Genomic DNA, 57,205 nt, shown 5'->3' with positions numbered 1-57,205 from the left:
CCCTTTCTGTGAAGTTGGACAGATAAAGCGGTACAGTGGCTATGAAGGGTGGGACTATCACAAGGAGGATCTGCAGCATGCTGATGTAACCTCCAGTGTAGCTCCAGGCAAGGAGGACACAGAACAGGACAGAAACCAGGGTTGTCGGGGTCTTTCTCTCCTTGTACATGAGGTATGTGCCCATACCTGCAAGGTACATTAAAACATAGACCGGGACCGGGACAACGAGAATACCCCCAAGGAGGACAGCGGCGGATGCCAGTCTCAGAACAGTGTTTGTAGCGGTACTTGCAAGTGGTGCAAGCGGTGTGTCCTTCAGTCTGAGGGGTGGGAGTGTGTAGATGAACTGGTTGAGGACCATGAGAAGGAGTATCAGGCAGAATACCGGTTGGATGATATATGCCACCATGGTGGACACCACAAGAAGGACGCCTATAAAAAGCAGGACCTCCCTGGGCTCAACATGGTTCTCTATGAAGGGCCTTCCCCTTTTCATGCGGTCGTTCCTGTCAGTTTCAATGTCAGTGAAGTCGTTAAGTGAATAGAGAGCCCCCCAGAGGAGCGTCACCGTGAAGAGCCCTGAAATGAATCTGATTGGGTCTGCATCTGAGGCATAGGTGAGTGCCAGAAGGTACATGTGGATGTTCTTGGCACACCAGCTCATTCTCGTTGAACGTAGGAGTGTACTCAGCATGATCTCATCTTCTCCAGAACGGTTCTTGGTCTGCATCCATATAATTCTATGTAACGCCTTATCTCTTCCTCATCAGCACCTGAATGGGCCTTTATTATACTTAAGGTTTCAGTTACGGTGTAATCTATCCTTACGGCCATGAAGGGGATCCTGAGGGTGTGGAAGAGCACTGAAGAGAGGATGGGTATGTCAGTGAAGATGTCCATCTTTTTACCCCTGAAGTAGAACCTCCAGGCTGTCTGGAAGATTATGTTCATGTTGCTGAATTTCCTCGTGTTTCTAATGTACTCCAGAATGCATTTCAGGTAGAACTTCAGTGTTTCAGATCCCGCCGTGGCTGTCCACTGACTGAAACCCGTGAACTCTGAGAAATCGTGGCTGTCATGGAACCTGTCAGCAAAGACCACAGCATCAAATTCAGCAAGTTTTCTGTAAAGATCCCCCCTGTTATCTGCACCGAGCTCCGCCTTCATCTCATCTAAGAGGTGCCTGAACACATAATCTGCGTCCACATCCGCTGACTCAAGGTTACACGGCACTTCATATACATCAAGCCCCACCTCCTGGATACCCCTGTAGAGGTTGGCTGATTTACCTGTCCCTGGGGCGCCCACAACATGGAGTATGTTGCCACGGCGCTCCCTGATAACCCCAAGGGCTTCAAGAAGCCTTCTGTAGGACTCTGTCTCAACGAAGACACTGTTATCAGATACCGAGTTCACCTTGTAGTCCATAATAATAATTAATGAAAGGAAACATATAATCTGTTAGGTGATACCATGAACCTCAAGACCCGTGCATTCAATGATGGCGGAAGAATACCCTCCAGGTACACGTGTGATGGTGAAAACATATCGCCACCCCTCTCCTGGGATGGTGTACCTGAGGAGGCCCAATCCCTTGCACTCATATGTGACGACCCCGATGCACCCTCAAAGGTGTGGACACACTGGGTAATATTCAACATACCCCCCACCACAGGGGCCTCGATGAGAATGTTCCTGCGATGGGGAGGCTAGCTGATGGGTCAGTCCAGGGCTACAATGACTCTGGAACCATAGGCTACAGGGGCCCCTGCCCCCCATCCGGTGTGCACAGGTACTTCTTCAAACTTTATGCCCTTGACACCATGCTGGACCTTGAACCAGGCACAGGCAAGGAGGACGTCCTCGAGGCAATGGAGGGTCATGTACTGGCTGAGGCAAGGATAGTGGGGCTCTACAGGAGAGAATAGCTCATTCAATCATTTAGAGGTCACTGCAGACTGGAAAGATAACTGGTTAATACAAAGAAACAAAACTAAATATTGTTGGGAACCCTAAGCTTGGCAGGAAGGGCCTTTATACGGGCAGGTGCACCGATTGCCAGTGACCATGGGGGCACGTTCCTTGTTACAACCGCCCCTGCTGCCACCATTGCACCCTCACCAACCTCGATCCTGGAAAGGAAGGTGGAGTTTGCACCTATGGATGCCCCCTGCCTTATTATGGGGCCCCTGAGTTTGTACTTGACCCTTATGGGGTAACGGTCGTTGGTGAAGCAGGCACAGGGTCCTATGAAGACGTTATCCTCTATGTAACTGTTCTTGGGCAGATACACGTTTGACTGGATGCTGACATTGCTCCCTATCTTTGAGTGGCCCTCAATGACCGTGTTTGTACCTATGAGTACATCATCACCTATGGTCGTCTTCTCCCTTATTAGGACGTTGTGGCCGGTTCTGAGGTTATCGCCTATGGTAACATCATTGTATATCACGGTGTTTGAGCGCAGAAGGGGGTTTTTACCTATAACAGGGGGTTTACTGAACTTCTTGTAGCCATACCCCACTATTATATTCTCACTTTCCCTTTTATAACCCCATTCTTCTTCCTGATCGCCAAAAAGAAGGCTTTTAATGTTTGGCATTTGCCTGTACATCCCCCAACACGGTTTTATTAAAGTTCAGGTACTACCTGGAGATGAAATCCATATCCACTCTTTATATTAAATATTGACCGTATCTATAATATACTTTACTTCATGCAGATCATCCATCATTTAATCAGACCATAAAAAGGTACTTCACCTAGGTGAATAATCCCGGGAAGGATTCTATGGACACAGATGAACTTGCGGTTCTCATAAGGGAGGTCAGATCCGAGATAGGCCATGAGGATACAGAGGTGCGGATAGCAGAGGCCATATTCAATGGGGAAAGGGACGAGCTTCTCATAGTCGCACCTGACCGTTCAGATAAGTCCATCATAATAGGGAAGGGTGGATGGGTTGTGGGCAGGCTACGGGAGAGACTTGGTATCAGGAGGATCCATGTTGAATCAGAGATCGACCTCCTCATGAGGAGGGAAAGGGTTAAATTTGCGCTTGAACGACTGGCTGAACTCAGGGGATCCTTCAGGGTGCTCTCCCTGCTTGAGAAACCATTGAGGAAACGGCTTGAATACCCGGTGGGACTTGACTTTCTCACAGAAAGTGACAGTGCACCCCAGCACCCTATCAAAGAGCCCGACACTGCTGTAGCACTATCAGGGGGTACTGACAGTTCATTTTCACTCATAGCGGCCGTTAACCTTGGTTTAAAACCTGCTGCATTCACTGCTGACCCCGGCACCATAGTACTCCCTGGCCACGTCAGGAGGGCTGTTGATGAACTCACAGCCTCCCTTGGGGTGAGGCACGAGTACATCAGCATGGATTTCAGTGAATTTCAGAGGGCTGCACTCGAGGGGAGGTTCCACCCCTGCGGCAGGTGCTCATCCATGATTGAGGAAGTCATCATGGAGCAAATAAAGAATGAGGGAATTGATACTGTGATATTCGGTGATCTCCTCTCAACAGGATACGGTTCCCTCCAGGTGACCGATGGTATACTCCGTGTTAATCTACCGGCGCTCTTTGCAGCCTCAAAGCAGGAGCTGAAGTCCGCTGTATCCCCTTATGGTCTCAGGGCCGCTTCAGGGTTTGGCTGTCCCCTTCTGGGGGAGGTCCATCGTAGATATCCTCATATGAGGCGCTACTCAATCCAGAGAGTCCTCAGGGAGACCCGTGCCGGTGTTCTTGAACCCGGAGAGGCCCTGGAACTCGTATGGAGTATCTGCGGCTCCCGGAGAACTAACTGAATATCTTGAGAAGACCGTAGGCTATGAGGAACACACCAACCAGATACCCGACAAGCTGAGGGTATATTATCATCAGTATACCGATGAGCACCGCCAGAAGTCCAACAACCCTTGTTTCAGTTTCAGATTTCATGTAATAACTATATGTCAAAAATGATATATAAAATTTCTGCTCAGTGAGAAAAAATAACCCTTAAAAACCCCTCACAGACTCCAGTATATAAAATTTCTGGCCACTGGAAAAAAATAACCCTTAGGTTGTCCTCTCAGACTCCACAAAGGCCCTGATATCATCAATGGCCGCCCTGACCATCTCAGGGGCTGGTCCGCCTGGAACCATCCTCATCCTGACATTCTCAAGTGGATCAAGGGCCCTTCTCACAAGTTCCTGGTCAAGTCCAAGTCTCTTCCCGGTAACCTCAAGGCTCACCTCATCAAGGTACTCTGAATCTATGTCAGAGGGCCTGAGTCCATCGGCGATCGCCCTTGTGACCAGCCTTCCAACTATCCTGTGGGCCACCCTGAAGGGTATGCCGCGCTCCCTGACAAGGATATCTGCAAGGTCCGTTGCGGTTGCAAAGTTGGCCCCTGCAAGTTCAAGTGCACGCTCATGGTTAACCCTGATGCCCAGGAGCATCCCCCTCACGACACGGATCATTGACAGTGCCGTGTCGGTGGCCCTCCAGAGGTGGGGTGTGATCTCCTGGAGGTCCCTGTTGTAGGTGTAGGGGAGGGCCTTCATGATTCCAAGTACAGAGAATAGTGCCCCCTGAACCGTGGAGGTCTTTGCCCGGGCTATCTCGGCCACGTCAGGGTTCTTCTTCTGGGGCATTATCGATGATGTTGATGAGAATTCATCAGGGATCTCTACCATGCCAAACTCGTAGGTGCTCCAGAGTATCATCTCCTCTGAGATCCTGCTGAGGTTCACCGCCAGCACTGAGAGGTCAAATATTGCCTCTGCTATGAAGTCCCTTGCACTCACCGCGTCCATGGAGTTCCTCATGTAATCAGAGAACCCCAGGAGTTCCGTTGTGAGTTCCCTGTTTATCGGGAAGGTTGTGGTTGTCATGGCCGCGGAACCCAGCGGATTGATATCAATCCTCTTCAGGGTGTCCTGGAGCCTCTCATAGTCCCTTTTCAGGGAGTGGGCATAGGCCATGAGGTGGTGGGCAAGGGTTGTTGGCTGGGCATGCTGGAGGTGGGTGTAGCCAACCATGACAGTCCCTGTGTGCTCAAGTGCCATTTCAGCTATCCTATCAATAAAATCAAGGAGTTCGTGGCTGATTATTTTTATCTTCTCCCTCAGGGCCAGGCGAAGGTCAGTTGCAACCTGATCGTTCCTGGATTTACCCGTGTGCATGAACCCTGCTTCCTCACCTATCCTGGCTGTCACGTAGTTCTCAACAGCCATGTGGATATCCTCCACCGACGGGTCCATGTCAAGGGCCTCAACACCCTCCTCCCTGAGGGTTTCAAGGGCTTCTATGATCTTATCCGCCACTTCCTCCGGTATTATACCCTCATGGGCCAGCATCGTTGTGTGTGCAATGTTACAGTCAACATCCGCCTCGAATATGTGGTGGTCGAATGTGAGGGATGAGGTAAACTCCGCTGCCTCATCCTCCATACCCCTCTTTAATCTGCCAGCCCTCAGGTTCAAGTTTCCACCTATTCCCTGTTTTTCCATTCGGTGTATCCGCATTTACCGCAGGCGTACCTGTCCCCATGGTCAGCCATGAAGACACCGTTTGAGCATCTCACACAGAAGGGGTTCTTCCTTACGAGTTTATCCCCCTTTACCTCGTAGAGTTCGAACTTCTTCATCTATTCTTCCTCCTCTTCCTCTTGTGCCTCTGTGTTCTTCTTTATGACGTGTTCAGGTTCTATCTCGGTGAGTTTATCCATTGAATCATATATCTTGGCGTATCCTGAGGCCTTTGGCTCGCCGAATCCCTGGTCGATCTTGTCGACCACAAGGAGGTCCTTATCGGCGTCGAGCATTGCGACGAGTTTGTTCTTAACATCAAGGACCTTTGGTGTTGATTCACCCTCATATAAGCATTCGAACCTTATCTCCTTTCTGTTTAAGAGTGGGTTTTCCTTTTCCTCGATTATTCTGATCTCCATTCTATGCCTCCTCAAAGTTTTTTATGAGTTCTTCAGCTCTTTTCCGTGTTTCGATGGCCCTCACCAGCACAACACCCTCATCTGGCTGTCCATAAAGGATGACAGTGTCTGCCGGGGCCATTAAGATTGATGGTAAAACAGCCAGGTCCTCCTCTCCATCAACGACTATCATGAAGCGTTCACCGGCTCTGGCCCCATCTATGGCCTTTTTGATGGAGTTCCAGAGGTCCTCTGTTATGGTGCCTGGCGGGTTTGTGGATCTGATAATGGTTGCTGTGTCATTGAATTCATGGTCAGAATCCATTCTCTGGATCCTGTTATCTATTATGCTGACGTCCGGTTTCAGGCCATGCTCCAGTGCATTGCGTGTTGTGACATCACCAACCGTTATGAGAAACGAATCCCCCACGTCAATGTTTTTGAAGGATTCGTGGAGCTCTCCAAGGGGTTTCTTGAGCTCTGCCCTGAGTTTTTCCGGTAGAACGTACACTATCTGACCCTCAGTGCGTATTCACCAGGAAGTTTTATATCCAGTTCCCTGGCTATATCTGATTTCTCTGGATCTATGATTATGAGCAGTCCGCTCCAGTTGGTGGATGCTGGAACATTGCAGACCGGGCAGCGTTCGTCGCTGGTGATTCTCTTACACCTTGTGCATGCCTTCTCAGTCATTTTTTACTCTTCCTCTTCTCTTCTTCAATCCATTCGAATTTACCAAGACCGGGCTGCCTCATGGTGAGCCCAACCTTCACGCCCTCTCTTCGGCCCTTGAGGCTCAGGGCGACTATCCTTGCCCTTACAAGGTCGCCCTCATCCAGGCGTTTACCTGTCTCCTTACCTGTGAGGGAGCCCTTCTTGGCATCATAGGTTATGTAATCGTCTGTAACCTGTGAAACGTGCACAAGACCGTCCACCGGTCCAATGCGCACGAATGCTCCGAACTCTGCAATCTCTATTACCTCGCCCTCAACGATCTCATGGAGTTCTGGTTTGAAGAAGAGGGCTGTGAATGTCACCTCATGGTAGGCAGCGCCGTCACCCATTATGACCTTTCCGATTCCTATGTCCTCTATTTCCTTTACGGTTATCATCTGACCGAGGTTCCTGTCCATCCTTCCAACGTAGGTTTCGTTGAGAACCTCTATGGCAACCTCCTCCAGTGGCTCCTCAAAGCGGTCTGGAGGTATTCTGACTGTATCAACAATTTTTGTTATATAATACAATGGGATCCCCCATTAAAGAATTACTCCATACATTTCTCTCTGTAGAGTTCTATGGAGTGGTTTACGGCTTCAAGTGCCTTTTCGGCGCCCTCCCATCCGATTATCTCTGTCTCCTTACCTTCAAGGTTCTTGTAGACCTGGAAGAAGTGTGCTATCTCCTTCAGGATGTGTTCGGGTAGGTCTGATATATCATTAACATCACTGTAGTGGGGGTCCTCCACGGGCACCGCCAGGATCTTGTCGTCCTGGTCCCCACCATCTATCATCCTGAGAAGGCCTATGGGCCTTGACTCTATGATGCATCCAGGGAACGTTGGCTCATCCATGAGTACCATGATGTCCATGGGGTCGCCGTCATCATAGAGAGTCCGGGGTATTATACCGTACTCTGCAGGGTAGAATACCGGTGAGTAGAGCACCCTGTCAAGTGCGAATGCCTCAAGGTCCTTGTGGTATTCATACTTGTTCCTTGAACCCCTGGGTATTTCAACAACTGCATATACTACCTCTGGTACTGATGGTCCAGGTTCAATATCCTTCCACAGATTCATAAAAAACCTCCTATTTATATATGCCCATCAACTGCAAGATATTTTTTCTGCCTCAGGTACACCACGGGTATGCCCTGTGACCTCGCCCTTTCCCTGAGCTCCCGGTCAGCGGTGCAGAGCACGTCTGAGATCCTGAGAAGCGCATCGTCAACAGATTCGCCCTCAAGGAGTTTCTCATCAACCACCCTGAATGGTGGTCTTCGTGCAAGGGCAAGGCCAATGGAGGCGGCTATCCTTGCATCACCACCTGAATGCCTCCGTATACCCTCAAGTTCCCCTATCACAAAGGATGGGACAAGGAGCTCATGGGTCGGGAAGAGTCTCCGGAGCTCAGAGACTAAGTCGACCCTGAACTGGTGGGGTATCATAAAAAATTGGTGTCTATAACCACCCTATTTGATGATACCATATCCTATCAGCCTCCATCTTGCTCCAACCCTTCTTGATAGGGCTATCCTCTGACCCTCCTCTGCGCAGGCGGGTAGTTTCAGGACGACATCAGCGTCATCAGCCCTCGCTGATTTAACAACACCCACGGTGGTTGTGGTACCCACGTTTATCATCAGGGGCTCCCCTGTCTTTATGGGCTCCACCTTGGTCTCCTCCTTGGTACCCACGACCCTCTCAAGGAGGTGGGTCTCCATGGTGAAGGAGTGCCTCACAGGTGGCAGGGTGCCGGGTTCACCGGCCACTGAACCTGAAAGTGAGTCTGCCTTGGTCAGTGAGGGGTCAAGGAGGGTTCCGACACCCACAAGGCCCCCGGGACCAACCTCATCCATCTCCTCTCCCCCTGCCACAAGGCCTGTGATGGTGGAGTGGAGGCTCATCCAGGACTGTTTACCGTCCTTTTTAACCTGTATGCCGGGTTTTATCTCTATCTCATCCCCGACCCTGAATTTACCCTGGACAAGTGAGCCACCTATAACCCCACCTGCAAGGTGTTCAGGGTCAACCCCTGGCTTGTTTATATCAAAGGACCTGGCCACGTACATCCTGGCAGGCTTATCAACATCCCTTTCGGGTGTTTTGATTTTCTCCTCAATTGTCTCAATGAGAATGTCAATGTTGGCGCCCTGCTGTGCAGATACAGGTATTATAGGTGCATCCTCGGCACATGTGCCCTTCACGAATTCCTTGATCTCTCTGTAACTCTCAAGGGCCCTTTCCCTGGAGACTATGTCTATCTTGTTCTGGACAACAATAACATCCTTAACCCCTATCACATCCAGGGCCATGAGGTGCTCCTTTGTCTGGGGCTGGGGGCATGGCTCATTGGCGGCTATTACCAGTATGGCGCCGTCCATGAGGGCGGCTCCAGAGAGCATGGTTGCCATGAGTGTTTCATGTCCCGGTGCATCCACAAAGGATACCTTTCTCAGAAGCTCTGTCTCTGTGCCGCACCTCTCACAGATCTCTGCAGTTGTGTAGCACATGGGGGCCTCACACTGGGGGCACTTCCTGAAGGTTATGTCAGCGTAGCCCAGACGGATTGATATGCCCCTCTTGGTTTCCTCACTGTGCGTGTCTGTCCAGACACCTGAAAGGGCCTTTGTAAGGGTTGTTTTACCATGGTCCACGTGCCCCACAAGACCAATGTTTATTTCAGATTGATTTTTCACGGATTACACCTATAAAATCTTTTATTATTCCTCATCGGCGCCAAGGAGCTCTTCAAGTGGCTTCTCACCCTTTTGGATGACCACGGTGTTTATCTGTACTATGTCCTCTGATACCGTGTTTCCCCTGAATGTTTTCCTTCTCCTTTCACCCTTACGTGCAGGTTTGTATCCCACGCCACCTGATACAAGGCTTCTAACTCTCCTTGCACCTGGTACCGTCTTCTTCATAGGGAAACCGTTCTTATCGCTTCCACCTGTGATTTTCAGTCTGTATCCCTTGAGGCCTATTACTGAACCATCGAATTCGTCCCCTATTGTGAGGCCAATGAGGGCCTTTGATTCTGATGGTTCTACCTCCATCTGGACACTCTTCTCCTTATCTGAAATCACAACCTTAAATGCCAATATATCTCCTCCTTTCTTAAATTAAAATGGTGCCTTCATTCCCCAGTCAGGATTCTTCTTCCGCTTGATCTCAGCTATCCTCTCCAGAAGATCAAGTTCTTCCTCTGTGAGATCCCCTGAAAGTTCATCCACGAGTATTCTGTAGTGGTTCTCGGGTATGTCAACGTAGAGCGTGTCGCCCTCATTGATTGTCTTCCCGTAAACGGCGTCCTTGATTGCCATTGCGACCTTCTGGCCGCGTGATGCTGATTTGAGGTTTTTACCCTTATCCTGCATGCTTTCAACGGTACCCACAGGTTCTCCTTCCTCGTTCATGAGGGGATAATCCTGCTTTATGACACCTGCAAGGACCTCAACACCCCCAATTGCCGGTTTGCTCTGCCTGAAGACAAGTTTCGGGATGAGCCTTATGCTTGCAGGTTTTATAATCGCATCCATCCACTTTTTCTTCTTCTCTTCCTCAATGGCCCTGACCCATTCCTCATATTCTTCCATGAGCCTGTAGATGACGTTCCCCTGGAAGAGTTTGATGTCTGAGTTCTTGAGTTCCTGGGCCGCTGATGGGATCACCTTCACGTTGAAGGCTATTATGGCCCCGTAGACCCTGTCCTCCTGGAGGGATATTCCTGCATTCACAACGTCCCTCCTTGAAACGTCCCCAATGTCAGCCACCTTGATGGGAACATCCATGTCCCTCAGTATCTTCACCACTGCTTCAAGGGACCCCAGGGTATCGGCCTTTACAACCACACCCGCCTCGTCGGTGTCTATCTTGATGTCCTCTATTTCACTGAGTATCTCTTCTCTGACCTTCTCTGGATCCGTCACCACACGGAGGGGTGAACCCGCCATTACATCGTCGATGTCAGGTGCCACGATCTTTATACCTGCAGCAGCCACCACCTCGTCCACCTTCTGGAACCTCTTCCTGGACTCCCTCATCTCCTCGAGGGGTCTGGGTTTGAGAAGTGACCTTATCCTGGTGGATATGACATCCGTTGATGTCATCATGGCGATGGTGTCGTTCTTACGGAGTATGCCGTCATAGATAACAGCGTCAATGGTCATCCCGAGACCTGTTTCCTCCTTAACCTCAAGGATAGTTCCCCTGGCAGGGGAATCCTCCTCAATCTTCAGCTGTTCCCTGAGGTACTGCTGCGCAAGTCCCATGAGCATGGTGAGGAGTTCAGGTATTCCCTCTCCGGTAACCGCACTTATGGGTATTATGCTGACCTGTGAGGCGAAGTTGGTTACCCTGTCGAACCTCTCTGATTCAAAGCCCTCCTCGTGGAGTTTGCCCACAAGTTCATAGACCTTTGTGTCCAGTTTCTGCTGGACCTGGATGTCCTGTTTGCTGAAGGTCTCCATGAAGGGTCGGCCCTCATGGGCCCTCCAGCCGTGGATCTTGTCTATCTTGTTTGCAGCCACCACGAATGGTGTCCTGTACATCTTCAGGATGTTGAGGGCCTCCTGTGTCTGGGGCTTGAATCCCTCATTTATATCAACGATGAGTATTGCAAGGTCTGCAAGGGCCCCTCCACGTTTACGGAGGGTTGTGAACGCTTCATGTCCAGGGGTGTCTATGAAGAAGAGTCCTGGCAGCGTCTCCCTGATTGAGAATTTTTTAAGGAAATCTCCGCATATGTTTTCAATGACATCCATGGGTATCTCTGTGGCCCCTATGTGCTGGGTTATACCACCCGCCTCCCTTGCGGCAACTGCACTGCCCCTTATATGGTCAAGGAGGGTGGTTTTACCGTGATCCACATGTCCGAGTACTGAAACTATGGGTGATCTGATCTTCATTGAAATCTCCGCGTTCATTCCTCGTATACCATTTCCCTATCAGGCATCTCGTAGCTGCAAATTTCTGATTCCTTAAAGAAAAGTTTAATCTCCCTCTCAGCTGATTCTGGAGAATCTGAGGCATGGATTATGTTTCTACCTGTTTCAAGGGCGAAGTCTCCCCTGATTGTTCCAAGTTCTGCCTCTGCAGGGTTTGTTGCGCCCACCATCTTCCTTATGATGGAGATGCAGTCCTTACCCTCGATGACCATTGCAAGGACTGGTGCTGATGTTATGTAGTCCACAAGGTCCCTGAAGAATGGTTTTTCCCTGTGTTCCTGGTAGTGTTCCATTGCAAGGTCTTCCGGGATCTGGAGCATCCTGGCGGCGACTATCTTGAGTCCCTTATCCTCGAAGCGGGATATTATCCTTCCTGCGAGGCGCCTCTTTACTGCGTCAGGTTTTAGCATTACAAAGCTTTTTTCCATCATTTTTTAACCCATTTAACTTTTCTTGGAACCCTTCCCAGTTTGATCATGTTTTTCTCGCATTTGCTGCTGCAGAAGAAATAGATTGTGCCGTCCTTCTTAACGTACATCTTTCCTGTACCTGGCTCTATTTCTTCATGGCAGAATGAACAGACTCTCATTTACAAACACCTGCCTGATCAGGGGGTCCTGATTTCCTTTGCCTCTCTGATTGTGTCAAGGAGCATCAGGATATCGCCTTCCCTTATTGGACCCATGACGTTCCTTGTGAGTATCCTTCCCTTATCTCTTCCATCAAGGATTCTGCACTTGACCTGCATTACCTCTCCAGTCATCCCGGTTCTCTTCAGAACCTCAATAACCTCTGCTGGAGTTGCTTCCTCCATTAAACCACCTTTGTATTAAATTGAAGGTGAAAGGCTTTTTCTGCCTTTCATCTATTTTTTAAGTTCTTCAACCTTTTCTATTATTTCGTTTATGAGGTCCTCGGCGTCGCCGGCTTCAACTATGGCTGCTGATGCTGTGCCGACGTTGAGACCTGCGGCTGCACCCAGTTCATCCTTGGTTGGAAGGTATATGTATGGTATTTCCTTTTCCTCTGCAAGGAGTGGGAGGTGAGCCACGATTTCGGCTGGTTCAACATCCTCAGCTATAAGTACGAGCTGTGCGACTCCCCTTTCAACTGCCTTGGTAACCTCGTTTGTACCCTTTGATATCTTACCTGTTTCCCTGGCTATTTCAAGTGCCTCTGCGGCCTTGTCAGCCAGTTCCTTTGGTACATCAAATTTCACATAGATTGCCTTTGCCATGTTATTTACCTCCTTTTTCATCTGGTTTTTCTACCATCCATCGGTAATTACACCAATCTGGACAACTAATCCAAGTTATGGATTAACATGAGGTGGGTAGTACCCTTTATATGTTCTCTGTATATAAAACTTGCTGGATACAGATTTTCATCAGAAATCGTACTTAGATTAATCCCGGATAATCCAGTTAGACACCCAGGAAAACAAGGATTAAATAAAATTGTGGGCTCATCACATATAAAGTTTTGCCGCAGGCAAAAAGGGAATGAATGATGGATGTATGTGAGAATTACATCCTCTTAGCTGCCAGTTCAATGTCAGAAGCCTTAACAGTTTTTCTTCCAGCATGTTTTGCAAGTTTAACTGCGTTTAGGGCTATCTCTTCACCTTTGGCTTCAAGGACTTTTGCAAGGGCTTCCCTTGCATCATCACTTACCCTCTCTGCACCGGCATTCTTTATTATTCTTCCAATTGGAGCTATTGGCAATTCCATAATTAACCACCTCATTTTATGTAATATAATCTATCCATATTATCCTATATAAATATATCGTTAATCTGGAGGTTTTTCTGGCCCATTGATTGGTTCATGTGGCACCTAAACAGAATCAGTATATTCACAAGTGGCGGGAGGGTGAGAGATTAACCTCAGAGTGTCCTAATGAAAAATAGAAAAACTTAAAACAGAAAAAATATTCATGGAAAATTTAAATGTTTATTACGCCCTCTTTTCCTTTATAACAGACCTGAGCTGGTTTATATCGGGTTCAACCTCAACTGGTTCTGTTGAAGCCCTTATGGCGGTGTCAGGATCCTTAAGTACGTGACCTGTTACAACGCAGACCACGCGCTCGCCCCTGTCAATGACACCCTCATCCACCAGTTTCAGGAGGCCTGCTATGGATGCTGCAGACGCCGGTTCAACACCTATACCCTCCCTCCTTGCAAGGAGTTTCTGGGCAGATAGTATCTCCTCATCGGTCACTGTCTCGGCATATCCATCTGACTCATAGATGGCCCTCAGTGCCTTGAGGTAGCTCACAGGCGCCCCGATCCTTATGGCGGTCGCAACCGTCTCAGGGTTCTTAACAGGGTCAATTTCCATCTTACCCTTCCTGAAAGCCTCAACCACAGGTGCAGCACCCTCTGCCTGTATACCTGTCATCATTGGCCTCTCCTCAATGAACCCTGCCCTGTGGAACTCTGAGATACCCTTCCATATGGCTGATATGTTCCCTGCGTTACCAACCGGGAGGATGATACGGTCAGGGGACTCCCAGCCAAGGTCATCCACTATCTCAAAGCCTATGGTCTTCTGCCCCTCAAGCCTGAAGGGGTTAACCGAGTTGAGGAGGTAGAGCTCCCCCATGAGGGCAAGTTCCGTTACCGCCTCAAGGGCCTCATCGAAGTTTCCCATGACAGATAAAACCTGGGCACCATGGAACATTGCCTGTGCAAGTTTGCCAAGGGCAACCTTACCTGAAGGGAGGAGCACCACGCAACCGAGACCCGCCCTTGCTGCGTAGGCTGCGAGGGAAGCGGAGGTATTGCCGGTTGAGGCACAGCCCACCGTATCAACGCCCAGTTCAACTGCCTTTGTGATACCGACACTCATACCCCTGTCCTTGAAGCTACCTGTGGGGTTGGAGCCCTCCACCTTCACGTATAGTTCAATGCCGAGTTCCCTGCCAATGTTATCGCACCTCACAAAGGGTGTTCCACCCTCATCAAGGCTCACTATCTTTGAGGGGTCCACGGGCATGAACTCCCTGTACTTCCACATGTTCTGCCTTCTGCAGCTGAATGTGTCCCTTGAAACCTCGACTTCACATTCAACCTCCAGCACTGACCCGCATTCACTGCAGGTGTATATGATCTCGTTTAGTTCATACTCCTTACCGCATGATATGCACCTTATCACATAGTCACCATCCATTGAATGTATTAATCAGAATAAATTTTGGGGGGTCCTTTCCCTGGACACCACCTATATTGATGTCTTTATGTAGTTGTAGATTCCCAGTGTCAGGTTCGCCTCAACGAATGCCGCCACCACAAGGAACAGAACCCCTATACCAAGGAGCATTAGGGACTCCTGAAGCTCATCCAGGTTCCTCTCAAAGAAATAAACCAGTCGTTCCATGAAGGACCCGTACCATGTCTCGGTGAATAGATCACTGAAGAAGTGGTAGGTGAAACTTGCAAGCCTGAACCCAGCTGCCCCGGCAATTATGAGTCCGGGGATCTCAAATATTCCATGGGGGGCCGTCAGGATTATGAAGTCCCCCAGTGGTGCCTGTGAAGCAAAGAACCCTATGAAAAGGCCGTTTATTATAAGGAACAGTGCCGTGAAAACTCCCAGAAGCAGGCCTCCCCCGTAGATGAGCAGGGCGGCCTGGAGGTTGTGAAAGAATATGGAAACTGTTGAGAGTTTCAGTTCACCCTCCGCTATGCTCCTTCTGAATTCGTCCATCATTGGCTTCAGTAGCGGCTCGATGGCCCCTGAGAAAGCGTATCCTGCAAAAAGGGATATGAGGAACAGGAAGGTTGAGGCCAGAAGGAAGGTCTCATTGCTCCTCATAAGGTAAGCCAGTGTCCCCTCATACTTTTCCTTCTTCATTTTACCCCTCAAGCACCCTCCCCGCAGTGGAAAGGGCCTTCTTTCTTTTTCTGGAAAGTTCCTCAAAGAACTTCCTGATGAACTCTGCAGTATTATTTTTGCACTCCCCACACATAAGTGTACCGTTTCTGCAGGATTCATAGATCTCCTCAAGTTCAGGATCAGAGCCCGACATGTGGTAGAGGAGGGTCTCATAGATTATGCAGTCCTCGGGAACACCCCCAAGTTCCCTCTGCTCCTTAAGGGTCTCCCTTCCACCGGTCTTGGCATTCCTTATCTTCTCCTCAGCCTCCTCTGGGGTATCACTAAGGAATATAGCAGATTTTGGCCTGCTGCTTGACATTTTACCCCCGGTGAGGCCCCCCATGAACCTGTGATAGGTTGATGATGGTAGAATGAAGCCATACTTCTCCCTGAACCTCCCGGCTATGTCCCTTGTGAGCCTTATGTGGGGGTCCTGGTCCGGGCCCACAGGGACAACGGTGGGCTTGGGGCCGCCCAGCTCCTCAAGCTGGGGGTGGAGTATATCTGCCACCTGTATTATGGGGGCGTACATGTGGGCCATGCTTGTTGATCCTGTGAAGCCATATATGGCCCTCAGTTCATTGAAGTTGACCTTTCCTGCAAGGACATAGGCAAGGTCCTCCACCATGAGGTTCTCTGACTGGAGGTAGACGTGTATGTTGTCCTTTGTGAGGTCAAGCCCCAGTGCAATGTAGCCTGCAATGTACTCCTCGATGGCTATCCTCCTTGAGGTCTCAAAGTCGATGCCCCTGGCAGAGTAGGCCTCCATGTCGGCTATGGGTATGAATATCTCGGCACCCAGTTTATCGTACCACCTGAGCTGGTCCACGATCATCTTGTGGCCTATGTGCATTCTGCCGCTTGGCATCATCCCTGTTACCACTGCAAAGTCGCTGCCACTCCTTATGGCCTCAAGTATCCTGTCGTAGTCCCTGTGACCGAAGACTATACCCCTCCTCATGAGCCAGCTGGGTTCAGGTACATCCTCAAGGACTTCACTGAATGGCCTTACACCGAATTTTTCAATAAGATCCATGTATTCAAGGTTTGCTGATCCCCACGGGTCTATCAATCATATCACCTGCACTTATGGTCTTATCCAGTCAACGAGGTAGTAGGTTACATCCTCCTCATCGTCCAGGAAGGCCAGGAGGAGCTTCTTGTTCACCCCATGGGCCACCCTGACGTAGCTTGAAAAGTCCAGGGCATGGATGGTGTCATTCTCTGATATAACCCTCACAAGGTATGCTGAGTGTGTCCTGCCCGGGGCCCCTCCCCTCTCATACAGTCTGAACTCTGCACCGTACTTGAAGCCTGTCTTGACTATGTAACCCCTGTTCCTCAGGTCCCTGTAGACCAGGTACTTGCTGTAGAGGCCCCTCTCAGCCAGGAGTGATATGAATTCCTCCATTGATACCTCATCGTCGTCCCTCTTAAGTTTGAGTTTACCCCTCTCCATGAGGTGCGCTGCCTCAATCAGTGAAATCTGCAGCCTGTCCTCATAGAGTTTACCGTAGTGGCTCTTGCCGTGCAGCCTCCTTGCATCCGAGTCCGGTTTTATTGTTACAACCTCGTCTCCCAGCTGTCCCTCCATCTATAAACCCCTCTAAATTATGGAATATCTAAATTATGGAATAATTTATATACACAGATAATCCTGTTCTGGAGATTAACGCATGCCTGGAAAGGAATATATCAGGACAATGACATGCCTCTCCTTAAGGACCCTCCGAGGAGAAACCTATTCAATAATAGCATGCCTCTCCTTAAGGTCCCTCTCCTTCTTCCCAAGGATTGCCATGAACTCTGCTATGAGCCCATCCAGGAAGAGGTGTGTGCTGTCCTCAAATAGTGTGCCCATTGGTGTGAGATCATCGTAGTCGCCCCTTAAAACACCGGAGGTGTAGTACTTCCAGGCCTCCTTTGTTTTGCTTGGTATGCATATTACAACGTCGCTGTGCTCTGTCAGTGTTGACTGGGGAGTTGCGGTTACCGCGATGACCGTTGCCCCAACCGACTTTGATGTGGTGGCTGCCAGTGTGACGGTCTTTGTTTCACCTGACCCTGAAATGGCAATCAGGCAATCCTCATCACTTATTGCAGGTGTTGTAACATCCCCAACAACGTAAACCGTGAACCCGAGGTGCATGAGCCTCATTGCAAAGGCCTTTCCAACAAGCTCTGACCTCCCTGTTCCCACGATGAAAACGGCACGGGCATCCATTATCCTGGTTATCATCTCCTCAAGTTCAGACTCGTCAACCTTTTCGATTGCGTTTATGGCATGTTCAGTTATCTTGTGGACAGTGTTTTTGAGTATCTCCATTTCAATCAACTTTATATTATTTCTATCATTCTGGCAGGTTCGTGATCCTTATACCTGCATTCCTAATCCTGTTTTTGATATTCCATCATTCTGGCAGGTTCGTGATCCTTATACCTGCATTCCTAATCCTGTTTTTGATATTCCATCATTCTGGCAGGTTCGTGATCCTTATACCTGCATTCCTAATCCTGTTTTTGATGTTGAGGTTTATAAGCAGCGGTGTTATCTTCTCAATGACCCTCGCATTTTCAAGGCCACCGCAGTCAATGGCCCTCACACCATCTATCTTCTCTGCGAGTTCAGATGCAAGATCGAGGGCATCCCTGTGGTCAGAGGCAATGAGGCAGTCACAGTCCACAGGTCCTGTTATGTCAAGGAGGGCTGATGCACTTATATTGTTGAATGCCGCCGCTACCCTTGTGCCCTGGTCCTCAAGGAACCTTGCAGCCCTCTCGGCAGCTGAGCCATCCCAGAGGTCAATGTAACGCACCGCTGAGCCCCCAAGACAGCTGTCAATGGGGACTGTGGCATCTATGAGAACCTTGCCCTTAATTGCCTCCTTAACTGAGCCAAGTGTGGCCATCTGTGCCTGCAGTGGAACTGTCAGAATTGCCACCTCAGCCTCCTCAGCGGCCTCAGCATTTGTGGCACCCTTAACCTTGAGGTCATCTCTTCCAGCGATTTCAAGGACCTTCTGAGCTGCACTGACAGCCTTTTCAGCGTCCCTTGAACCTATGATTACTTCTTCTCCTGCTAATGCAAGTCTCAGGGCAAGTCCAAGGCCCTGGTCACCTGTTCCACCAAGAACTGCGATCTTCATAATATCACCATTGTTACCTTTCTCAGTACATGATTACTAATCAATAATCTTCCTAAGGAATTCAATACTCCTCTCAACCTCACCGGGTGTTTTAACCTCAACCGTGAGAATACCCCTGTAACCGATCCCCCTTAAACCCTCAATAATGGCCCTGAAATCCAGTGAACCAGCCCCAAGGGCATCGTGGCTGTCAACCTCGCCGTTGTTGTCAGATAGGTGGACGTGCCCAACCCTCGGGGACACCATCTCCCCTTCACTGTAACCCATGGTTGCTGCGTGGGCAGCGTCCAGTGTCACCTGGATTTCAAGTTCCTCTGCAACCCGCCAGAGATCCTCAAGTTCCCTCAGAAGGGGGCCCTCAAGGCGGGGCATGTTCTCAGGGTAGATTCCGGCACCCCTGTCCTCTGCATACTCAGATATCACTGAAAGCGATTCAAGGTTCCGCTGAACTATGAGGTCACTGTGGGGTCTTCCAAGGAAGGGGACGCTGCCAGGGTGCACAACAACCACCTCAGAGTCCAGTTCAACTGCAAGGTCAACCGCGGATTTAACCTCAGCTATTGACGCCTCCCTGATCCCCCTGTTGAGGGATGCTATGTTTATGTCCGAGATGGGCGCATGCACCGTGAAATCAAGGCTGAAGGAGTCAGCCACCTCCACATCATCCAGGGGGTACTCATAGATTATCTCACAGCAATCTGCCCCTGCATCCTCAATCCAGGTGAGCATCTCCTCCAGTGAAAGTGGGGAGAGTGCAAGTGTTGAGACACCTATCCTCATCCAGATCACCTAGGCCTCGGGCCGCACCCTTGCCCTCACAGGTATGTTGTGCTTCACTGCCTCCATGATTATATCTGCAAGTTCTATGTCCCTTCTGAGCTTTATGGTGCCCTTCTTACCCACAGTTGCTGTGAAGAGGTACTCGTCCTCAACCAGTATGTCGAATGACACGCCCACTGCATCCCTGCCAAAGTTGAGGACCACGTAGTTTCCTGCAAGTTCCACCGGAACCTCAACGGTCTCCTCAAGTTCCATCTCCTCAAGTGGCTCAACACCGATACTTATACCTATGTTCTTCTCGATCTCCTCGATGGTCTTTCCCTTCTTGCCTATTACCTGGGGGATGTACTTCTCCTCTATCCAGACCTTTGCCCTTTCATCGGACTCAAGTTCAACCCTGACCCTTGCACCGGGTAGCCTCTTGCGGAACTCCCTCTCGATTTCCCTCTCGGCTATCCTGTGGGCAGATGGTTTCCGTCCACCGGGGGATGCCTTTGAGACATCCATGACTATCGTCTGCTCACCGTAGGTGTAGATCTCATGCATGAGCTCCCCTGACTCAAGGTCCCTTATCTCTATGACCGGCCTTGCAAGGTCGGCCTCCTGCATACCCGTCGGGACCTTAACAGTGAGGGATACGTCGTAGACAGCCTTCACCTCTCCGTCCTCAATGAATATGGTTGTGTCAACCACCGAGGGTATCACACCAAGCTCCACCCTGCCCAGGATCCTCTGTATGGCATCTATAGGCCTTGTGGCATGGACAACCCCAACCATACCCACACCTGCAAGCCTCATATCCGCGAAGATCCTGAAGTCGCGGGTCTTCCTTAGCTCATCGTAGATGGTGTAATCGGGCCTTACAAGGAGCAGTATGTCGGCGGTCTTCTGCATATCCCGTTCGATGGGCGCGTACTGGGTTATCTCGTCACCCACCTGGAGGTCCCTGGGGGACTCCATGGTCTTCACAACCGCCCTCATCTCCCTGCTGTAGAACTCTGCCACTGCCTGGGCAAAGGTACTCTTACCTGCCCCTGGCGCCCCTGCTATGAGGACACCCTTGGCAGTGTCCCTCAGCCTATCAATCAGCCTCTCTGAGAGCCTGTAGTCCTCCAGGGAGACCCTGGCAACCGGCCTCACGGCGGTTATCTCGAAGGCCTCTGAGAATGGTGGCCTCGCTATTGATATCCTGTACTCCCTGAACTGGACCACAGTGGCGCCCTCCATCTCTATCTCAATGAAGCTTTTGAAGTCGCTCTTGGCCCTTTCAACTATTTCACGGGCCATCCTGTTTATATCTGCATGTTTGAGCGGCTTGCTATCTATTTCAACCAGCCTTATTTCCCCTGGCCGCCCCTTCTTGGCCATTGGCACAACGTTCTCCTTGAGGTGCACCGACATGGTGTAATCATCAAAGTACTTGCTTATCTCAAGTTCCTCATATTCCAGGACCTCTGGTTTAATGTAGAAGACGTCAAGTCCCTGGGCCTTCCCGACCTCTGCCTGCACCCTGTCGCTGGTTATGAGGAGCGCATCGTACTCCCTTGCGGTTGCCCTTATCATGGCGTCTATCTCACCGCCCCTTGAGAGTGAAATCTCATCCACTGTGGGGCGGCGCCCTACAAAGATCATTGATATTATGTTCTCCTTGTGGAGCCTCTGGAGGTTCTTCAGCTCCTCAAGGCCATTGAACCCGGTTTCCCTTCCCCTGTTGGCCTGGTATTCAAGTTCAGATACAACTGCCTCGGGCACTATCACCTCGCTGCCCCTGAACTCCTCCTCCTGCACTATGCCGGTGATACGCCCATCAACTATAACACTTGTATCTGGAACGATCTTCATCTAACCATCTCCATATATTTCATCAGGATCAAAGACCCTTACGGCGTCCTCCCTGACCCTGAGTTCATCCCCATCAATGCTGCGGTAGAAACAGGAGCGGTAACCTGTATGGCAGGCGCCTCCCTCCTGTTCCACCTTCAGCACAACTGCGTCGGCGTCACAGTCCACAAGGACGTCCTTAACACGCTGCAGGTGTCCAGAACTCTCACCCTTGAGCCAGAGTTTCCCACGGGACGTGCTCCAGTAGTGGGCCAGCCCTGTCTCCAGTGTCCTCTCGAGGGCCTCACGGTTCATGTAGGCCACCATGAGGACCTCTCCTGTCCTGTGGTCCTGTGCCACTGCAATTATGAGGTCCTCGCCATTGATATTATGTCTGAAATTTAAAATGTTAACATCTCCCTTGATTTATTCCTCTCTTTATTATTCAACCAGCACAACCTAACCTGATATTCAACTCATTTATTGTTCTCTTTTATCTTCTTCAACATACACAACCTAAACCTGACATTCAAACCTATTCACAGCAGGATCTTCTTCAACCTATCCACGATCTCAGTCCTATCCACAGCCTCCTGTGAAGCGTCCTCCATGTCCCTCAATGTGACCTTACCCTCCTGGAGGTCCCTTTCACCTGTGAGGACCACGAACCTTGCACCAAGGTGATCGGCATGGGAAAGTGCCTTTCTGAGTTTTCTCCCTGCAAGATCCATGTCAGCCGCTATACCCACACTTCTGATCTCCTGTGTGATCCTGATTGCCTCGGGGAGTGTTGATTCATGTATGGGTATCACAAAGACGTCAACCATCCTCATGTCTCCCTCGTCCATTTCAAGGGCATTCATGAGGCGGTCGAAGCCAAATGCGAAGCCCGTTGATTCAACCCTTTCGCCCCCAAAGGTTTCAACAAGGTTGTATGTGCCGCCGCCACAGATCTGTCTCTGGGCGCCGAGTCTGGGGACATAAATCTCAAATACTGCGCCGGTGTAGTAGTCGAGTCCCCTTGCGATTCCAAGGTTTACATGGTAGTCCTCAAGACCGAAGTGTTCAATGGTATCCACAAGTTCAGCGAACTCCTCAAGGGCACTGAGGGACTCCGGGTAACCCTCAAGGAGCCCCCTGACATCATCAAGTACCTCAGGGCCCCCCTGTGTGCCTATGAGGCTCATGAGGAGATCCCTGCTCTCGGGGATATTTCGACCCCGTCAAGGCAGGATTCGAGTTCATCAACGTCACCCTTATCTATTATGCCCATTATCCTGTCCTGGAGTTCATCCCCTATGTTCTCCCTGCCAAGGATGCCCCTGAGGATTCCAAGGTGCCCGACGTGGACCTCGAACCCCTCAAGTCCAAGCCTCCTGAGGGACTCGGCTGCAAGGGTTATGACCTCTGCCTCCGCCAGCGGAGACCTTCCCCCTATGAGTTCACAGCCGAACTGCCAGAACTGCCTGAAGCGGCCCGCCTGGGGCCTCTCATATCTGAAGCAGCTCCCAAAGTAGTACATCTTTATCGGTTTGGGATCACGCTGCATCTCATTCATGTAGAGCCTGGCGACCGGTGCTGTGAGTTCCGGCCTCAGTGCCAGTTCCCGGCCACCCTTATCTGTGAAGTGGTAGATCTGGTTCACCACCTCCTCACCGGATTTTACTGTGAAGAGTTTGAGGTCCTCAAATATGGGTGTTTTGATCTCATGGTAGCCGTAGGTCTCAAATGTCCTTCTGAGTACGTTTTCAACCTCTTTCCTGTTTCTCATCTCAGCGAAAAGAAAATCTCTGGTTCCTCGCGGTCTTGATATATCCATGGCAGTAATTCCTCCAGTAAAAATGATAAAGGGGATGATAGGAGATTCATCATTCATAATATTTAAGGTATTCCTTGAGCATCTTGGGGAAGGATGTGGCATTCAGGAACCTCAGTCCCAGGCGCTCTGCCCAGACCCTTATACCGTCATCAGCAGCCACAACACCGGCACCGAGCTCCTTGGCAAGAAGGAGGACGTCAAGGTCCGGGGCACTGTCAAGGGTCCCCTTCCTGAGGGCTGAACGGTACTTCTTCCTGAGGTCCTTTATGGCCTTTCCGAGCACCTCACCCTCGATTTCAATCTTATTAACGCCACGGGATGCCATGATTATGGACTGTATCCCTGCCTCCCAGAGGAGGGTCTCTGAAATCCGGAGCCCCTTGTTCATCCTCTCCCTTATATCGTGGACGTATTCATAGAATATCTGGGAGGGTATCTGGGTGTCGTAGCGGTTGGGTGTCTTCTTGACTATCCATGTCTCGGCCTTCACCAGGGTCTCCTCGGGGCATTCATACCGTGTTATGTAGTCGGTGAATTCCTTGTAGGTTATGGGGGGCATGTGACAGCTTATGTTGAGCTTTATCCTGCTCCTTGCGATGATGTCGAGCATGGTATCCACTGACCTGTTGAGGTCACCGTCACCCAGCATCTCCCGGAGCTGGTTATCTGTAAAGGCCGTTGTATCAAGGACAAATCTCTGCTTGGCAAGCATGTCACGCCCTCCCTCTCAAGATTGGTAACTGATGGAAACAATATTTATCGCTGATGATAAATAAATATTGCAGAGGAAAAGGTGTTAAACTGAGAGATGGGAATAATTCTGAAATGAAGCCAGAAACAGGTCAGGAACTGGATGATGGTTGTGATAAACTGATAACAGGATTCTGAAATGGAGCCATAAACGGGCCATTAATGGGATGATGGTTGTGATAAACTGATAACAGGCAATACACAGCTCACGGGAATAATAGGTTACCCCCTCACCCACAGCCTCTCACCACAGATGCACAACGCGGCGTTCAAAGCCCTTGGAATGGACTGGGCCTATGTACCCTTCCCTGTGAAACCATCAGGGCTTGAAGAAGCTGTTAGGGGCCTCGGAGCCCTCAACGTGAGGGGTGTGAACGTCACAATACCCCACAAGGAGTCTGTCCTTGAATACATCGGTGAGGTTGATGAGACAGCCTCCCTCATCGGGGCCGTGAACACCCTGAAGTTTGAGGATGAAACCATAATGGGATACAATACAGACGCCTCTGGCTGCCTGAGGACCCTTGAGGAGGTTACATCCGTTGATGGGTCTTCAGTCATCATACTGGGGGCCGGTGGGGCTGCAAGGGCCTGCGCATTCCAGCTTGCAGTGAAGGGGGCCAGTGTGACCATACTCAACAGGACCCCTGAAAGGGCCAGGGCCCTTGCAGAGGATATTAATGGTGCCCTCGATATCAGGGTGAAACATGGTGGCTATGAACTCATACCCGCCTGTGTGGAGGGGGCCGACATCCTCATAGACACAACACCCATCGGAATGTACCCACACATGGACGATGAACCCCTCGTAAAAGCTGAGCTCATGCATGAGGACCTCGTTGTATACGACCTTGTCTACAATCCCCCGGAGACATGCCTCCTGAGGGAGGCCAGGGCAGCAGGCGCTGTTCCGGTTTCAGGTCTCAGGATGCTCCTCTATCAGGGTGCTGAGGCCTTCAGGATATGGACCGGGAGGGAGCCTCCCCTGGATGTTATGGAAAAGGCCCTTCTTGATGCCCTCCAGGGGGTGTAACTCCCTCATGGATGTTTCAACCAGGGTGGTAACCACTAACCCCTTCAGAAAGAGGAATATACCACATCATCCAGAAATGTTAACCCCATCCTGATCCTATGAAAGATAATTCTTAACATTACCGGTGATCTTATGAATGGACCTTGGGTAGAGAAGTACAGACCACAGAAACTTGATGATATCGTTGGCCAGGAGCACATAATACCACGCCTCAAACGCTACGTTGAAGAGAGGAGCATGCCGAACCTCATGTTCACCGGGCCGGCAGGTGTTGGTAAAACAACAACGGCCCTTGCCCTTGCAAGGGAGATCCTCGGGGAGTACTGGAGGCAGAACTTCCTGGAGCTGAACGCCTCAGATGCCAGGGGCATAGATACCGTGAGGACCAGCATAAAGAACTTCTGCCGCCTGAAACCTGTGGGGGCGCCCTTCAGGATAATATTCCTTGACGAGGTTGACAACATGACAAAGGACGCCCAGCACGCCCTCAGGAGGGAGATGGAGATGTACACCAAGACATCCTCATTCATACTCTCCTGTAACTACTCCTCAAAGATCATAGACCCGATACAGTCAAGGTGCGCCATCTTCAGGTTCCTCCCCCTCAAGGGCCGCCACATAATAAGCCGCCTGGAGTACATCGCAAAGCAGGAGGGCCTGGAATACGAGCCCCAGGCCCTTGACACCGTGGTCTACTTTGCAGAGGGTGACCTCAGGAAGGCCATAAACATCCTCCAGTCAGCGGCCTCACTGGGTGAGAGGATAACAGAATCCAGCATCTACGAGGTGGTCTCAAGGGCCAGGCCAAAGGATGTGAGGAAGATGATAATGACCATCCTGGACGGGAATTTCATGGAGGCCAGGGACATGCTCAGGGAGATCATGGTCCTCCAGGGTATAAGCGGCGAGGACATGGTCACCCAGATCTACCAGGAACTCTCAAGGCTCGCCATGGAGGGATCCATCGAGGGCGAGAGGTACATAAAACTCATCGAGGCTGTTGGAGAGTACGACTTCAGGATAAGAGAGGGCGCCAACCCCAGGATACAGCTTGAAGCCCTCCTCGCAAGGTTCCTGGAACATTGAGAGGGTAGATCAATGTCATGGACAGAGAAGTACCGGCCCAGGACCTTTGAGGAGGTGGCCGGGAACCAGAAGGCAATAGCCGAGATAAAGGAATGGATCAAGGGGTGGAAGGCCGGCGAGCCCCAGTCACCACTCCTCCTTGTGGGCCCGCCAGGTACCGGGAAGACAACCATAGCACACATAATAGGTAGGGAGTTCTCAGACACCCTTGAACTCAATGCCAGTGACAAGCGCTCACAGGATGCCATAATGAGGACTGCCGGTGAGGCGTCAGCCACACACTCCCTCTTCAACCATGACCTCAAACTGATCATCCTCGACGAGGTGGATGGTATACACGGCAACGAGGACCGGGGGGGTGTCCAGGCCATAAACAGGATACTCAGGGAGAGCAGACATCCGATTGTGTTAACCGCCAATGACCCCTACAGCAAGAGGCTTCAGAGCATCAAGCCAAAGTGTAAGGTCATAAACATCAGGAAGGTTCACACATCATCCATAGCCGCTGCCCTTAAACGGATATGCCAGGCAGAGGGTATAGACTGCCCCGACGATGTCCTCAAGGAACTTGCAAAGAGGTCCCATGGGGATCTGCGTTCTGCCATCAATGACCTTGAGGCGGTGGCCAGTGGTGAGGAGCGGGTTGGTGAGGAACTCCTCAGCATGGGTGAGAAGGACTCCACATCCAATCTCTTCGACGCAGTGAGGGCCGTTCTGAAGAGCCGGGACTTCTCAAAGATCAGGGAGGCCATGAGGGTGGATGATGACCCGACACTTGTACTTGAATTCATTGCAGAGAATGTTCCAAGGGAATATGAAAAGCCCCATGAGATCAGCAGGGCCTATGACATGCTATCACATGCAGATATATTCTTTGGCCGTGCTGTGAGGAGCAGGAACTACACCTACTGGCGCTACGCCTCTGATCTCATGGGCCCCGGTGTCGCCCTCGTGAAGGAGAAGACCTACAGGAAATTCGTCAGGTACACAGGTTCATCCTCCTTCAGGTTACTCGGGAGAACAAGGAAGCAGAGGAACCTCCGTGACAGTGTTGCAGGTAAGATGGCTGAGAGGATGCACATATCACCCAAGGTTGCAATTTCAATGTTCCCCTACATGGAGATAATATTCGAGAACGATGAGATGGCCTATGAGATGAAGGAATTCCTTGAACTCACAGACGAAGAGGTTAAACTGTTCAGGAAAAGGAAAATAAAGGCTCCCAAAGCTAAGAAGACACGTAAAAAATCTGATAAGACCGGACCACTTTACACCCAGAAGAAGAAGTCCCGGAGCGCGAATAGGGGCAGTAAGTCGTCTAAAGGTAAAACCGATAAATCCGGTGGTGATAAATCCTCCGGATCAGATTCCGGTGATGATAAGCCCCGTGAGAAGCAGACTTCACTCTTCCAGTTCTCAGGGTGATCATTGAATTCATTTACCCCTTATTTTTCCCTGTAAATCCCCCGAGGAACCTCTTTTCTCAAGCATAATGCAGCTACAAGATATAAGTAAAATCAGCCTCCCAATAAACCTCTTTTCTCCAGGCATGCACACAGCTGCAATCTATAAGTAAAAATCAGCCATTTTCCCCTATGAACTCAAGGGACTTCCTCATCTTATCCCTGAACTGGGGTACATTCTCATTGAAGAACTCCATGAACTCCGCCACGATTGGGTTGCTGGTGATGGTGATTTCAGTGCCAAGCCATGACTCAATCCAGGCTGCAGGTACAGTTGAGAGGGGGTATATGACCGTGGATGTTGACCTGTGATGGTACCTTATAGGTTCACCCATCACCATATCCTCAAGTGCCGCTGCAATGGAGTGATCCAGTGTGGCTGGAAGTGCAGTGACCTCCCCCTCACCGATTCTTATACCGTACTTTCTTGTGTAGGGCTCAAGGATCACATGGAGCACATGGGCCATCTCACCTTCGGCCTGGATCCTAACACCCACCCTGGGCCTCAGGGTTGATGCCAGGACCCTGGATGCCCTTGAGCATATCCTCTGAAAGACCCCTGACCTCACAACCCTGATCTCAGGGTACCTTGAGCTGAACTCCTCCTCCCTCCTCCTTGAGAACCTTGAGAAACGGAGGTTGTTTATGAGGACCTCACTGTCTGTTACACTCACAAACCTTGTATCCACTCCCAGCTCAGATAGGGCCTTAAGTATCTCCATTTTACCGGGCAAGTTACCATCCTCTTGATTGATATAACAGAAAGGAACTTAATCGTATGGGTATATAAATCTGTGGTTGGAGTAATAAATATGTGGAGGTGCTCTCATGTTCGGACTCTTTGGAAGGAGGAGGGATGAAAGGGAAGTTATTGAACTTGAACCCGATGGGCCGGTGGACTGCATCGCAGATTTCACCTACAACTTCCACTGGCAGCACAGGGGTGAGAAGCTTGACCCTGAGGACAGGATCCCGGGTACATCCTGCACCTTCAGGGATGTTGTTGAACACCTCAAGGGTGGAGGTGAGGTGGTTGTGAGGGGGGATGCCGGCCACAGGCTCGCATCAAGCATGGGGGCGGACCTTGCATACTTCGGGGGACCGGCGGCGCCCTGGATACAGGTGTCCTGACCGTTGAGGGGGACGTGGACACCCGTATGGGTATCAGCATGGTCTCAGGTACAATTTACGTTAAGGGGAAGGTTAAGGACCCTGTGGGGAACGTGGTTGAGGTTAAATCTGATAGGAGGGGGTATAAGAAGTTCCTATCAGTAACTGACATCCTCAAATCGGGCCTCAGGGGTGAAAAACCCGTTAATTTTACATTCACCCCCGGCAGGATGGTCATAGATGATGGTCACGTCAGGGATACCCTCTGCGCCAGGCTTGATGTTGACGCCGAGGTGATCCACAAGGGGGACGTGGACCTATCAACCGGGATACTCATGAGGCGCGGGACGGTCCGGGTGAATGGTAACGCCGGTAAAAATACAGGGGCGCTCCTCAGTGGTGGCACGGTTATCATAGATGGTGACTGTGATGACTTCTCCGGCATAGATATGAGGGACGGTTACCTCATAGTGAACGGGAATGCAGGTAAATTGATGGGGGCCCAGCGGAAGGGTGGAGTGATACTTGCAAGGGACGGAAAACCTGTCCCCCCAACTTCAGAGCACGAATTAAAGGATGAGGACAAGGAAATCCTGCTGGGGCTGGGTTTCAGGCCACAGTTATTCCGTAGGTTTTCATAGAATAACAAGCCCCAAAAATTATATAGTCAATGAGAGAAAGGGTCAGCATGCTTGATATAACCATGACCCTTACAGACTCTGTGGTCAGATTCATAGAGGAAAGCGGGTATCCCGGTATAGTTTTTCTCATGGCCCTTGAAAGTGCCTGTATTCCAGTTCCAAGTGAGGTTATAATGCCCTTCAGCGGATACATAGCATGGCAGCAGAATCTGACCCTCACTGGCGTTGTAATTGCGGGTGCGCTGGGTAACCTTCTGGGTTCTCTTCTCGCCTATATTATGGGTTTCAAGGGAGGGCGTCCCTTACTCGAGAGGTATGGCCCCTACATCATGATAACAGATAGTAAACTCAGGATGGCCGATGAATGGTTTGAAAGGTACGGGCACGAGGCCGTCCTCATCTCGAGGATGCTGCCGGTTATCAGGACCTTCATATCCCTCCCTGCAGGTATAGCCCGGATGGATCTGAAGAAATTCGTTATCTACACATTCGCCGGCTCCCTGCCATGGTGCCTCATCCTTGCATATTCCGGTTATCTTCTCGGTCCTCGCTGGACCTCCCTAGAGCCAGTGTTCCATGCACTGGATTACGCCATACTCATCGCCATCCCCCTGATCCTCCTCTACATTTACAGAAAGATAAGATGAAGTCTAAGGACCTGATGGGAATAGGGAATTCCTGTTATAATCTTAATTCTGGAAGTCCTGGATCCATGGAAAGGTATTAGGCCTATTGAGAAATCTGTGGAATTCAATGACGTAAATGAAAAAGCCAGCTTTTAAGAGAGTTATACAGAAAACTCAATGATCGCCACACGTTAAAAAAATAAAGGGGGATGAAATTATTTTCTGAGGGGTCCGAAGTAGTAGCCAACTCCGAGAAGGCAGAAGATTCCAAGTATGCCAAGAACAGCGTAGAGCTGTGTGCTGCCTGATTTTTCCTCTGCCTGTGGGGTTGAGATCTCATAGGCACTTCCAGGTTTCTGTTCTGATGCTCCTGCAACCCCGGGGGATGATGCGCCTGACTCTGAGGCGGAGGACTGTGCCGGAACCCCTGCATGGGTTCCTGGAGATCTTCCTCCCCTTCCAGTTGTTCCATGGGATCCTGTGGTGGTTCCATGATCTGAACCCTGGTTGTCTCCCTGGTCTGTGTCTGTGGAGGTACCCTCACCCAGCATCTCGGATATTGCTGCAAGTTCAGCCCCTGAGAGGGATACAAGTCCCCTGGTATGGGCCTGCCTCACATAGCGTGCTATCATCTGGATGGCTGATGCATCAAGCTGTGACCTCACAGCGCTGTCAAAGAGGAATGTGTCGGCAATCCTCCTCCAGACATCGGCTGATGCCACGTCCACGAGGGCATCACTCATGAAGAGATCCCTCACCTGCAGTGCTATTGATGCGCTGCCGGATGGTCCCTCACGCAGCTTGCCCTGGATCCATGTGGGGTTGAGGAGCGTCACTGCAAGGTCATCGTAGGCTGACTCCTGGAGGGTCCTTATGATGGGTGTTCCGTAGGCTGTTTTTGCAATGTAGCTGTTTATGTTCCTCCCTGTGAGGTAGTTCACCATGAAGTTCACGGTGACCGAGACCCTGTAGAGGCAGGTTCCCTCGCCGGGTGCCCTGTAGGGCATTATCACCATGCTGGCGTCAACTGTACGAAGGAGCGACTCCAGGAGTTTCGGGCTCTGGAGGCCGTTGAGGTCCCTTCCATAGGCATACGAGTAGTAGCTGAGGTAGGTCTCTGCAAGCTGTTCGGCTGTCCAGTCATCCCGTGACCAGAGTATCCTGTCGACACCCGCACCATGGGGGTCTGCACCCGGTGGCAACCCAAAGATCCTGGTCCTTGCAAGCCTGTCCGCCATTGCATCGGCCGCTGAACTGTTCATCCCTGAGGCCACCAGTTCACTGTAGATGCCTGATCTGAGGGTAATGTAGTGTTTTCGCACATAGTTCATCTCAGCTGACTCGTTGAGGTTCGCTATCCTCTTAATTGTGTTGTCCAGGACGTCCATTGCCCCGGGGATTGCCCCGCGGAAGTTGTGGAAGTCGCTTATCACAACGTCGATCCTTGGCCTTCCAAGTTCACTGAGTGGGATGATCTCTGTCCCGATGAGTGCTCCGCTCTCATAGACCGGTTTAACACCCAGGAAGTAGAATATGGCTGCGATGCTCTGGCCGCCGGTTGATATAATGTCACCTATATCCACGGCAACGGTTTCAGGGTACCTTCCGCCGTTTGCCTCCCTGTGGCGTTTAAGCATCTCCTCTGCAGCCCTTGATCCCATCACCACAGCGGCAGGGTCAGGGATGGATGATGGGTCAAAGGTGTACATGTTCCGGCCTGTTGGAAGCGCTGCAAGGTTGATTATGGGGCTTCTCGCTGGAGCTGGCTGTATGAATTCCCCATTGAGGGCCCTGAGGAGTGAGGCCATCTCGTTGCTGGCACTCATGATGAGCAGATTTCTTATCTCATCCCTCCTTGCCGTCCTGTTTGCAGGGTCAAAGGATATGATTGCATCCAGGAACCTCTCAAGGGTTTCACTGTCAGGGAGCTCCCCGAAGGTGTGGAGCCCATAGGGCATGAGGATCTCTGTGAGCTCATGTAGGTAATCCTCAAGTCTCAGTCTGAGGACACTGAAGGGGGTTGAGTTACTCACGTTGAGCCTCACGTCAAGGCCCGCCCTCTTCACACCATCCCTTATGAGGGATTCCAGGACGTTCATCCTGTCCCTATCCCCTGATGCCTCTGCAGTGCTGTAGGATCCCAGAAGGTCTGCAAGTTCCTGGTATACGCCGTAGAGTTCCGTCCTCATAACCGGTGGTATGAGGTATGAGATGGTAACGGCGTATGCCCTCCTCTTGGCCGGGTTTATAACAGCCTCAAGGGGGTCCTCCATCTTGAGGAGGTGTATGTTGGGGATGGATCCTATGAGGGTGTTTGGCCAGTCATCCTCTGTCATGGCATTCACATGGCCCGGAAGCAATTCCAGTGTGCCGTGCTGTCCTATGTGTACCACTGCGTCGGCCCTGAATCCATTCTGAAGCCAGAGGTAGAAGGCTATGAACTGGTGTGTAGGTGGTAGCGTGCCGTTGTTGAGTGTGCCGTTCCACTTCCAGACCGGCTGCGGACCCATAAACATGTTGCCGAGCATGAAGCCGGGGATCACAATGCTGCCGTTGTAGACCATGATGTTACCTGGAGCCTGACCCCACATTGCCTCAACCTGGCGCCTGAGGGTTACCGGGAGCTTTGAATACCACCTGAGGTAATCTGAAACAGGTACTGTGATGCATCCAGCCTCAACCAGTTTCCGGAGTTCTGACTGTGTCATGTTCCTGGGGTTTCTTCCAGCCCTGTTTATGAGTTCATAGATGTACTCGGGGGTCAGATTTCCGTTTCCTGTGGTGTAACCTGCTGCCCTCATTGCAAGTAGTATGTTGCTCAGACTGCCGTAGAGGTTGAGGCCATTGGTTGCCGGCATCCCCTCATCATGGGTGCTGTCAAAGTAGACTATGGCCACCCTCTTGTCACTGTTCACCTTCTTCCTGAGATTCACCCAGGCAAGTGTTCGCTCCACCAGCTGGTTTACCCCTGGCTCATAGGCCACGTATTCCTTGAGTGTGACCCCGGTTACCGGGTCCGGGTCCGATACCCTGTTACCACCTATAAGTATGGGTTCTATTCGCCCCTGCATCTCAAACATGGCGAGCCAGTAGTACTCCAGACCCCTGAGGCCCTGCTGTCTGCTGCTGTTTATGTAATCATCCAGGGAGGTCTGCAGGAACACCGGGAGTGGACCCTGAACAGGCACGTTGAGGTCAGTGAAGAAGGTTATGGTCTGGTTGTCTGGCCAGTAACCGAACTGTACACAGGCAACGAGGGCGTCAATCACTGAACTGTTGTTGACCATGAAGAAGCGCCTTGAGGCCCCTATGGGGTCTGAACAGTAGAAGTAGGGCATCACGTTGAGTCCCTCTACCTCGAGTTTCTGTATGAGGGTCTCATAGACGTCCATGTTACCCGATAGGTAGTATCGGTTCAGTATGGCAACCCCCACCCATGGGGCCCCGGGCCTGTAGAGGGTGGTGTTCATGTACCATTCTGTGTAGGATTCCCTGTCTGTGTAAACACGTGGTGCCAGTGGATGGTAGAGGAAGTCCTGCATTCCAGGTACCAGTTTTGTGTCGTTTGCAGTGAGATTCACGGCCCCGCTGAGCCTCAGGACCTCCAGGAGCGTCCTCTTTATGTTCTCCCGTGAGAGTGCAGGTGCTGCGACCGGACCATAGGCTGGGAGGTTGGTCACATTAACACCTGTGACGTTGGGTTTTACAGGGCCCAGGACGAATATTCGTGCCCCGGGTTTCATGCTGGCTGCGAGGGCCTGGAAGTCGACTGCTGCATCGAATTCTGTCCCATAGCTCATCCCGGTCACAGGGTAGCCGGGTCTTGTGAAGAGGAAGAATATATCCGCATTCTTCACGTCATTTTTGAACTGGCTGGATGCCGTTGAGTTGAGGTTGAAGGTGTCCATGGTGTATATCTTCAGGGTGAAGTTGTATCCGCTGGGAAGGAGGTCATTGCGGTAGGCGTCATTCATTATGGGGTCGACGGTTCCCACCACGCATCCTGTGATGAGCACCACCATGTTTGTATCCTTCAGCATCTTTGACTCTGTTGTGTTGGTGTCGTTGTCTGCCGCTGCTACTGATGGAACTGAAACAATGAGCAGAATAAGTGCTATCAGTAGAAACTTCTTCATTTTTTCACCTCCTTTACGATTTTAATAATTTACTGATTCAATATCGTAAAGAGATTTGATGAAATTCTATTTAAATCTTAATTAAAAGATTTTAAGTATGAATGATTTAAAAAAGGCGGGTGTTAAAAGTAATACTCAATTCATTTTTTAAATGAAAGATGATTTCCTGTCTGGCACTCCAATAAAGGATTCATCCGAGATTATCTTCTCATAAATACCCATCCGACCCAAAAAAATCAAAAAAGACTCATCCAAGGACTATCTTCTCAAAATACCCATCCAACCTAAAAAATCAAAAAAGATTCAATCAAGGATTATCTTCTCAAAATACTCATCATATGCCAGGTGAAAGTGCGGGAGCTTCATGCGGAGTTCATCCTCAAGTTCAAGTATCCTCTTAAACTCCTCCCTGTCTGCAAAGGCTATGAGATTCCTCTCCCATGCCTCCCTGCATCTGAGGCTGCATGGTATGAAACCTGATGGGAGCACAAGGGCGCATTTATCCGGGGGAACCTCAAGTTTATCCACCTCTGCAAGGTGATCCTCATCAATCGCATACCTGGTGTTCTCAGAGAAGCTCTGTATGCAGCACTCAGGGTAGCCAAGGAGTCTCCCTATGTTCTCATCATCACCCCTGTACACACCAAGTTCCGTGGATATCATGGGATCCAGGGCGGGCCTCACAGGCGGATTATACCTGGAGGTTATCTCAATCTGCATCTGGAGTCTCGACATGAGCTGGTTGAACTGAAAGTCATCCATACGGCAGACAACCTTCAGGCAGTCCCTGCATCCATCTTCCCTTATCCTCAGTATTCTCTCATAGATCCTCTCCAGCATGAAAACCACATCTACCTCTTTACGGTGTACTCAACTATGAGGTCCTCCCCCAGGGTGTAGAACCTCTCAAGTTCAAGTTTTATGGCATCAGACATATCGTCTATGCCCTCACCATCAACCAGTGTCCTTGCCTCCCTGCCACCGGCGATCATGGGGGCTATGCACACCCGGACCTCATCAACAAGGCCCTCCGTTAACATGGAGTAGTTGAGGGTTGAGCCCCCCTCGAGCATCAGCCTCCTGACACCCATCTCATGGAGTCTTTCTAGGAGCAGGCGGAGGTCCACCCTGTCTTTTCCTGCAACCACAACTTCAGCCCTTTTTCTGAGTTCATTAACCCTGGATATCGGGGCACTCTCCGAGACGCCTATTACCGTGGGGGCCTCATCGTTGAGGACCCTGAAATCCAGGGGTGTCCTTGCCCTGCTGTCAACCACCACCCTCACAGGGTTATCCCCTTCCTCTGCATCAACCCTGTGGACGGTGAGTCGGGGATCATCTGCAAGTACCGTGTTTATCCCTACCATTATGGCGTCACATTCCCTTCGAAGCTCATGGACCCTCCTGAGATCCTCCTCACCGGATATCTCAGAGCTACCTGTCTTTGTCGCAATCTTACCGTCCAGTGTCATTGCTGCGTTGAGTATAACGTATGGTCTCATGAACCTTCTCCTCCAGTCTATAGGTTTATAGCCACCATACTATTAAATTAGTGTGGAAACCATGTGGGGTTTCCAGATCGGGAGGTTGAAATATGGACAGATACACTGCTGGAATGGAGATACTTGAGAGGATACACAGGGACTCCTACAGGAAGCTGCGTGATGAACTTGAGGATGTTGCCCCTGATCTTTCAAGGTTCGTGGTTGAATTTGCATACGGTGACATCTACTCCAGGGATGCGCTGGATCTTAAAACAAGGGAACTTGTCACCGTGGCTGCCCTCACGGTCCTTGGGGCTGAAAAACAGTTGAAAGGCCATGTGAAGGGTGCCCTCAATGCCGGCTGCAGCAGGGAGGAGATAATTGAGGTCCTCATCCAGATGGCGGTTTATGCAGGGTTCCCTGCAGCCATAAATGGTGTTACTGTGGCAGCTGAGGTTTTCAGGGAGATGGATGAATAAATTCAGATGGCCTCAGAGGCCAAAAATTCTTTCTGCAGTGGATGTTGTCACCCTGTCAACATCCTCAACATCGGTTTCCTTGATCTCTGCTATTTTCTTAACCGCTTCAGCCACAAATGCTGGCTCGTTGCGTTTTCCCCTGAAAGGGGAGAGGTATGGACTGTCGGTCTCTGTAAGCATGCTCTCCAGCGGGATGTCCTCCACAAGTTTCATGTGGTGATCCGAGAAGGTCACAAGTGTGGATATTGATATGTGGTATCCGGCGTCCATTATCCTCTCTGCAGTTGATAGGCTGCCACCGTAGCAGTGAAAGACCACCTCTGGTATGCTGTGCTCGAGTACGATCTCAAGGGCCCTCTCCTCGGCGTCCCTTGCATGGACAACCAGGGGCATCTCATGTTCCTCTGCAAGTTTGGCGAAGATTCTGAAGGCCTCCTCCTGTCTTCTCCTTCCCTCAGCATCCCGGGTGTGGTGGAAGTCCATGCCTGTCTCACCTATGGCCACGATCCTGTCAATGTGTGATTCTATCTGCCCCGCGACCTCCTCTATGAGTTCAGGCCTTGCCTTTGATGCGTCGGCGGGATGGAAACCCATGGTGGGGTATATGAATCCTGGATAATCTGAGGCAAGGGCAAGGGCCCTCCTGTTGCCCCCGAGTCCAACACCCGAATCTATAATTGCCCTGAGTTTCCCCTTTGCCCTCTCAATAACCTCTTCACGGTTCCTGTTGAAGTCCTTGAAGTCCAGGTGACAGTGAACATCTATTATATTGATCCCTCCATTGATAGCTTGATGGGTATCAGGTCCATATATCCATGTTAGGACCTTATAGCCTTAAAAGTCGCCTGAAATGTATCTAGGTACCGAATCTCCTCTCCCTCTGCTGGTATGACCTTATAGCCTTAAAAGTCGCCTGAAGCCTATCTAGGTACCGAATCTCCTCTCCCTCTGCTGGTATGACCTTATGGCCCTTAAGAAGTCGACCTTTCGAAGTTCCGGCCATAGGCTGTCGCAGAAGTACAGTTCTGAATAGGATGACTGCCAGAGGAGAAAACCGCTGAGGCGCTCCTCACCACTGGTCCTTATTATGAGGTGGGGGTCCTCCAGTCCAGCGGTGTAGAGGTTCCTGTTTATCATGTCCTCGTCTATGTCCTCAGGGTCAATGCGGCCGGCCCTGACGTCCTCGGCGATTTTCCTTGCGGCGTCCACTATCTCCTGTCTGCCATCATATCCTATGGCAATGTTCACAAGTCGATCAGAGTATCCCTCAGTTGACCTCTCAGCGACCTCTATAGCCTTTCTAACATCTTCAGGGAGCAGTTCAAGTTTTCCGACTGCCTTGACCCTGACACGGTTTTTATGGATCTTCTTATTGCTTGCTATGGCCTCAAAGTTCTCCTTGAAGAGCTTCATCAGGCCATTAACCTCGTTTTCTGGCCTTTTAAAGTTTTCAGTTGAGAATGCATAGGCTGTTACTATCTCTATTCCAAGGTCAACGCACCAGTCCAGGACCTTTTCCAGTGTCTCAATACCCTTCTTGTGACCCTCTATGGGGTCGACGCTGCCCTGGAGTCGTGAGTATCTCCTGTTACCATCCATTATAATGGCAACGTGCCTTGGCATTCTCTCCCTTTTGAGGTTGCGCGATATGTACCACTCATACAGTTTGTAAAGAGGTTTTAAAGGTGACATTTCCCATCTACCTGACTGGAGTTTTTAATTATTCTATAAATTGATGATCTAATCTCTCCAACTGGTGGCAAGCCAGTGGGCGAATCTAAGTGCTCTGCGGTAACCCGCAGTAGTCTGTGACCTAGATGTGTCAACAAAAATCCCATTAAATCCAAGGGCCACAGCTCCGTGGCTTCTGGCCGTGCCAACGAGAACCAGTGATCTGAATATGAGGTTACCTGTTATCCCATCGGGTGCTATGATGACGTTGCACCCATCCCTTACGGCCTCCTCTATCAGTATATGGTAGTGCCTCACTTCATATTTATCCTTTACCATTGATGCCAGAAGTTCACCATCACGGATTGAACTGTCCACTGCAGGGGACCTTCCAAGGTCACCTGGCCGTCCCCCTGATATTATACCGATGAATGGCTCGGTTCCTGTTTTTATGAGGAAGTCCCCTGCGGCAGTGGCTATTCTGAGCCTTTCGGTAACTGTTTCACCCTCATCTATCCCGACGGGTGCAAGGAAAAAACTCCCCTTTCCCGTCTCTATCCATGAAGCCCTCATCAGGGGCCCATGATTCTTGAGTTCCGCCATTATACTTGCTGATGGGAGGGAACCCCTCACATAGGCGTCCTTTCCCATTCTTAACCTTTCTATGAATTCGTCCTCGGAGTAAACCAGTTCAACATCAAATTCCACTGACGAAGCAGCCCTTTCGATGTTCCTGTTCTCACCGGCCCCTGCCACTATCCTCATGGGGTGACATCCTCCTTTTTTAAGAATGTTTCTTGGCCCACAGCAACATTAATATATGTGTTGAGAAGTATTAAATATTCAGTTCTGCATGATACATAAACACCAAAGTATATATATAAATTGTGGCAAAATTTAGGTTAACGTAAATCATGTGGAGCAGTGCTTTTCAATGTTAACTTCTTACGTGATCCAGAACCCCAGATCAGCTAAAGGAAGGTAAGAATATGGATACAAAAAATAAGATAATCCTCGGTCTCTTCATAGTTATACTGGGTCTTTCAGTTGTAACTTATGAAAACTACATCACAAACTCACAGAACGTTTTTGTGGGAGAAAAACATGTGCTGCTTCTATGCGCAGACCCCAGTGAACCAAGGCCTGGTATAGGGGCCGTTGACATGGCCTTCATAATAACCATGAACGAGGGTAACATAACCAATGTAACGGCTGTCTACCCACACAACATGGCCCATCCAACAGCAGAACCCCCGGCTTCACTGAGGGCGCAGGGAGTAAACAGGTGGCTCCTGCATGACGCCCTCTGGGAAAACGATACAGAGAAGGGTGCCAGACTTGCGCAGGAGATAGTGGAATACAATACCGGTGTGAAAACAGATATCGTCGTGATAGTGACACCCCAGGCAGTGGACGGCATCCTACAGGCAATAGGTCCTGTATATGTGGAGGGTCAGGGTTATGTCTCAGGAAACAGCATAACATTCCTCAGGGAGGAACAGCAGCAGGGATCCGCAAGGGGCGTTGCGGTTCAGTCACTCATGAGGGCAATATTCAATGCCACAAAGGACCGTTCAAAGTACATGGCCATGGTAAACGCGGGGATACAGCAGTATCAGCAGGGAAACATCGTTGTTGTACCCGAAGGTGCCTTCATACAGTTCCTCATATCCACAGGACTTGAAAGGGTGACCAGCTGATAAAAAACTATTTATTTTTTTGAAAAAACATCACAGGATACCTCAGTGCATGAAAAGATAAATGATTCAACACAAAACTTAACTACTATAATGTAATATATTATGTCTGGGGGATCTCCTTGTCCGATGAAAACATGGGAAAAACCAGGGGCTACCTTATATGTACACAATGCGGGGGCTACTACCAGCTGGAAGATGGTGAGGACCCCTCTGATTTTGATTCCTGTGAATGTGGGGGCTCACTGGGATACTACAGCACACTCGAAGAGTTCTATGAAGAACCAGAAGAGTTCTATGAGGAACCAGATGAACCAGAACCTGAAATTCCAGGAAAAGGTGACCGGAAAAGAGTCCTCCTTGAAAACCTCTCAAGGAGCATAGACAATGAGGAGAGAACACTTAAGGAGATAAAAAGCGGCAAATGGTCCCTCATGGAATTCGTGGCCGAGAAGAGAATAATCGACGATGTGAAGGAACAGAAAAAGATTGTGGACGAACTCCTTGATGAGGAGATAATAGACAGCAATCTAATAACCGGTGGCAGAGGGGAGGCAGAGAGTTTCATATCACAGGTACGTGAGCAGAGGGAGTTCCTTGCTGAACGTGAGGGAAAGACGCTTAACAGCAGATTTTTAAGGACCGCCGTCACGGTTCTCCTCATCTTTGTGGTTATATGCTTCCTATACTTCTTTATAGCCGTAAAATTCACATAAAAATTAATATCAAGTAAAGTGCGGCCAACTGTTAAGATAAGGCCCGTAAAATAAAGAAATTATTAATTTTTTAAATGGCTGAGCACATCCTCTGCAGTCTCAAGTGTACTGTTTATATGATCCATTTCGTGTGCAGCGGATATGAAACAGCACTCAAACTGTGATGGGGGTATGAAGACACCCCTCTCCAGCAGTCCCTGGAAGTACTTCATGAAGAGCTCAGTGTCTGATTTCTTAGCATCGGCGTAGTTTCTGACCTCATCCTCAGTGAAATATATCTGGAACATTGAAGCCGGCCCTGCAACCTGATACTCAAGGTCCATGTCAGAGAGGAGATCCCTCAAACCTGCCCTCAGATGGGACCCCATCCTCTCAAGACTGGAATACACTTTATCATCAAGTATTTTAAGGGTTTCAAGACCTGCAGTTACAGATACCGGGTTTCCATTGAATGTGCCTGCCTGGTATACGCTACCAGCCGGTGCAATGTTCTCCATTATCTGCCTTGGACCTGCCAGTGCCCCCATGGGAAAGCCCCCCCCGACTATTTTTCCAAGTGTCACGAGGTCCGGCTTTACACGGTAGTACTCCTGGGCGCCACCTGCTGCCAGCCTGAATCCTGTTATGACCTCATCAAAGATGAGTAGGATGTCGTTCTCCCTCGTTACATCTCTGAGGAAGTTCAGGTAGCCGTTTTCAGGTTCTATGCACCCGATGTTACCCATCACAGGTTCAACAAGGATGCATGCTATCTCATCCCCCATCCCATCAATGAGCTCAACCATCGCCTCCTCGTCATTGAAGACCGTGGTTAGAGTATTTTTCACGGTATCCTCAGGTATACCCGGTGAATCGGGTGCAGCAGCGGCACCAGAACCTGGTTTTACAAGGACGTAATCGTGGGCCCCATGGTAGGATCCCTCAAATTTGACAATCTTGTCTCTCCCTGTATATGCCCTTGCAAGCCTCACAGCGGCCATGGTGGCCTCCGTGCCTGAGTTCATGAACCTTACCATCTCGGCACAGGGTACCCTGTCTATTATTGTCTCCGCAAGTTCTATTTCCCCCTCAGATGGTACACCATAGGTTGTGCCCCTCTCTATCTGCCTCTCAACCGCCTCAACCACCCTGGGGTGTGCGTGTCCCAGTATCAGGGGTCCATATGCCAGACAGTAGTCAATGTAGCTCTTACCATCAACACTCTCCAGTATGCACCCCTTACCCCCCGCCGCAAAGAAGGGGTATGGATCGAACCTCCTCACAGGTGAGCTCACGCCACCTGGAAGAACCCTCTGTGCCCTTTCAAACAGTTCTTTAGACTTCATGATGGAACCTCTAAACATTTCTAATCCTCGATGATGCTAAGGACCCTTCAAACTTATCCTCAGGAGAACCTCTAAACCTCCACTCCCCTGATAATGCTATAAGAGCATTTGCAGCTGCCACCGCGACAGGTGTGCCCCCCTTGGGGCCCCTGGTTATCATGTGGGGTATGTCGGTTTTCCTTAGGGCCTCCTTAGATTCTGCAGCCCCCACAAACCCCACCGGAACCCCTATAACCGCCTCTGCATCCATTATGCCTTCAGCTGTAAGTTCAATCACCTTCATGAGGGCTGTTGGGGCATTACCTATAACCACAATCCCCCTGAAGCCCCTCTCTGCAGCGTACTCCATTGATGCTGCTGCCCTGGTGATATCCCTCTTTTTTGCAATCTCCCTGACCTCAGGGTCCCTTATGTGGCAGCTGGCAGGTCTGGATATCCCTGCACGGACCATCTCAATGTCGGTGAGTATCTCGCCTGAGGTCCTGAGTGAATCAAGGGCTGCATCCACAAAGTCCTGGCTGAACTCTGTCAACCTGGCATACTCGGGGTCAGCGGTTGAATGAACTATACGCTCAACTATGGCCGCCTCCTCATCCCTGAGAGAGGCCAGATCCTCAGATATCAGTTTTCTGACTATTTCCCTGCTCTTTCTGGCTATCTCATAGCCCTGGCCTGTGGATGCACCCATCAATGCTATCACCTAAGGTGTGAGTCTCCTCCTGTCCCTCGGGAAGAGCACGGTCTCCCTTATGTTATTCACACCGGTGATGGTCATGTTGAACCTTTCAGCCCCGAGACCCCAGCCTGCGTGGGGTGGCATTCCGTACTCAAAGGCTGCAAGGTAGCTCTCGAAGGAGTCCGGGTTCAATCCCTGCCTCCTTATCTTCTCAACCAGGAGGTCATGCTGGTGGACCCTCATGGCACCTGAGGATATCTCAAGGTCCCTGTACATGAGGTCGAATGCATAGCTTCTTTCAGGATCGTTTTCATCTGGCATCACATAGAATGGCTTTATTGCGGTTGGCCATGAGGTTATGAAGTAGTAGCCGTCCATGACCTCACCAAGGGCCTTCTCAGCCGCCCTTGGAAGGTCCTCGCCGTGTTTCATTGGGACTCCCCTGGAGTTTACCAGTTCAACTGCCTCATCGTATTCCAGCCTCTCGAAGGGAGTTTCGGGCACCTCAAGGGTCCTGCCCAGGGTTTCAAGGGCATCACTGCAGTGCTCGTTAACATCCTCTATGACCCTCACAACCAGCCTTTCCAGTATCTTCATGACATCCTCGTGGTCAACGAAGGAGGCCTCTATGTCGATGGATATGACCTCGTTGAGGTGCCTGAGGGTGTCGTGCTCCTCTGCACGGAATATGGGTGCTATCTCATAGACACGGTCAAGGCCCGTTGACATCATCATCTGCTTGTAGAGCTGTGGGCTCTGTCCCAGGAAGGCCTCCCTTTCAAAGTAGGTTATGGGGAAGAGTTCAGTGCCCCCCTCTGTTGCAGATGCAACAAGTTTGGGGGTGTTGATTTCAAGGAAACCATTCTCTTCAAGGAATACCCTGACTGAGTGCAGCATCCTGCTCTTTATTTTAAATATTGCACTCACTGATGGTTTTCTGAGGTCAAGGAACCTGGCGTCGAGCCTTGTATCTATCTCGGCCTTCACCTTCTCTGTGGGGTCAAGTGGCAGTGGCTGCTTTGATGGGTTCAGAACCCTCAGGAATGATGGTATTATCTCAAAGCCGCCAGGGGCCTTATCTGATTCCTGCACCCTTCCCCCGAATGCCACAACAGATTCCTTTTTGAGCTTTCTAATGGATTTGAAGAGGTCCTTCTCAATCTTCTTGCTGGGTGCTGTTATCTGGATGAGCCCGTCACGGTCCCTGAGGAGCACGAATATTATTCCTCCAAGGTCCCTTATCTCAGGGACCCATCCCATGACAGTGACTTCCTCTCCATCCATTTCAGGTTTTATGTCCTTTGAGTAGTGAGTCCTTCTAAGATCTCCAAGTAACAATCAGATCACCTCTTGTCGCTAAGTGAATTATCAGAGTAAATTCAGGTCACCTCTCAAGTCTCCTGCGGAATGACTCGGCATGGGCATAGAGGCCCTCGTATTCAGCAAGACGCAGGACTGTGTCCTGGATGTTCCGGAGCCCCTCCCTGGTTATCATCTGCACCGTTGGTTTCTTGAGGAATGACTCCGTTGATAGGCCCGAGTACATCCGGGCGCAGCCAGACGTTGGCAGCACGTGGTTGGTCCCTGAACCGTAATCCCCTGCCGCCACAGGTGAGAGGTCACCCAGAAATATGGATCCTGCGTTACGGATACCCTTGAGTGTTTTTTCAGGAGAATCCGTCATTATAACAAGGTGCTCAGGGGCGTAGGTGTTGCTGAAGTCCACGGCCCCGTCAATATCCTCAGTTAAAACTATCATTCCGTATCTTTCAAGGGACTCCTCTATGATATTGGCCCTTTCCATGTATTTAATATTTTCACGTACCTTCCCATCCACCCTGGCTGCAAGATTCTCTGAGTCTGTCACAAGGACACTTGCAGCCTGGGGGTCGTGCTCTGCCTGTGCCAGTATCTCGAGGGCAATGTACTCAGGGTCTGCAGATTCATCTGCAATTATGAGTACCTCTGATGGGCCTGCCGGAAAGTCTATGTCCACTTCACCGTATACCAGTTTCTTTGCTGCGGTAACAAATATGTTCCCGGGTCCCACAATCTTATCCACCGCCCCGATCGTCTCTGTACCGTAGGCCATTGCAGCCACCGCCTGGGCGCCCCCCACACGGTATATCTCATGTGCACCTGCAATGTCGGCCGCCACAAGGACAGCGTCGGGAACCGAGCCATCGGATGCCGGGGGTGTGCAGCACACTATCCTTTCAACCCCTGCTATCCTGGCCGGTATGACGGTCATGAGTATTGTTGAGGGGTAAACGGCCCTTCCACCGGGTATGTAGCAACCCACACTGTCAAGGGGCCGCACTATCTGCCCTGCGCTGACCCCAGGCCGGATCTCGGCCATCCACTCAGAGGGCAGCTGGAGCCTGTGGAACTCCTCAATGTTTGCTGCAGCTTCAGTGAGCGCTTTCCTGACCTGTGGGTTCAGGTTTTCATGGGCCGCCTCTATTTCCTCCTGACTGACAGTGAGGCTTTCAGGTGAGACGCCATCAAATTTCTCTGTGAGTTCCCTGAGGGCCACATCACCACCCTCTCTCACCATTGAGATGATATCTGCCACCGGCCCCAGGACCTCATCAACATCAATCCTTGCTCTCTCAACAAGCTCATCGACTCTTTCATGATCAAATTCTATTATCCTCATGAGGATGATCCTCCATGGAAAAGTTAAGGTGAATGGTTAGTTTTATGGATCCATCACTTTTAAGAATTTGCAGACGATAAGCCACGCCCGCACATGATTAATAATTTAAAAAGTTTCAGTAATATAAAACTTTATTTATCAGTTTTAACTTAACTATGGGAAGATGAGAGAAGATATTCAGGGATATCCGCCGATCTGCTGTAATTTTTACATTAATTCATATTATATCTTTAATTTTGATAAAGGGGCTGTCCCTCCACCAAAATTTTTAAATAATAAATTTAATACACACTTATAAGGAGACTGAGGCTGGTAACCATGTATAAGGACGAAATGATACAACTGCACCAATTTCTGGTATATGTTCTGAAGTACCTCGAGAATGGATACGATATAAAGGATGAATGCGAAGAGTACTTCTCCCTCAACATCAGCCCCCACCACATCCACCGCACAAAGGCCGAACATAAATACGCTATTTTTGTACTCTCAAGCGCCATCTCCGAGATCCTTGCAAAAAAGGAAGGGCACAACCTCCCACCAAATGTTGTAAATGGCCTCTCAGAACTTGCAAAGCGGTCAAGGAAGGAAGTCGTGAAGATGGAAGCCAAACTGGAGGCAAAATAGACCATCAATCCATTCTCCAAAATCTAAATTTTTCTAATTTAGATATGGTGCCAGCCAGAAACCAACTATAAAATATTCGTTTAATCCATCTAAACCAACTATTTTAATATTCCCTTCAACTTATATCATAAACGGTGTTTTTTATGAAGGCCACAGAAAGCATGATCTGTCTTGTTGATGGAGAGCACTACCTCCCTGTGACAAGGGCAGCTGTTGAGACCCTTGACTCAATGGAACACATTGATGTCAGGGCACTGATCTTCATCGGGGGAACCGAAAAACTCAGGACATCATCACCTGAGGAGTACACCGAGATGATGGGAAGACCCGTCTACTTCGGTGATGATCCCCACAGGATACCCTATGACCTCATAGCCAGGCTCATCAGAAAGTACGGTGCAGACACGGTTATGGACCTCAGCGATGAACCCGTCCTGGACTACTCAAAGAGGTTCAGGATAGCATCGGTTGTCCTTGAGGAGGGTGCTGTCTACAGGGGCCCTGACTTTGAGTTCCAGCCCCTCACAGAATATGATATACTCAAAAAACCGTCCCTCAAGATTCTCGGGACAGGTAAGAGGATAGGTAAAACCGCTGTATCCGCCTATGCTGCCCGCCTGATCCATGAACGTAAATACAACCCCTGTGTTGTGGCGATGGGTCGGGGGGGCCCTGAGGAGCCTGAAATCGTCAGGGGTGACAGGATAGAAATAACCCCAGAGTTCCTGATGGAGCAGTCAGACAGGGGGGTTCATGCAGCCTCTGACCACTGGGAGGACGCCCTCATGAGCCGGATACTCACGGTTGGCTGCAGGCGCTGCGGTGGCGGTATGGTGGGGGATGTGTTCATAACCAACATGAAGAGGGGTGCTGAGACAGCCAACAGCCTGGACGCCGACTTCATAATCCTCGAGGGGAGCGGGGCTGCAATACCTCCAGTGAAGTCCAACAGACACATAGTCCTTGTTGGCGCAAACCAGCCCATCATAAATATAAAGAACTTCTTCGGGCCCTTCAGGATAAGGCTGGCGGATCTTGTGATACTCACAATGTGCGAGGAGCCCATGGCAGATGATGAGAAGGTTAAGGAGATCGTTGAGTTCATAGAATCCGTGAACCCAGAGGCAGAGGTTGTGACCACAGTCTTCAGGCCAAAGCCACTGGGGGATATCAGCGGAAAGAATGTCCTATTTGCAACCACCGCCCCCGACTCTGTGAAGGATATCCTGGTTGAATACCTTGAGTCTGAGTACCGCTGCCGGGTCGTCGGGACAACCCCACACCTTTCAAACAGGCCGCTACTCCAGCGGGACATTGAGAGGTACATAGATGACGCTGATGTGATGCTTACAGAACTCAAGGCGGCTGCGGTTGATGTTGCAACGAAGGACGCCCTTGAGGCGGGGCTTGAGGTCATCTACTGCGACAACATACCCATTGCGCGGGACGGTTCCCAGGATGAACTTGATGACGCCATAATCAGGGTGGTGGAGAGCGCCATAGCTGACTTCAACCTCAGAAGAACCCCATAGGGAGCAGGTGGTATATTGGATGACTCCGAGATCAGGAAACTCTTGAGGTTCACCCTCAGTGAAAAGAGGGTTATAGAGGAGCTTCAGATACCCCCTGATGCATTCATACCCCTCCTTTTTTCCATCAGGTATGGTGGTGACTGGAGCCTCAGGAAGAACTCCGGGCGTTTCATGGCTGTGAAGGAGAAGGTCACCCGCTTTGATGAGGATGAGATGACAGGGCGGACCCTTGAGATAGTTTACCTCTTCCTGAATCCCAGGGTGGTGAGGGAGGAGGGTACCGTTTACCGGCTCGAGAAGTGCGGCTCAAAAAATGAGAGGGAACTTGTAAAGAGACCCTACCGGGTCGTGGTGGATGGTGATTACATCCTCAGGGCTGTGCTTGATCCCCTTGATTTTAAGATTAAACTTAAGAGGCTCAGGAAGCCCCTTAAATTCACAGGTTCAGGGGCCTATGGTGTTTCACATGAGATGGAGCACCTTGAGGGCAGGGAGTCCCGGGGAACCCCATTCTGGGAATTCGAATATGAAATAGAGGACGACTGAAATTTCAGGAAAGTACCAGAAAAACCCCCAGAATTCAAATAATGAAATAGAAAACGACTGAAATTTTCGATAGAAATGCCCTGAACCCACACACCAACATATTCATATATGTAAATATAAGAATATGGTTATGGATGGTGATGAACAGTGAAGAACAAAAACTCTGGCTGCTGTGAAGATACAGCCGCAGTCAATGGTGAAAAATGTGAATGCAGCTGCAGCTGCGGGTTTCTGGAGTATCCTGATGAATGCAGGGTTCCGGAGCCGGAAGATCCATCAGAAAAGGCAGGCGATGAATTCATAGGTCGCCTTGAAGAATATGCACGTTCACTTGGCATCAATAATATTGGCTACGCCAGGCTGACACCCGATGTTATCCTTGCCGGTGACCCTCCCTACCGGAATGCCGTGGTCCTCACAGTGGACATGGACGACGATGCCTTGCTGACTCCCCCCGGTAGAGAGGCGAGGGAGATAAATGACAGGTTATACGAGAAGCTGGCAGATTTAACCTTCAGGGTGGCTGATTTCCTCAGGATTAACGGATATGGCGCTATGGCCATTCACCCCATGAGCGGCCTTATAGACCTCCCCCTCCTTGGACAGAATGCAGGTATCGGTTTTAAGGGCAGGAACGGTCTTCTTATAAGTCCCGGGAAAGGCCCGGCCCAGAAGATATCCGCGGTCCTCACAGGAATATCAGACCTTCCATATGGTTCCGGTGACCATGAATGGATAACCTCCTACTGCAGGAGATGTGGCAGGTGCATAAGGGCCTGTCCACAGGACGCCCTGGTGGAGGTTGAGACGTGCTGCGGATCCACGGTTCTGCTACTTGATGATAGATGCACCGGCTGCAGTGATGGATGCACCCACTGCATAGAGAGCTGCCCATTCTACAGGAAGGACTATGAAAATATAAGATCAGCGTTTAAGAGAGCAGGGAAAACTCAGGGGTAGGCCATAAAAGATCTGGCTTACAGACTTCAGCATTCCATTTTGATCCAGCACCAGTAGCACCACAAAAATGCCACCCATTCTACATTCACAAACCACACAAACAGCACCACAAATGCCAGCCATAAAAAATGCCATATTTTAATAATAATGGCGAACATAACTGGTACATGGTGTATAAGATGAAGGCTGATGCAGTAAAGATTGCAGATGGTGTCTACTGGGTTGGTGTCATGGACTGGGATATACGGAACTACCATGGCTACACCCTTGGAGGCACAACATACAACGTGTACCTCGTCTTTGGAGACGATAAGGTCGCCCTTATTGACAACACATACCCTGGAACATCCCCCCAGATGTTTGGAAGGATAAGTGACGCCTTTGAAAGGGAGGGAAGGGATGAAAGTATAGACCTCATAATCCAGAACCACATAGAGAGGGACCACAGCGGTTCAATCCTGGAGGTATGGAAGCGCCACAGACCAGAAATAATCTGCACAGAAAAGGCCTCTGAGGGACTAAGGGAACACTATCCCATCCCCGATGAAGCCGTATTTAAAACCGTTAAAACAGGGGACTCCATTGACCTCGGGGGAAAGACCCTAACATTCCTTGAGGCCCCCATGCTCCACTGGCCAGACAGCATGTTCACCCTCCTTGGTGAGGATGGGATCCTATTCTCAAATGACGCCTTTGGCCAGCACCTCTGCATCAGCAGAAGGTTCGACACCGACGTTCCTGAAGCCGTGCTGATGGACGCGGCCATGAAGTTCTATGCCAATCTGCTAACACCACTATCACCCCTTGTGCTCAGGAAGTTCAGTGAAGTAAAGGACCTTGGGCTTCTCGAGAAGATCAGGATGATCGCACCATCCCACGGGCAGATCTGGACAGACCCCATGAAGATCATAGAGGCATACACGGCATGGGCAACAGGGGAGTGCAGGGATAAGGCCACGATAATCTATGATACCATGCACTACTCAACCAGAATACTTGCACATGCACTCGCAGAGGGGCTCATGGCCGCAGACGTGGATGTTTCAATGCACTTCCTCCACGAGGATGAAAGGAGTGAAATCGTAAAGAACATCCTTGAAAGTAAGGCTGTATTCATTGGAAGCCCCACAATGTTCAACGGGCCATTCCCGAGTCTCGGGGACATAATGTACTACCTCAAGGGGCTCACATTCGATAGAACCGGATTCAGGAGGCTGGCAGTTGTATTCGGATCAAAGGGATGGGGTGGAGGTGCAGTGAGGACACTCAAAGACGAAATCAGCGCCGCAGGGTTTGAGGTTGCAGAGACCCTTGAGGTCAGCTACGTACCGGATGATGATGACCTGGCACGCTGCTACAGCATCGGAAAATCAATCGGCAAGAGGATAAAGGAGATGTAACTGATGAAGTCCGTTAAATTTAAGGGAAGCCATGACCCTGAGAAAAAAATCGTTGTGAGCCTCTTCTGGACGGTTCGAAAGACCATAAGGGAGGAGGGATGCGCCCCTGTAAGGATCAAAAGGATCAGAACATCAAAGAACACCTATGAACCCGAGGGCAGGAAACTCCTCAAGCTCTCAGATGAGATCATGGATGATATACTCGGTGATATTGAGAGGGGTAAAACGGTTGAATTTGAGATGACGATGGGTGAGGAGTCACTGAGGGTCTGGATTGACGCTGAGGGCTTTGCTGTTGAGGCATCAAAGACACCTGAACTTGAGGAGGAGATTGTTGAAAAGATAGAACATGAAACCTCAAAGCTGACACCTGACTTCTGCCAGACCTTCCTTCCCAGGATCTTCCCCAACCAGTAGCAGGAAACTGGAACCATTCAATTTTTCTTCTTTCAGTTCACAGCAACCTGAAATATGGGCTGTAACTTTAATCCTGCACAAATTATTTATAGAACCTTAAACCCATCGATAATTGCATACTTATTTAAGAGGTGATTTAATGGCACAGGGACAGCAGCCCATATTAATATTACCACAGGGCACAAGCCGTTACGTTGGAAAGGAAGCTCAGAGAATCAACATACTTGCAGGTAAGGTTCTCGCAGAGACAGTGAGGACAACTCTCGGTCCCAAGGGAATGGACAAGATGCTTGTTGACTCACTTGGAGACATTGTGATCACCAATGATGGGGTTACAATCCTCAGGGAGATGGACATATCCCACCCTGCCGCAAAGATGCTTGTTGAGGTGGCAAAGACCCAGGAAGACGAGGTCGGCGACGGTACAACAACAGCCGTCATAATAGCAGGGGAACTCCTCAAAGAAGCCGAGAAACTCATTGAAATGGGTGTTCACCCAACAATAATAGCTGTGGGTTACAGACAGGCGGCCCTCAGGGCCCAGGAGATACTCGAAGACATATCCATCAAGGCAAGTGACAGGGACACCCTCATGAAGGTTGCGGTGACTGCCATGACCGGTAAGGGTTCAGAAAGGGCCAAGGAAAAACTGGCTGAACTCGTTGTGGATGCGGTCATGCAGGTGGAAGAGGATGGTGAAATCGACAGGGACAACATCAACATACAGAGGATACAGGGAGCATCAGTTAACGAGTCAAGAATAGTGAACGGTATAGTAATAGACAAGGCAAGGGCAGACACCTCAATGCCAAAGAGGGTCGAAAATGCCAGAATAGCACTCCTAAAGTACCCGATAGAGGTCAAGGACCTTGAAACCGACGCAAAGATAAGGCTGACAGACCCATCACAGATGCAGGCCTTCATTGAACAGGAAGAGCAGATGATCAGGGACATGGTGGATAAGATAAAGAGCTCCGGTGCAAACGTTGTCTTCTGCCAGAAGGGCATCGATGACCTTGCACTCCACTACCTCTCACGTGAGGGCATACTTGCACTCAAGAGGGTCAAGAAATCCGACATTAAACGCATCGAGAAGGCCACAGGCGCAAGGCTTGTTACGAACATTGATGACCTCACAGAGGACGACCTGGGAGAGGCCGGGGTTGTATACGAGAAGAAGATCTTTGATGATGTGCTGACATTCGTCGAGAACTGTAAGGACCCGAAGGCCATCTCCATAATCCTCAGGGGAAGCACAAAGCATGTTGCAGAGGAGATGGAACGTGCACTTGAGGACGCCATAGGCGTTGTGGCCTCAACCATTGAGGACGGCGAGGTTGTCGCAGGAGGAGGAGCACCTGAGGTGGAAATAGCAAGGAAACTCAGGGAATACGCTGACACCATAAGTGGCAGGGAGCAGCTTGCGGTCTCAGCCTTTGCAGACGCCCTTGAGATCGTTCCAAAGACCCTTGCAGAGAACGCTGGACTCGACAGCATCGACGTCCTGGTGGACCTCAGGGCTGCCCACGAGGAGTCACCCTACATGGGACTTGACGTTTTCGATGGTGAAGTCGTTGACATGAAGGAGGAGGGTGTTCTTGAACCCCAGAGGGTCAAGAAACAGGCCATCCAGTCCGCTGCAGAGGCGGCTGAGATGATCCTCCGCATAGACGACATGATAGCAGCTAAGGGCTTTGATGTTTCATCAAAGGACGAAGAGGATATGGAAGGAATGGGTGGAATGGGTGGAATGGGCGGAATGCCCCCAATGATGTAACACCCAATAAATTTTTTTTCAATGCATTTAATAAAAATTATTAAATTACTATTATTTATCATGATTAATAATAGTAAAATATATAAGTCCAGAAAAACTTACTACTATCACCCAAGAAAAAATGGCGGTATGAAAAATGTCAAAGGATACCTCAGTTCTCCTGGAGGAAACAAGGGTCTTCAAACCACACTACACCATTGTGGAGGAGGCCCATATAAAAAACTGGGAGGCCGAGCTGGAAAAGGGAAAGGACCATGAGAAATACTGGGCCGAAAAGGCGAAAAGATTCGAATGGTTCAGGAAATGGGACAAGGTACTTGACGAGAGCAACAAGCCATTCTACAAGTGGTTCGTGAACGGCAAGATCAACATGACCCACAACGCCGTGGACAGATGGCTGGACACAGACAAGAGAAACCAGGTCGCCATTCTCTACGTGAACGAGAGGGGAGAGGAAAAGAAACTGACCTACTATGAACTGCACAGAGAGGTCAACAGAACAGCCAATGCCCTGAAAAGCCTTGGAATCAAAAAGGGCGACGCCGTTGCAATGTACCTACCCATGTGCCCGGAACTCGTTATCTCAATGCTGGCCTGTGCAAAGATAGGGGCCGTGCACAGCGTCATCTATTCGGGTCTGAGCGTCGGAGCACTTGTGGAACGCCTCAACGATGCAAAGGCCAAGGTCATAATAACAGCAGACGGAACCTACAGAAGGGGTGGGGTGATAGAACTCAAACCAATCGTTGACGAGGCCATACTCCAGTGCCCCACAATAGAGACAACCGTTGTTGTGAAACACACAGACATAGACATAGAGATGTCAGATATAAGCGGACGCGAAATGCTTTTTGACAGGCTAATAGAGGGCGAGGAGGACCGGTGCGAGGCAGAGGTGATGGATGCAGAGGATCCCCTCTTTATACTCTACACCTCAGGAAGTACCGGGAAACCAAAGGGTGTGCTGCACACGACAGGTGGATACATGGTGGGGGTCGCATCAACCCTTGAGATGACCTTTGACATCCATAACGGAGACCTCTGGTGGTGCACAGCAGACATAGGGTGGATAACCGGGCACAGTTACGTTGTATACGGACCCCTCCTTCTTGGAACAACGACACTGCTCTATGAGGGGGCCCCGGACTACCCGGACCCCGGGGTCTGGTGGAGCATAGTCGAAAAATACGGTGTCACAAAGTTCTACACAGCCCCCACAGCAATAAGGCACCTCATGAGGTTCGGTGAAAAACACCCGAAACGCTACAACCTGGACTCCCTCAAAATCCTTGGAACCGTTGGTGAGCCAATAAACCCCGAGGCATGGATGTGGTACTACAGACACATTGGAAGGGAACGGTGCCCGATAATCGATACCTGGTGGCAGACAGAAACGGGAATGCACCTCATAGCGCCACTTCCTGTAACCCCCCTTAAACCGGGATCCGTCACCAAACCCCTCCCTGGCATCGAGGCGGATGTGGTTGACGAGAAGGGCAACCCTGTGCCACTTGGTAAGGGTGGATTCCTTGTAATAAAGAAACCATGGCCTGCAATGTTCAGGACACTCTTCAACGACGAGGAGAGGTACCTCAACGTATACTGGAAACAGATCCCCGGTGGAGTCTACACCGCAGGTGACATGGCGAGGAAGGACGAGGACGGCTACTTCTGGATACAGGGAAGATCAGATGACGTCCTCAACATAGCCGGGCACAGGATAGGTACAGCGGAGGTTGAATCCGTCTTCGTGGCCCACCCTGCAGTTGCCGAGGCAGCGGTCATCGGTAAGGCTGACCCCATCAAGGGGGAGGTCATAAAGGCATTCCTCATACTCAAGAAGGGCCATAAGTTAAACGCAGCCCTCATCGAGGAACTCAAAAGGCACCTGCGCCATGAACTGGGACCCGTGGCTGTTATCGGGGAAATGGTGCAGGTTGATAAGCTCCCAAAAACAAGGTCAGGAAAAATAATGAGGAGAATACTGAGGGCCAGGGAGGAAGGAAAGGACCTCGGTGATACCTCAACCCTTGAAGAATAGAATGACAGAGGCGGAGGACTTCGAGATCGTGGAGGATGAGGTGATACCTCAACCCTTGAAGAATAGAAGGAGGTAAAAAATGACTGAAAAAGAAGTGGTTATATCAGATAAAACTGCCAACCCGGCTCCTCTTGGACTTCTGGGCTTCGGTATAACCACTGTGCTTCTGAACCTGCACAACGCAGGGCTTTTCCCCATAAACAGTATGATACTTGCAATGGGGTTCGCCTACGGGGGTATAGCCCAGATACTGGCAAGTGTGATGGAATACAGGAAGGGCAACACCTTTGGTACGGTTGCATTCGGCTCATATGGACTCTTCTGGTGGTCACTGGTACTTCTGCTTGTGATCCCAAAACTGAAGTTCATTGAAACAGCCGGCAGTGCAGCGGCAGCAGCAGACCCGGTTGCAATGGCATCATACCTCTTCATGTGGGGCCTGTTTACGCTGGTGATGTTCATTGCAACCCTCAAACTCAAGAGGGGCATACAGGTGATATTCATAAGCCTTGCAGTGCTCTTCTTCCTGCTCACAGCCGGTGAAATCACAGGTTCAGCCCTCATAACAACCATTGCAGGTTATGAGGGTATATTCACAGGGGCCGCTGCAATGTACGTTGGCCTTGCAGAGGTTATAAACGAAACCTATGGAAGGGATGTCCTGCCCATATGATCAGGGAAGAAACAACCCACCCTTTTCTTCTATTTTATGTCAGAATGTGACACCAGAACCTCCAGAGAAACAAAACCCCATAAATTCATTCCAGATACACCAAAATCAGAAACTCTAATTTTCACACCAGCACCTGATGATAAACTGCGAAAGACTTCTTACTGCAAACATTCAGAAAACCTTATATTGAATTAGGTTTAACTAAATTAACAGCAAGCATTTAGGTGAACCTAATGAAGCATCTCAGCGAAAATATAGAGGAGTACCTCGAAACCATCTACCGGCTATCAGAATCCAGTAAAAATGCCAGCACAACCAGAATATCAAAGGAAATGGGAATAGCCCCTGCCAGTGTAACCCAGATGCTTAAAAAACTTGATTCTGAGGGATATGTTAAATACTCCCCCTACCGTGGGGCGGTACTCACAGAAAAGGGGTACAGGATAGCCCGGAGAATAACAAGGAAGCACCGCCTTCTGGAGCGGTTCCTCCACGATGTACTTGGAATCAGGAGGGACAGGATACACAGACAAGCCTGTGAGATGGAACATTCACTCTCAGATGATGCAGAGAGGGCCCTCTGCCAGCTCCTCAACATGCCCGGTGAGTGCCCCGACGCAAACCCGATCCCTGCCTGCGACTTCAAATTCCAGACATGCGGGGAATGCATTGAACTGAAGGATACAGATGTTGAGGAAATAGGGTGCCGGGAGGGTAACCTCAAATCACTCACAGAGATGGATGAAAAACAGGCCGGGAGGGTTTCCTTCATACGGGGGGACTACAGGGTTTTAAGGAGGCTCATGGACATGGGAATAACCCTTGGAGCCCCAATAAGGATGATCAAAAGGGCCCCTCTCAGCGGACCCATCGAGGTGGAGGTCCGCGGGTCAAGGGTGGCCCTTGGAAGGGATATAGCAGACAATGTATTCATAGATACTGAAAGCTGAATTTCTGTTAACCTAATTTCAACCGGGACGTGTTTACTGATGGAGAAATCCAAGATAACCGTTGCACTCGCAGGAAACGCCAATGTGGGTAAAAGTGTGATCTTCAACCAGCTGACAGGGTCAAACCAGATAGTCGGGAACTGGCCAGGAAAAACCGTTGAAAGGGCAGAGGGCTACCTTAAATTTCAGGGCCGGGACATCCACATAATTGACCTTCCAGGCATATACTCATTTTCAACCTACTCCATGGAGGAGATAGTCTCCAGGGAGTTCATAGTCAACGAGAAACCAGATGTCGTCATAAACGTGCTTGATGCATCTGTCCTTGAGAGAAACCTCTTCTTCACGCTCCAGCTCATGGAGATGGAGGTCCCCATGGTTATCTGCATCAACCAGGTGGACATGGCCAGGCAGAAGGGAATAGTGATAGACGAGAAGAAACTTGAGGGTGCCCTGGGGGTGCCTGTTGTATCAACGGTGGCTGTTAAGGGCCAGGGACTCCAGAAACTCCTCAGAAAAACCCTTGAAGTGGCTGATAAGGGGATAAAACCGGAGGTCATAGAATACGGGGAGGAGGTTGAAAGCCGCATAAGAACACTTATGGAAGCACTCCCTGAAATTCCAGAGGGCTATTCAAAGAGATGGGTTGCCATAAAGCTCCTTGAAAACGACCCTGAGATAACCGCCATGATGCCACCCAACGTCAAAAAACTTGCAGCTGAACTTGCAGCCCAGGTTGAGAGGATACACAATGAGCCATCATTCTCTGTTATGGCCTCTGAGAGATACGCACTCTCAAATATGATAGCGGCAGGCGCACAGAAACAATCAGAGATAAAAACAACCCTCTCAGAGCGTCTTGACAGCTTCCTAACACACCCCATCTACGGTTACATCTCATCGATCCTTGTTGTTGGAGGTCTCCTCCTCTGGACCTTCGTTGTGGGTGAATTCCTATCAGATACGCTCACCAATATTTTTGGATTTTTCCAGCCAGTTGACCCCCAGTTCTCAGGTTCGATTGAATCCATAATATGGAACGGCGCCTTCGGGGGTATAGTGGCGGGTTTAACCCTCGTGATACCATTCGTCATACCCTTCTACCTCATGCTATCCTACATCGAAAATTCGGGGCTTCTCACCAGGGTAGCCTTCATGATGGACGCCTTCATGAGAAAGATAGGGCTCCATGGCAAAGCCCTAATACCCCTCATACTCGGATACGGTTGCAGTGTACCGGCAATAGACAGTACACGGATACTTGAAACCCCCAGGGAGAGGCTCCTTGCAGCCTTTGCAATATCCTTCGCACCCTGCGCCGCAAGAACAATCCTGATACTTGGGCTTGTGGCCCTCTTTGTCAGTGTATGGTGGGCCATAGGGCTATACGCCCTGGACCTCCTCATAATATTCATAATGGGTAAACTTGCACTGAAGGCACTTCCCGGTGAAACAACCGGCCTTATAATGGAGATGCACTCCCTCAAGATGCCATCCTTCAGGGTCATAGCAAGGCAGACCTGGACAAGGACAAAGTCCCTCATATACCTTGTATTCCCCATATACATAATCGGGAGCGCCCTCATACAGCTCCTCTACGCCCTCGGACTTTTAAATCCAGTAAGCAATATCATGGCTCCACTCACAGCCGGCTGGTTACACCTGCCGGTATTTGCCGGGATACTCCTGATCCTTGG

At 50.2% G+C, this 57,205-nt stretch carries 62 protein-coding genes and 2 pseudogenes (2 of these 64 only partly in view); 22 read left to right on the top strand and 42 right to left on the bottom strand.

Annotation, left to right across the window (positions count from 1 at the left end):
* Both AB9H23_RS02160 and AB9H23_RS02155 read right to left on the bottom strand, forming a co-directional pair.
* Positions 1-694, bottom strand: partial view of a UbiA family prenyltransferase gene (locus tag AB9H23_RS02160; protein ID WP_370005258.1) — the 5' portion only. It extends 89 nt beyond the left edge of the window; the window shows 694 of its 783 coding nt (coding positions 1-694); it begins with the start codon at positions 692-694; its stop codon lies beyond the left edge, outside the window.
* Positions 688-1,428 (bottom strand): ATP-binding protein, encoded by a 741-nt coding sequence (locus AB9H23_RS02155; RefSeq protein WP_255503756.1) that lies wholly within the window; start codon positions 1,426-1,428, stop codon positions 688-690. Before AB9H23_RS02155 ends, AB9H23_RS02160 begins: the two co-directional genes overlap by 7 nt.
* A gap of 45 nt (positions 1,429-1,473) precedes the next feature.
* On the opposite strand from AB9H23_RS02155, the pseudogene AB9H23_RS02150 reads away from it, so the two are divergent.
* Positions 1,474-1,928, top strand: a pseudogene (locus AB9H23_RS02150) (YbhB/YbcL family Raf kinase inhibitor-like protein).
* Between the two features lie 65 nt (positions 1,929-1,993).
* Here the strand turns inward: AB9H23_RS02150 and AB9H23_RS02145 are convergent.
* Positions 1,994-2,602: an acyltransferase gene (locus AB9H23_RS02145; RefSeq protein WP_048175191.1), complete on the bottom strand. Its 609-nt coding sequence runs from the start codon at positions 2,600-2,602 to the stop codon at positions 1,994-1,996.
* A gap of 188 nt (positions 2,603-2,790) precedes the next feature.
* On the opposite strand from AB9H23_RS02145, the gene AB9H23_RS02140 reads away from it, so the two are divergent.
* Positions 2,791-3,813, top strand: a complete 1,023-nt coding sequence (locus AB9H23_RS02140) for an ATPase (RefSeq protein ID WP_370005256.1) — start codon at positions 2,791-2,793, stop codon at positions 3,811-3,813.
* Here AB9H23_RS02140 and AB9H23_RS02135 read toward each other — a convergent pair.
* The 28 genes and pseudogenes from AB9H23_RS02135 to AB9H23_RS02000 form a co-directional block, all read right to left on the bottom strand.
* The gene (locus AB9H23_RS02135; RefSeq protein WP_171770393.1) at positions 3,806-3,946 is read right to left on the bottom strand and encodes a DUF3096 domain-containing protein; all 141 of its coding nucleotides are present in this window, start codon (positions 3,944-3,946) and stop codon (positions 3,806-3,808) included. The two genes, AB9H23_RS02140 and AB9H23_RS02135, sit on opposite strands and share 8 nt — an antisense overlap.
* Before the next feature lie 120 nt (positions 3,947-4,066).
* Positions 4,067-5,476: an argininosuccinate lyase gene (argH, locus tag AB9H23_RS02130; RefSeq protein ID WP_370005254.1), complete on the bottom strand. Its 1,410-nt coding sequence runs from the start codon at positions 5,474-5,476 to the stop codon at positions 4,067-4,069.
* 8 nt (positions 5,477-5,484) lie between these two features.
* Positions 5,485-5,640 (bottom strand): 30S ribosomal protein S27ae, encoded by a 156-nt coding sequence (locus AB9H23_RS02125; protein WP_013295537.1) that lies wholly within the window; start codon positions 5,638-5,640, stop codon positions 5,485-5,487.
* Positions 5,641-5,943 carry a 30S ribosomal protein S24e gene (locus AB9H23_RS02120; protein ID WP_370005252.1) on the bottom strand — a complete coding sequence of 101 codons (303 nt, stop codon included), beginning with the start codon at positions 5,941-5,943 and terminating at the stop codon, positions 5,641-5,643.
* Position 5,944: 1 nt separating this feature from the next.
* Positions 5,945-6,433, bottom strand: coding sequence for a GTP-dependent dephospho-CoA kinase family protein (locus tag AB9H23_RS02115; RefSeq protein ID WP_370005250.1), 489 nt, complete (start codon positions 6,431-6,433; stop codon positions 5,945-5,947).
* Positions 6,433-6,615: a transcription elongation factor subunit Spt4 gene (spt4, locus tag AB9H23_RS02110; protein WP_013295534.1), complete on the bottom strand. Its 183-nt coding sequence runs from the start codon at positions 6,613-6,615 to the stop codon at positions 6,433-6,435. The genes AB9H23_RS02115 and spt4 overlap by 1 nt, the downstream gene beginning before the upstream one ends.
* Positions 6,612-7,157, bottom strand: a complete 546-nt coding sequence (rpoE, locus tag AB9H23_RS02105) for a DNA-directed RNA polymerase (protein WP_171770409.1) — start codon at positions 7,155-7,157, stop codon at positions 6,612-6,614. The genes spt4 and rpoE overlap by 4 nt, the downstream gene beginning before the upstream one ends.
* Positions 7,158-7,186: 29 nt before the next feature.
* A complete protein-coding gene (locus AB9H23_RS02100; RefSeq protein ID WP_048175187.1) occupies positions 7,187-7,717 on the bottom strand; it encodes an inorganic diphosphatase in 531 nt (176 codons plus the stop codon).
* Positions 7,718-7,731: 14 nt separating this feature from the next.
* A complete protein-coding gene (locus tag AB9H23_RS02095) occupies positions 7,732-8,085 on the bottom strand; it encodes a PIN domain-containing protein (protein WP_370005248.1) in 354 nt (117 codons plus the stop codon).
* 24 nt (positions 8,086-8,109) lie between these two features.
* Positions 8,110-9,336 carry a translation initiation factor IF-2 subunit gamma gene (eif2g, locus tag AB9H23_RS02090; RefSeq protein WP_321211815.1) on the bottom strand — a complete coding sequence of 409 codons (1,227 nt, stop codon included), beginning with the start codon at positions 9,334-9,336 and terminating at the stop codon, positions 8,110-8,112.
* A 24-nt stretch (positions 9,337-9,360) separates the two neighbouring features.
* Positions 9,361-9,741, bottom strand: a complete 381-nt coding sequence (locus AB9H23_RS02085) for a 30S ribosomal protein S6e (RefSeq protein WP_048175184.1) — start codon at positions 9,739-9,741, stop codon at positions 9,361-9,363.
* 21 nt (positions 9,742-9,762) lie between these two features.
* Entirely contained in the window at positions 9,763-11,547 is a 1,785-nt protein-coding gene (gene infB / locus AB9H23_RS02080; RefSeq protein ID WP_370005246.1) for a translation initiation factor IF-2, read from the bottom strand.
* 14 nt (positions 11,548-11,561) lie between these two features.
* Entirely contained in the window at positions 11,562-12,017 is a 456-nt protein-coding gene (gene ndk / locus AB9H23_RS02075) for a nucleoside-diphosphate kinase (protein WP_370005244.1), read from the bottom strand.
* The gene (locus AB9H23_RS02070) at positions 12,014-12,175 is read right to left on the bottom strand and encodes a 50S ribosomal protein L24e (RefSeq protein ID WP_013295526.1); all 162 of its coding nucleotides are present in this window, start codon (positions 12,173-12,175) and stop codon (positions 12,014-12,016) included. Before AB9H23_RS02070 ends, ndk begins: the two co-directional genes overlap by 4 nt.
* 18 nt (positions 12,176-12,193) lie before the next feature.
* Positions 12,194-12,400, bottom strand: coding sequence for a 30S ribosomal protein S28e (locus AB9H23_RS02065; protein ID WP_013295525.1), 207 nt, complete (start codon positions 12,398-12,400; stop codon positions 12,194-12,196).
* Between the two features lie 51 nt (positions 12,401-12,451).
* On the bottom strand, positions 12,452-12,823 hold the full coding sequence (gene rpl7ae, locus AB9H23_RS02060) for a 50S ribosomal protein L7Ae (RefSeq protein WP_048176479.1): 372 nt from the start codon (positions 12,821-12,823) through the stop codon (positions 12,452-12,454).
* Positions 12,824-13,112: 289 nt separating this feature from the next.
* The gene (gene hmtB / locus AB9H23_RS02055) at positions 13,113-13,316 is read right to left on the bottom strand and encodes a histone HmtB (RefSeq protein ID WP_013295523.1); all 204 of its coding nucleotides are present in this window, start codon (positions 13,314-13,316) and stop codon (positions 13,113-13,115) included.
* 225 nt (positions 13,317-13,541) lie between these two features.
* The gene (thrC, locus tag AB9H23_RS02050; RefSeq protein ID WP_370005241.1) at positions 13,542-14,744 is read right to left on the bottom strand and encodes a threonine synthase; all 1,203 of its coding nucleotides are present in this window, start codon (positions 14,742-14,744) and stop codon (positions 13,542-13,544) included.
* Between the two features lie 66 nt (positions 14,745-14,810).
* Positions 14,811-15,443 (bottom strand): stage II sporulation protein M, encoded by a 633-nt coding sequence (locus AB9H23_RS02045; RefSeq protein WP_370005239.1) that lies wholly within the window; start codon positions 15,441-15,443, stop codon positions 14,811-14,813.
* Position 15,444: 1 nt separating this feature from the next.
* Positions 15,445-16,539, bottom strand: a complete 1,095-nt coding sequence (locus AB9H23_RS02040; RefSeq protein WP_370005237.1) for a tryptophan--tRNA ligase — start codon at positions 16,537-16,539, stop codon at positions 15,445-15,447.
* A gap of 15 nt (positions 16,540-16,554) precedes the next feature.
* Positions 16,555-17,061 carry a tRNA-intron lyase gene (endA, locus tag AB9H23_RS02035; protein ID WP_321211811.1) on the bottom strand — a complete coding sequence of 169 codons (507 nt, stop codon included), beginning with the start codon at positions 17,059-17,061 and terminating at the stop codon, positions 16,555-16,557.
* 147 nt (positions 17,062-17,208) lie between these two features.
* Entirely contained in the window at positions 17,209-17,793 is a 585-nt protein-coding gene (gene hxlB, locus AB9H23_RS02030) for a 6-phospho-3-hexuloisomerase (protein WP_300478055.1), read from the bottom strand.
* A 145-nt stretch (positions 17,794-17,938) separates the two neighbouring features.
* Complete coding sequence (gene npdG / locus AB9H23_RS02025; RefSeq protein WP_370005235.1) at positions 17,939-18,613, bottom strand: NADPH-dependent F420 reductase; 675 nt, start codon at positions 18,611-18,613, stop codon at positions 17,939-17,941.
* Positions 18,614-18,649: 36 nt separating this feature from the next.
* Positions 18,650-19,393, bottom strand: a complete 744-nt coding sequence (locus tag AB9H23_RS02020) for a sugar phosphate isomerase/epimerase family protein (protein ID WP_370005233.1) — start codon at positions 19,391-19,393, stop codon at positions 18,650-18,652.
* Positions 19,394-19,402: 9 nt separating this feature from the next.
* Positions 19,403-21,235: a PINc/VapC family ATPase gene (locus AB9H23_RS02015; protein WP_370005231.1), complete on the bottom strand. Its 1,833-nt coding sequence runs from the start codon at positions 21,233-21,235 to the stop codon at positions 19,403-19,405.
* Entirely contained in the window at positions 21,236-21,640 is a 405-nt protein-coding gene (gene hisI, locus AB9H23_RS02010; RefSeq protein ID WP_048175174.1) for a phosphoribosyl-AMP cyclohydrolase, read from the bottom strand.
* 113 nt (positions 21,641-21,753) lie between these two features.
* Positions 21,754-23,033 (bottom strand): annotated as a pseudogene (gene hisS / locus AB9H23_RS02005) (histidine--tRNA ligase).
* A 49-nt stretch (positions 23,034-23,082) separates the two neighbouring features.
* Positions 23,083-23,745: an RNA ligase partner protein gene (locus tag AB9H23_RS02000; protein ID WP_013295512.1), complete on the bottom strand. Its 663-nt coding sequence runs from the start codon at positions 23,743-23,745 to the stop codon at positions 23,083-23,085.
* Between the two features lie 222 nt (positions 23,746-23,967).
* Between AB9H23_RS02000 and AB9H23_RS01995 the strand changes: the two genes are divergently transcribed.
* The 3 genes from AB9H23_RS01995 to AB9H23_RS01985 all read left to right on the top strand — a co-directional run bounded on the left by AB9H23_RS01995 (position 23,968) and on the right by AB9H23_RS01985 (position 27,327).
* On the top strand, positions 23,968-24,816 hold the full coding sequence (locus AB9H23_RS01995; RefSeq protein ID WP_370005908.1) for a shikimate dehydrogenase: 849 nt from the start codon (positions 23,968-23,970) through the stop codon (positions 24,814-24,816).
* 132 nt (positions 24,817-24,948) lie between these two features.
* Positions 24,949-25,902, top strand: a complete 954-nt coding sequence (locus AB9H23_RS01990; RefSeq protein WP_370005229.1) for a replication factor C small subunit — start codon at positions 24,949-24,951, stop codon at positions 25,900-25,902.
* A gap of 12 nt (positions 25,903-25,914) precedes the next feature.
* A complete protein-coding gene (locus AB9H23_RS01985; protein ID WP_370005227.1) occupies positions 25,915-27,327 on the top strand; it encodes a replication factor C large subunit in 1,413 nt (470 codons plus the stop codon).
* 154 nt (positions 27,328-27,481) lie between these two features.
* Here AB9H23_RS01985 and AB9H23_RS01980 read toward each other — a convergent pair whose 3' ends face one another.
* On the bottom strand, positions 27,482-28,099 hold the full coding sequence (locus AB9H23_RS01980; RefSeq protein WP_370005225.1) for a hypothetical protein: 618 nt from the start codon (positions 28,097-28,099) through the stop codon (positions 27,482-27,484).
* A gap of 94 nt (positions 28,100-28,193) precedes the next feature.
* Here AB9H23_RS01980 and AB9H23_RS01975 point away from each other — a divergent pair, with 94 nt between their 5' ends.
* From AB9H23_RS01975 to AB9H23_RS01965, 3 genes are read left to right on the top strand one after another with little or no spacing between them, the layout of a single operon-like run.
* Positions 28,194-28,496, top strand: a complete 303-nt coding sequence (locus tag AB9H23_RS01975; protein WP_370005223.1) for a hypothetical protein — start codon at positions 28,194-28,196, stop codon at positions 28,494-28,496.
* Positions 28,497-28,510: 14 nt separating this feature from the next.
* Positions 28,511-29,116 carry a hypothetical protein gene (locus AB9H23_RS01970; RefSeq protein ID WP_370005221.1) on the top strand — a complete coding sequence of 202 codons (606 nt, stop codon included), beginning with the start codon at positions 28,511-28,513 and terminating at the stop codon, positions 29,114-29,116.
* A 47-nt stretch (positions 29,117-29,163) separates the two neighbouring features.
* On the top strand, positions 29,164-29,763 hold the full coding sequence (locus tag AB9H23_RS01965; RefSeq protein ID WP_370005220.1) for a DedA family protein: 600 nt from the start codon (positions 29,164-29,166) through the stop codon (positions 29,761-29,763).
* A 194-nt stretch (positions 29,764-29,957) separates the two neighbouring features.
* Here AB9H23_RS01965 and AB9H23_RS01960 read toward each other — a convergent pair whose 3' ends face one another.
* The 3 genes from AB9H23_RS01960 to AB9H23_RS01950 all read right to left on the bottom strand — a co-directional run bounded on the left by AB9H23_RS01960 (position 29,958) and on the right by AB9H23_RS01950 (position 35,380).
* Complete coding sequence (locus AB9H23_RS01960) at positions 29,958-33,878, bottom strand: cobaltochelatase subunit CobN (RefSeq protein WP_370005218.1); 3,921 nt, start codon at positions 33,876-33,878, stop codon at positions 29,958-29,960.
* 303 nt (positions 33,879-34,181) lie between these two features.
* On the bottom strand, positions 34,182-34,718 hold the full coding sequence (locus AB9H23_RS01955) for a DUF483 domain-containing protein (protein WP_370005216.1): 537 nt from the start codon (positions 34,716-34,718) through the stop codon (positions 34,182-34,184).
* An 11-nt stretch (positions 34,719-34,729) separates the two neighbouring features.
* Positions 34,730-35,380, bottom strand: a complete 651-nt coding sequence (locus tag AB9H23_RS01950; protein ID WP_048175146.1) for a 2,5-diamino-6-(ribosylamino)-4(3H)-pyrimidinone 5'-phosphate reductase — start codon at positions 35,378-35,380, stop codon at positions 34,730-34,732.
* A 92-nt stretch (positions 35,381-35,472) separates the two neighbouring features.
* On the opposite strand from AB9H23_RS01950, the gene AB9H23_RS01945 reads away from it, so the two are divergent.
* Positions 35,473-35,841: a carboxymuconolactone decarboxylase family protein gene (locus tag AB9H23_RS01945; protein WP_370005214.1), complete on the top strand. Its 369-nt coding sequence runs from the start codon at positions 35,473-35,475 to the stop codon at positions 35,839-35,841.
* 12 nt (positions 35,842-35,853) lie between these two features.
* Here the strand turns inward: AB9H23_RS01945 and AB9H23_RS01940 are convergent, their stop codons facing one another.
* The 3 genes from AB9H23_RS01940 to mtxX form a co-directional block, all read right to left on the bottom strand.
* Positions 35,854-36,606 (bottom strand): TatD family hydrolase, encoded by a 753-nt coding sequence (locus AB9H23_RS01940; RefSeq protein ID WP_370005907.1) that lies wholly within the window; start codon positions 36,604-36,606, stop codon positions 35,854-35,856.
* 159 nt (positions 36,607-36,765) lie between these two features.
* A complete protein-coding gene (uppS, locus tag AB9H23_RS01935) occupies positions 36,766-37,533 on the bottom strand; it encodes a polyprenyl diphosphate synthase (protein WP_048175139.1) in 768 nt (255 codons plus the stop codon).
* A gap of 48 nt (positions 37,534-37,581) precedes the next feature.
* Positions 37,582-38,277: a methanogenesis marker protein Mmp4/MtxX gene (gene mtxX / locus AB9H23_RS01930; protein ID WP_048175136.1), complete on the bottom strand. Its 696-nt coding sequence runs from the start codon at positions 38,275-38,277 to the stop codon at positions 37,582-37,584.
* Between the two features lie 224 nt (positions 38,278-38,501).
* On the opposite strand from mtxX, the gene AB9H23_RS01925 reads away from it, so the two are divergent.
* Positions 38,502-39,212, top strand: coding sequence for a DUF4012 domain-containing protein (locus AB9H23_RS01925; protein WP_048175134.1), 711 nt, complete (start codon positions 38,502-38,504; stop codon positions 39,210-39,212).
* 119 nt (positions 39,213-39,331) lie between these two features.
* Positions 39,332-39,925, top strand: coding sequence for a hypothetical protein (locus AB9H23_RS01920; RefSeq protein ID WP_048175131.1), 594 nt, complete (start codon positions 39,332-39,334; stop codon positions 39,923-39,925).
* Between the two features lie 62 nt (positions 39,926-39,987).
* On the opposite strand, the gene hemL is transcribed toward AB9H23_RS01920, so the two are convergent.
* The 4 genes from hemL to hisD all read right to left on the bottom strand — a co-directional run bounded on the left by hemL (position 39,988) and on the right by hisD (position 44,585).
* Entirely contained in the window at positions 39,988-41,250 is a 1,263-nt protein-coding gene (hemL, locus tag AB9H23_RS01915) for a glutamate-1-semialdehyde 2,1-aminomutase (RefSeq protein ID WP_048175129.1), read from the bottom strand.
* Positions 41,251-41,260: 10 nt separating this feature from the next.
* Positions 41,261-41,938, bottom strand: a complete 678-nt coding sequence (locus tag AB9H23_RS01910; protein WP_370005905.1) for a cobalt-precorrin-8 methylmutase — start codon at positions 41,936-41,938, stop codon at positions 41,261-41,263.
* 12 nt (positions 41,939-41,950) lie between these two features.
* The gene (gene aspS, locus AB9H23_RS01905; protein WP_370005903.1) at positions 41,951-43,210 is read right to left on the bottom strand and encodes an aspartate--tRNA(Asn) ligase; all 1,260 of its coding nucleotides are present in this window, start codon (positions 43,208-43,210) and stop codon (positions 41,951-41,953) included.
* A gap of 100 nt (positions 43,211-43,310) precedes the next feature.
* On the bottom strand, positions 43,311-44,585 hold the full coding sequence (hisD, locus tag AB9H23_RS01900) for a histidinol dehydrogenase (RefSeq protein ID WP_370005210.1): 1,275 nt from the start codon (positions 44,583-44,585) through the stop codon (positions 43,311-43,313).
* A 318-nt stretch (positions 44,586-44,903) separates the two neighbouring features.
* Here hisD and AB9H23_RS01895 point away from each other — a divergent pair, with 318 nt between their 5' ends.
* The 11 genes from AB9H23_RS01895 to feoB all read left to right on the top strand — a co-directional run.
* Complete coding sequence (locus AB9H23_RS01895) at positions 44,904-45,212, top strand: UPF0058 family protein (RefSeq protein WP_147670984.1); 309 nt, start codon at positions 44,904-44,906, stop codon at positions 45,210-45,212.
* A 143-nt stretch (positions 45,213-45,355) separates the two neighbouring features.
* A complete protein-coding gene (locus AB9H23_RS01890; RefSeq protein WP_321211797.1) occupies positions 45,356-46,744 on the top strand; it encodes a cyclic 2,3-diphosphoglycerate synthase in 1,389 nt (462 codons plus the stop codon).
* A gap of 15 nt (positions 46,745-46,759) precedes the next feature.
* The gene (locus AB9H23_RS01885; protein ID WP_048175109.1) at positions 46,760-47,290 is read left to right on the top strand and encodes a RimK/LysX family protein; all 531 of its coding nucleotides are present in this window, start codon (positions 46,760-46,762) and stop codon (positions 47,288-47,290) included.
* A 147-nt stretch (positions 47,291-47,437) separates the two neighbouring features.
* Positions 47,438-48,250, top strand: coding sequence for a 4Fe-4S binding protein (locus AB9H23_RS01880; protein WP_370005207.1), 813 nt, complete (start codon positions 47,438-47,440; stop codon positions 48,248-48,250).
* A 179-nt stretch (positions 48,251-48,429) separates the two neighbouring features.
* Positions 48,430-49,650, top strand: coding sequence for an FprA family A-type flavoprotein (locus AB9H23_RS01875; RefSeq protein ID WP_321211795.1), 1,221 nt, complete (start codon positions 48,430-48,432; stop codon positions 49,648-49,650).
* A 3-nt stretch (positions 49,651-49,653) separates the two neighbouring features.
* Positions 49,654-50,067: a hypothetical protein gene (locus tag AB9H23_RS01870; RefSeq protein WP_370005205.1), complete on the top strand. Its 414-nt coding sequence runs from the start codon at positions 49,654-49,656 to the stop codon at positions 50,065-50,067.
* A 139-nt stretch (positions 50,068-50,206) separates the two neighbouring features.
* The gene (gene thsA, locus AB9H23_RS01865) at positions 50,207-51,844 is read left to right on the top strand and encodes a thermosome subunit alpha (RefSeq protein WP_370005203.1); all 1,638 of its coding nucleotides are present in this window, start codon (positions 50,207-50,209) and stop codon (positions 51,842-51,844) included.
* Between the two features lie 136 nt (positions 51,845-51,980).
* Positions 51,981-53,885 (top strand): acetate--CoA ligase, encoded by a 1,905-nt coding sequence (acs, locus tag AB9H23_RS01860; RefSeq protein ID WP_370005201.1) that lies wholly within the window; start codon positions 51,981-51,983, stop codon positions 53,883-53,885.
* 79 nt (positions 53,886-53,964) lie between these two features.
* Positions 53,965-54,558 (top strand): acetate uptake transporter, encoded by a 594-nt coding sequence (locus AB9H23_RS01855; RefSeq protein ID WP_370005199.1) that lies wholly within the window; start codon positions 53,965-53,967, stop codon positions 54,556-54,558.
* Positions 54,559-54,791: 233 nt separating this feature from the next.
* Complete coding sequence (locus tag AB9H23_RS01850; protein WP_255503759.1) at positions 54,792-55,508, top strand: DtxR family transcriptional regulator; 717 nt, start codon at positions 54,792-54,794, stop codon at positions 55,506-55,508.
* Positions 55,509-55,547: 39 nt separating this feature from the next.
* Positions 55,548-57,205 carry the 5' portion of a ferrous iron transport protein B gene (feoB, locus tag AB9H23_RS01845; RefSeq protein ID WP_370005197.1) on the top strand. 253 nt of this gene lie beyond the right edge of the window, so only the first 1,658 of its 1,911 coding nucleotides appear in the window; it begins with the start codon at positions 55,548-55,550; the stop codon falls past the right edge of the window.

The organism is Methanothermobacter sp. KEPCO 2 (assembly GCF_041228365.1).
Classification (GTDB): domain Archaea; phylum Methanobacteriota; class Methanobacteria; order Methanobacteriales; family Methanothermobacteraceae; genus Methanothermobacter; species Methanothermobacter marburgensis.
This window is presented reverse-complemented; position numbering and strand designations above follow the sequence as displayed.

Coding starts and splice junctions, on each gene's coding strand:
- AB9H23_RS01945 (WP_370005214.1), top strand. CDS start 35,473: ATGGACAGATACACTGCTGGAATGGAGATACTTGAGAGGATACACAGG.
- AB9H23_RS01965 (WP_370005220.1), top strand. CDS start 29,164: ATGCTTGATATAACCATGACCCTTACAGACTCTGTGGTCAGATTCATA.
- AB9H23_RS02095 (WP_370005248.1), bottom strand. CDS start 8,085: ATGATACCCCACCAGTTCAGGGTCGACTTAGTCTCTGAGCTCCGGAGA.
- infB (WP_370005246.1), bottom strand. CDS start 11,547: ATGAAGATCAGATCACCCATAGTTTCAGTACTCGGACATGTGGATCAC.
- hemL (WP_048175129.1), bottom strand. CDS start 41,250: ATGAAGTCTAAAGAACTGTTTGAAAGGGCACAGAGGGTTCTTCCAGGT.
- hxlB (WP_300478055.1), bottom strand. CDS start 17,793: ATGGAGATACTCAAAAACACTGTCCACAAGATAACTGAACATGCCATA.
- endA (WP_321211811.1), bottom strand. CDS start 17,061: ATGGAGGGACAGCTGGGAGACGAGGTTGTAACAATAAAACCGGACTCG.
- AB9H23_RS01990 (WP_370005229.1), top strand. CDS start 24,949: ATGAATGGACCTTGGGTAGAGAAGTACAGACCACAGAAACTTGATGAT.
- ndk (WP_370005244.1), bottom strand. CDS start 12,017: ATGATGGAAAAAAGCTTTGTAATGCTAAAACCTGACGCAGTAAAGAGG.
- AB9H23_RS02065 (WP_013295525.1), bottom strand. CDS start 12,400: ATGGAGGAAGCAACTCCAGCAGAGGTTATTGAGGTTCTGAAGAGAACC.
- AB9H23_RS02140 (WP_370005256.1), top strand. CDS start 2,791: ATGGACACAGATGAACTTGCGGTTCTCATAAGGGAGGTCAGATCCGAG.
- AB9H23_RS02015 (WP_370005231.1), bottom strand. CDS start 21,235: ATGAAGATCGTTCCAGATACAAGTGTTATAGTTGATGGGCGTATCACC.
- AB9H23_RS01910 (WP_370005905.1), bottom strand. CDS start 41,938: ATGGGTGCATCCACAGGCCAGGGCTATGAGATAGCCAGAAAGAGCAGG.
- AB9H23_RS01950 (WP_048175146.1), bottom strand. CDS start 35,380: ATGAGACCATACGTTATACTCAACGCAGCAATGACACTGGACGGTAAG.
- aspS (WP_370005903.1), bottom strand. CDS start 43,210: ATGGATGGAGAGGAAGTCACTGTCATGGGATGGGTCCCTGAGATAAGG.
- AB9H23_RS02125 (WP_013295537.1), bottom strand. CDS start 5,640: ATGAAGAAGTTCGAACTCTACGAGGTAAAGGGGGATAAACTCGTAAGG.
- AB9H23_RS01925 (WP_048175134.1), top strand. CDS start 38,502: ATGGATACAAAAAATAAGATAATCCTCGGTCTCTTCATAGTTATACTG.
- AB9H23_RS01895 (WP_147670984.1), top strand. CDS start 44,904: ATGTATAAGGACGAAATGATACAACTGCACCAATTTCTGGTATATGTT.
- AB9H23_RS01960 (WP_370005218.1), bottom strand. CDS start 33,878: ATGAAGAAGTTTCTACTGATAGCACTTATTCTGCTCATTGTTTCAGTT.
- AB9H23_RS02100 (WP_048175187.1), bottom strand. CDS start 7,717: ATGAATCTGTGGAAGGATATTGAACCTGGACCATCAGTACCAGAGGTA.
- mtxX (WP_048175136.1), bottom strand. CDS start 38,277: ATGAGGATAGTGGCAGGGGCCGGTGAGAACAGGAACATCGAAAGGGCT.
- AB9H23_RS01890 (WP_321211797.1), top strand. CDS start 45,356: ATGAAGGCCACAGAAAGCATGATCTGTCTTGTTGATGGAGAGCACTAC.
- AB9H23_RS02000 (WP_013295512.1), bottom strand. CDS start 23,745: ATGCTTGCCAAGCAGAGATTTGTCCTTGATACAACGGCCTTTACAGAT.
- AB9H23_RS01855 (WP_370005199.1), top strand. CDS start 53,965: ATGACTGAAAAAGAAGTGGTTATATCAGATAAAACTGCCAACCCGGCT.
- thsA (WP_370005203.1), top strand. CDS start 50,207: ATGGCACAGGGACAGCAGCCCATATTAATATTACCACAGGGCACAAGC.
- spt4 (WP_013295534.1), bottom strand. CDS start 6,615: ATGACTGAGAAGGCATGCACAAGGTGTAAGAGAATCACCAGCGACGAA.
- AB9H23_RS02145 (WP_048175191.1), bottom strand. CDS start 2,602: ATGCCAAACATTAAAAGCCTTCTTTTTGGCGATCAGGAAGAAGAATGG.
- AB9H23_RS02070 (WP_013295526.1), bottom strand. CDS start 12,175: ATGAGAGTCTGTTCATTCTGCCATGAAGAAATAGAGCCAGGTACAGGA.
- AB9H23_RS02020 (WP_370005233.1), bottom strand. CDS start 19,393: ATGAGGATAGGTGTCTCAACACTTGCACTCTCCCCACTTTCACTGGAG.
- AB9H23_RS02120 (WP_370005252.1), bottom strand. CDS start 5,943: ATGGAGATCAGAATAATCGAGGAAAAGGAAAACCCACTCTTAAACAGA.
- AB9H23_RS01955 (WP_370005216.1), bottom strand. CDS start 34,718: ATGCTGGAGAGGATCTATGAGAGAATACTGAGGATAAGGGAAGATGGA.
- rpl7ae (WP_048176479.1), bottom strand. CDS start 12,823: ATGGCAAAGGCAATCTATGTGAAATTTGATGTACCAAAGGAACTGGCT.
- AB9H23_RS02135 (WP_171770393.1), bottom strand. CDS start 3,946: ATGAAATCTGAAACTGAAACAAGGGTTGTTGGACTTCTGGCGGTGCTC.
- AB9H23_RS01975 (WP_370005223.1), top strand. CDS start 28,194: ATGTTCGGACTCTTTGGAAGGAGGAGGGATGAAAGGGAAGTTATTGAA.
- hmtB (WP_013295523.1), bottom strand. CDS start 13,316: ATGGAATTGCCAATAGCTCCAATTGGAAGAATAATAAAGAATGCCGGT.
- AB9H23_RS01985 (WP_370005227.1), top strand. CDS start 25,915: ATGTCATGGACAGAGAAGTACCGGCCCAGGACCTTTGAGGAGGTGGCC.
- AB9H23_RS02045 (WP_370005239.1), bottom strand. CDS start 15,443: ATGAAGAAGGAAAAGTATGAGGGGACACTGGCTTACCTTATGAGGAGC.
- npdG (WP_370005235.1), bottom strand. CDS start 18,613: ATGAAGATCGCAGTTCTTGGTGGAACAGGTGACCAGGGCCTTGGACTT.
- AB9H23_RS01870 (WP_370005205.1), top strand. CDS start 49,654: ATGAAGTCCGTTAAATTTAAGGGAAGCCATGACCCTGAGAAAAAAATC.
- AB9H23_RS02155 (WP_255503756.1), bottom strand. CDS start 1,428: ATGGACTACAAGGTGAACTCGGTATCTGATAACAGTGTCTTCGTTGAG.
- AB9H23_RS01850 (WP_255503759.1), top strand. CDS start 54,792: ATGAAGCATCTCAGCGAAAATATAGAGGAGTACCTCGAAACCATCTAC.
- acs (WP_370005201.1), top strand. CDS start 51,981: ATGTCAAAGGATACCTCAGTTCTCCTGGAGGAAACAAGGGTCTTCAAA.
- AB9H23_RS01875 (WP_321211795.1), top strand. CDS start 48,430: ATGAAGGCTGATGCAGTAAAGATTGCAGATGGTGTCTACTGGGTTGGT.
- hisD (WP_370005210.1), bottom strand. CDS start 44,585: ATGAGGATAATAGAATTTGATCATGAAAGAGTCGATGAGCTTGTTGAG.
- uppS (WP_048175139.1), bottom strand. CDS start 37,533: ATGTCACCTTTAAAACCTCTTTACAAACTGTATGAGTGGTACATATCG.